The sequence below is a fragment of the Variovorax sp. 278MFTsu5.1 genome (assembly GCF_048305045.1).
In the GTDB taxonomy this organism is placed as follows: domain Bacteria; phylum Pseudomonadota; class Gammaproteobacteria; order Burkholderiales; family Burkholderiaceae_C; genus Variovorax; species Variovorax guangxiensis.
In genome coordinates this window covers 5936720-5992294 of sequence record NZ_CP157622.1, presented here as the reverse complement: position 1 = coordinate 5992294, position 55575 = coordinate 5936720, and the positions used below count along the sequence as shown (strand labels likewise).

The window sequence follows — 55575 nt, the reverse complement described above, 5'->3', positions numbered from 1 at the left end:
GCGCTGCTGTCTTCCATGATGTACGGCTTCAGGTCGGCCGGCCAGTGGAGCAACCAGCGCGGCGAGAACATGCTCGACGGCGGCGCGCACTTCTACGACACCTACGCCTGCGCCGACGGCAAGTACGTGGCGGTGGGCGCCATCGAGCCGCAGTTCTACGCGCTGCTGCGCGAGCGCTGCGGCATCGCCGACGACACCGCCTTCGACGCGCAGATGGACGCCGACCGCTGGCCGCTGCTCAAGCTGCGCATGGCCGACGTGTTCCGCACCCGCACGCGCGACGAGTGGTGCGTGCTGCTCGAGGGCAGCGACGCCTGCTTCGCGCCCGTGCTCGACTGGGACGAGGCCCCGGAGCACCCGCACAACGTGGCGCGCGGCACCTTCGCCAACGTGGGCGGCGTGGTGCAGCCCGCGCCGGCGCCGCGCTTCAGCCGCACCGCGCCCGTGGTGCCGCAGCCCGCGGCGCGCGACGACGGCCCGACGGTGCTGCGCCGCTGGGGCGTGGCGGCGGAAGCCATCGCGCCCCTGTGCGGGGCTTGAAGAAGGAAAAAGAGAACGGAGACAGCAACCATGTTCCTCACCCAACCCCTGCACAAGGGCCGGCGCGAGAAGCCGAAGGCCGCAGCCATCGTGTGCGGCGCCACGCGGCTGGACTTCGCCACGCTCGCCGATCGCGTCGCGCGCCTGGGCGCCGTGTTGAAACAGCTCGGCATGGGCAGCGGCGACCGCGTCGGCATGATGAGCCTCAACTCGCACCGCTTCGTCGAATACTTCTTCGGCACCTGGTGGGGCGGCGGCGTGATCAACCCGGTCAACATCCGCTGGAACCCGAAGGAGGTCGCCTACTCGCTGGACGACTGCGACACCCGCATCCTGCTGGTGGACGACCTGTTCGTGCAGATGGTGCCGGCACTGCGCCAGCTCTCGGCCTCGCTGCGCACCGTGGTCTACTGCGGCGACGGCGCGGTGCCCGAGGGCATGGTCGGCTACGAGGCGCTGCTGGCGCAGGCCGAGCCCGTCGAGGACGCACCGCACCACTCCGACGAGCTCGCCGCCATCATGTACACCGGCGGCACCACCGGGCAGCCCAAGGGCGTGATGCTCACCCACGGCAACCTCTGCATCAACGCGCTGAGCACGGTGGCGGCCCTGCCGCGCGATGCGCAGAACGCGGTAGCCCTCGTCGCCGCGCCCATGTTCCATGTGGCCGGCTGCGGCGCCACCATCCAGAACATGCTGCGGCTCACGCCCACGCACGTGCTGCCGATGTTCGACGAGCTGGCGGTGCTGCAGGCCGTGCAGTCCGCGCGCATCACCGAGATGTTCATGGTGCCGACGATGATCAAGCGCGTGGTCGAGCATCCGCGCTTCGCGGAGTTCGACCTGTCGAGCCTGCAGCTGCTGTTCTATGGTGCCGCGCCCATAGACGCCGCGCTGCTCGACCAGGCGATGCGCGCCATTCCCGGCGCCGCCTTCGCGCAGGTCTACGGCATGACGGAGCTGTCGCCCGTGGTCACGGCGCTCTCGCCGCACTGCCATCTGCCCGGTCCTGACCGGGATCGCCTGCTGCGTTCGGCGGGCACGCCGGTGCCCATCGCCGAGGTGCGCATCGTCGATGGCGAAGACAAGGAGCTGCCTCCCGGGCAGGTCGGCGAGATCGTCGCGCGCGGCCCGATGGTGATGAAGGGCTACTGGAACAAGCCGCAGCAGACCGAGGCCGCGCTGCGCGGCGGCTGGATGCACACCGGCGACGGCGGCTACATGGACGAGCAGGGCTTCGTCTACGTGGTCGACCGCATGAAGGACATGATCGTCAGCGGTGGCGAGAACGTCTATTCGGCCGAGGTCGAGAACGCCATCGCGCAGATGCCGCAGGTGCTGATGTCTGCGGTGATCGGCGTGCCCGACGACAAGTGGGGCGAGCGCGTGCACGCGGTGATCGTGCGGCGCGAGGGCATGGCGCTGGAGGCCGATGCCGTCATCGCCCACTGCCGCGAGCACATCGCGAACTACAAGTGCCCGCGCAGCGTGGAGTTCCGCGACGCGCTGCCGCTGTCGGCGGCCGGCAAGCTGCAGAAGTTCCAGCTGCGCGAACCCTTCTGGGCCGGCAGGGAACGCCGCGTCGGCTGAGCCTGCGGAACACGACAGAAACAAGGAAAAGCAAAGGAAGACAAGATGGCCATCGATTTCCGCCGCTCCTGGAGCGACGAAGACCTGGAGCTGTACCGTGACAACGTGGTGCGCTTCATCGAGACCGAAGTGCTCCCGCACGACGAGGAAGCCCGCAAGCGCGGCCATGTGGGCCACGAGGTGTGGCGCAAGGCCGGCGCGCTCGGCCTGCTGTGCGCCGACATTCCGGAGGAATACGGCGGCGCCGGCGGCGACTTCCGCCACGAGGCCGTGTTCTACGAGGAGATGTCGCGCCGCGCGCTCACCGGCATGGCGACCTCGGTGCACAGCATCGTGGCGCACTACTTCCTCAACCACGGCACCGAGGAGCAGAAGCGCCACTACCTGCCGCGCATGGCGCGCGGCGAGATGGTGGGCGCCATCGCCATGACCGAGCCCGGCGCGGGCTCCGACCTGCAGGGCGTGCGCACCCGCGCCGAGAAGAAGGACGGCGGCTATGTCGTCAACGGCTCCAAGACCTTCATCACCAACGGCTTCCTGGCCGGCGTGGTGCTGGTGGTGTGCAAGACCGACCCGACGCAGGGTGCGAAGGGCACCTCGATCCTCATCGTGGAGACCGAAGGCTGCGAGGGCTTCCGCGTGGGCCGCGTGCTCGACAAGATCGGCATGAAGGCGCAGGACACCTCCGAGCTCTTCTTCGACGACGTGCGCGTTGGCGCCGACGCGCTGCTCGGCGGCGTGGAGGGCCAGGGCTTCTTCCAGCTCATGAGCGACCTGCCTTACGAGCGCACCATCATCGGCCTGAGCGCGCTGGCCACCATGGAAGGCGCCTACCAGGCCACGCTCGACTACGTGCGCGACCGCAAGGCCTTCGGCAAGCCGGTGGCCGAGTTCCAGAACACGAAGTTCAAGCTCGCCGAGATCGCCACGCAGATCAAGGTAGGCCGCGCCTTCATCGACCGCTGCATCGAGGACCTCGTGGCCGGCAGGCTCGACACCGCCACCGCCTCCATGGCCAAGCTCTGGGGCTCGGAAGCACAGGGCCGCGTGGTCGACGAATGCCTGCAGCTCTTCGGCGGCTACGGCTTCATGAACGAATACATGGTGGCGCGCATGTACGCCGACGCGCGGGTGCAGCGCATCTACGGCGGCACCAACGAGATCATGAAGGAGGTGATCGCCAGGGCGCTCTGAGCCCTGGCTTTCCAAGTTGGGGCGCTCTGAGTCCCTGGCTTTCCAAGGCGGGGCGCTCTGAGCCCGGCCGGGTCACGACAGCCGCCTGATTTCCGCCCGCGCGATCTCGCGGTGGGGATACGAGGGCGACAGGCCGATGAACTGCGTGTACTTCTCGCGCGCCGCCTCGGGGTTGCCCGCGTCCTCCAGTTCCAGCGCCTCCATCGTGAACTGGGTGAAGAGCCGGTTGGCGTCGCTTTCGCGCGATGTGGCGGCCAGCGTCTTGGGCTGCAGTTCCGGCTGCGCGGCGTAGATCTGGCGCTGCACCTCGATCACCTCGATCAGGGCGCGGCCGATGCGCTGGATGTTCTCGTCCACCGGGCCGAGGTCGGTGGCGTGTACTTCGGCCGCGGCCTGGTCCATCAGGTGCGACGCCACGCGCAGCAGCTGGTGCAGTTGCTTGTGCCTCATCGGCGAGCCGCTCCCCGGCTTCGCAGTCTTCGCGAAGCCTTTTTCTTGCAATGACCTCATCAGTTGTTCCGCCGCGCGCCGGATGCCGCTCGGGCTCCCTGCTCGGCTTTTCCTCTCTGCCGTTCTTCTTGGTTGCCGGTCGCCCGCCGCTTGTCGGCGAGCTGGTTCGCACGTTCGGCGATGGCCATGTTCTTCGCCACCTCCGCGCCGTATGTCTTCACCGAGAAGGCCTTGCTCACGCTGCCCTTGCCCGCCGTGTAGGTGATGGCCAGCCAGTAGCCGGGGTGGCTGGGGTTCGGCGTCTTGAAATGCACGCCGCTCACGCCGCTGGTGTTGTTGCGCCGGGTGATCTCGGATTTGGAGCGCTTGGGTTCGCGCGGCCCGGCGGGGTGGGCCGACAGGCCCATGCGGATCGCTTCCTCCGCCGGGTGGATGTGCGCCAGTCCCGTCATGCGCTTGAGCTGCAGCGCGCGTTCCTGGATCGCCAGCGCCTGCGCGGCGTCGCCGAGCTCGGCGACGGAGAAATCGGTGCGCAGGATCTCGTCGGGCGCGATGTAGGTCTTGGCCATCCAGGCCCGCACGCGGCCGCCCGGCGCGAGATGGTGGAACACGCCGGTCACGCCGGTGCTGTTGTTGGCGCGGGGCTTCTCGGCGCGCGCGCTGCGCGGCTGTGGCGGCACGCTGCGCACGATGTGGTCGCGCCAGTCCTGCGCATGGAGCAGCGCCTGTTCCGCGCCGCCATAGCTGGCCTTGCCGAACAGCCTGTGATGGCGCACGCCGTTGCGGACGATGGAAACTTCGAAACCCCAGGACCTGGAGTAGATGCCATACATGGCTGCCGGGTTCGGGACACCTTTGGGCATTCTCGACGTGATGCTGCTACTTCCGTACTCAGCATCGCCGATGCTGATTCCGATGGGCTCCCCGGCTTGCGCGTCTCGCTTCGGCGCGCATTTTTCGCAGCTATTCTGGCCGAAGCGCCGCCACGAATTCGCTCGCGCGCAACAGATCGGAAAAATATCTTCGCGGGAGCGCGCCGGGCGCGCATATCCGCCGGCAGCCGCGCCAACGGAGCCGGTCCCGGAAGCGGGCGGGTTCACTGCGGCGGCCTTGTCCCGCCGGCAGCCATGCCGTGCTGCAGCGAGGATGCCTGCGAAGGCTGGTCGAGCAGGAAGGGAATGGAAAGCGGCGGCCTCCTGGCGGCGACGCTGCTGTCCTGCTGCAGGAACGCGAGCTTCTCCTCGAGCTGGCGCTGGCGCTCCTCGATGGCCAGCTGCTTCGCCTTCTCGGGCCCGTGCTCCTTGATGGAGAAGGCCTTGCTCACGCTGCCGCGGCCGGCCGTGTACGTGATGGCGAGCCAGTAGCCCGGATGGCCCGGGTTCGGCGCCTTGAAGTGCACGCCGCTCACACCGCTCGAATTGGTGCTGCGCCTGATCTCCGACTTCGAGCGCTTGGGGGCCAGCAGCCCGGCGGGAGCGGACGGCGGGCTCGTGCGGATGCTCTCCTCGGCCGGATGCAGCTTGGCGAGCCCGTCCATGCGCTCGAGCTGGCGCGCGCGCTCCTCGATGGCCAGCGCCTGCGCCGCCTCGCCCACCGTGTTCACGGGGAAGTCGGTGCGCAGGATCTCGTCCTGCCCGATGTAGGTCTTGGCGACCCAGGCCCGCACCCTGCCGCCGGGCGCGACCTGGCAGAACACGCCCGACACGCCCGTGGTGTTGTTGATGCGCAGCTTCTCGGCCCGCGTGCGCCGCGGCACCGGCGGCACGCTGCGTACCACGCCGTCGCGCCATTCCTGCGCCTGGCGCAGCGCCTGCGCGTCGCCGCCGTAGCTGGCGCGGCCGAACTGCTGGAAGTAGCGCTTTCCGTTTCGCACGATCGACACCTCGTAGCCCCAGCTGCGAGGGTAGATGCCGTACATGGCTGCGGGGTTGGGGATTCCTTTGGGCATGGTGCTTCGGCTTGAGTCCGCTCTCTGGTTCTTGCATGGCTTCCTGCCGGGCGCCTCGGGGTGCGGCGCCGGGCCGGTATTCCCATGCGCCGCGATGCGCCTTGCGCTATCGCGGCAGTTGGAACACAGAGGGAAATGCTAGGGACGCAGGCACCGGCGGGGTATCACCGGAATCCGTAGTTCAGGGGGGGCGCGGTGCCCGAAAAAGGCCGGATGTAAGGCTATCGGATGACACCGAGCCTGCGCGCGATCGCCACCGCCTGCGTCCGGCTCTTCGCGTCCAGCTTCATGTTGATGTTGCGCAGGTGCGTGCGCACGGTGCTGTCGGACACGAAGAGCTTCTCGGCCATTGCGCTGTTCGAGTAGCCCTCGGCCAGCAGCTGCAGCACGCGGATTTCCTTGCGCGTGAGCGGCTCCTCGATGGCGTCGCCGGCCGCCGCTTCCGACTCGGCCGGTGCCGCCATCGGCCCCACGGCCTGCAGCAGGCGCTGCAGGTGGTCGGCGAGGATCGGGTCGCCGCCGCCTTCCTGCATCGCGGCGGCGCAGCGGTGCACCAGCGTGCCGACGGCCGGGCCCTCGTCGAGGATCAGCCGCATGAAGCCTTCCTGGCTCGCGGCCTGCAGCACCTCTGCGAACTCCTCGGTGGCGGCGGCCGGGTCGCCGGCGCGTTGCAGGGCGAGGGCGCGCAGCACCCTGAGCTTGAGCGCGCGGCGGTTGCGGGCCACGGCGAGCGCGGCGTGCAGTTCGGCGTCGAGCACCGAGAGCGCCATGCGCGCGTCGCCGAAGGCGATCTCCCAGCGCGCCTTGGCGAGCGCCAGATAGTCGAGGTCGTGCGCGGGCAGGCGCTGGCGGCGCTCGCGTTCCCACAGGGTGGGGTCGTCGGCGCGCAGCAGCTCGTCGTGCGAGGCCGGGCCGTTGCCCTGCAGCAGCAGCATGCGCGAGCGCTCCAGCTTGGCGCCAGCCACCACGCGCGGCAGCTGGCGCGCGTGGCCCAGGTACTCGAGCTCGGTGAGCGCCTGGAAGGCCGCGTCGATGTCGCCCGCGTGGAAGGCCAGCCGCGAGCGCATCGCGTGGCTCAGGATCATGTGGTCGGGCAGGCCCACGTCGCGTGCCAGCGGCAGGTAGACGTTGAGCAGCCGCTCGGCCTGCACGAGCTGGTTGGTCTCGTAGACGGCGCCCGCATACAGCACGCCGGCCCACGCGTTGCCGTGGCTGTGGTTGTACGACACGGCATGCGTCGAATCGACCGCCATGCGCAGCCGCGCGGTGGCCTGCCGCAGCCGGCCTTCGTGCAGGTCGAACAGGCCCGCAAGCGACTCGGTGTACATGCGGTTGAAGGCGCTGTTGCCCTGCTCGCGCCGCGCGGCGTCGAGCAGCCGCCGCGCCTCGTGCTGGTCGCCGCGTACCGCGAGGATGTGGGCCATGGCGTTGAGCAGCACGCTGTCGGCGAAGGCCAGGCCGGTGGGCAGGCGCGCCAGGCTCAGGCGGCCGGCCTCGTAGGCCTCGTCGTGGCGGTCCTGCATGGCCAGCAGCAGCGGCACCAGCGTGTGGGCGCTCGCGCGCACCTCGGCGATGGGGCTGTCGAGGCAGCCCGATGCGTCGAGCTGCCGCATCGCGTCCCATGGGCCGTGGGTGAAGCAGGTGGCCCACAGCGAGATCGGCTGCAGGAAGGGGTGCTCGCGCAGCTGGTGCTCGGGAATGGCCGAGAACCAGCGCGCCAGCATGCGCATGCGGCCCTCTTCGAGGAACTGCGCGGCATGGTGGTCGAGCAGATTCAGCGCATGCGGATGGTCGCCGCCCTCGATGGCGTGGTCGATGGCGGGCACCGGGCGGCCGTGCGACTCGTACCAGCCAGAGGCCGCGAGATGCAGGCGCGCCGGCTCGCCGGGCATCTCGCGCGCGAGCTGCGCGCGAAGGAAGTCGGCGAAGAGGCTGTGATAGCGCCACGCGTCGCCGTCGCCGCTCATCACCGGCGTGAGGAAAAGGTTCGACGCGGCCAGCCGCTCGAGGATGGCCGCGCAGTCCACGCGCGGGCACAGCGCCTGGCACACCGATGCGTCGAGCTGCCGCAGGATGCTGGTGCGCAGCAGGAAGTCGCGGATCTCCTTCGGCTGGTGCGCGAGCACGTCCTCGGCCAGGTACTCGGCCACCGCGCGGTCGGAGCCCGAGAAGCGCTCGACAAAAGCAGTGGCGGTGGCGGTCTCGGTGCCGGTGCCGTGGCGCTCCAGCGCCATCGAAGCGAGCCAGATCGCCGCCACCCAGCCCTCGGTCTTGCGGTGCAGCAGCGAAAGCATTTCGGGCGGCAGCGCCTGGCGCGGGCCGAAGAAGGCGCCGGTCTCCTCCAGGCTGAAGCGCAGCCGGTCGGTGTCGATCTCGGTGAGCTGCCCGCGTGCGCGCAGCCGGCCCAGGCCCAGGTCGGGCAGGCTGCGCGAGCCGATCACGATCTGCCCCCTGCGCGGCAGGTGCTCGACGATCTCGCGCACCAGCCCCAGCACGGCCGGCTCCTGCACCCGCTCGAAGTCGTCGAAAAAGAGCGTGAAGGGCGACTCGTGCGCCGCCAGCGCGGCCACCGCGTCGAAGGGGTTGCTGTTGTTGCCGCGCGCCTCCTCCACGCCCAGGCGCTGCACGGCCTCGGCCAGGCAGTCGAGAAAGCGCGAGACGTCGTTGTCGGCCCGGTCCAGCGTGAGCCACGCGGTGGCGATGCTCCGCGCCTCCATGCGCTCGCGGATCTGCGCCATGGCGGTGGTCTTGCCGAAGCCGGCCGGCGCGCGCACGAGCACCAGCTTCACGGCCGCCGAGGCGACCTCTTCCCCGATCGCGGTGCGCGGCACCTGCGTGGCGACGAAGGCCGGGGGATTGAGCTTGGTTTCGAGGATGCGGGGTGTGGGCGGCTGCATGCGGCGCTGAAATCCCGTCGTTTCCGACGATGTGTGCGGCCGATTCTGCTTCCTAAACTGGATGTGGACAAACCATTCAAGACACCTCAAGGACACCAGCAGATGCAACTCGATTCCAGCATTGCGGCCGTCGTCACCGGCGGCGCCTCGGGCCTGGGCGCCGCCACCGCGCGCCGCCTCGCGGGCCACGGCGTGAAAGTCGCGCTCTTCGACCTCAACGCCGAGCAGGGCGAGGCGCTGGCGAAGGAACTCGGCGGCATTTTCTGCAAGGTCGACGTCACCTCCGAGGAGCAGGTGGACGCCGCCTTCGCCAGGGCGCGCGCGGCGCACGGCCAGGAGCGCGTGCTGGTCAATTGCGCCGGCATCGGCAACGCGGTGAAGACCGCGAGCCGCGACAAGGCCACCGGCGAGATCAAGCACTTTCCGCTCGCGAATTTCGACCGCATCATCCAGATCAACCTGGTCGGCACCTTCCGCTGCATCGCCAAGTCGGCCGCCGGCATGCTCACGCTCGGCATGCTGCAGGACGGCGAACGCGGCGCCATCGTCAACACCGCCTCGGTGGCGGCGCAGGACGGGCAGATGGGGCAGGCGGCCTACACCGCATCGAAGGCCGGCATCGTCGGCATGACGCTGCCCATCGCGCGCGACCTGATGAGCGAGAGCATCCGCGTCAACACCATCCTGCCGGGCATCTTCGACACGCCGCTGCTGCAGGGCGCGCCCGACAACGTGAAGGCGGCGCTGGCGGCGTCGGTGCCGTTTCCGAAGCGCCTGGGCAACCCGGCGGAATACGCGACGCTGGCGGAGCTGATGATCACCAACGGCTACTTCAACGGCGAGAGCGTGCGGCTCGACGGGGCCATCCGCATGGCGCCGCGCTGATCCGATCCCTACATCCACACAGATACAGACAGGAGAACTCGCATGCCCGAAGCCTTCATCGTCGCCGCCGCGCGCACCGCCGGCGGCCGCCGCAACGGCCGCCTCGCCGGCTGGCACCCGGCTGACCTCGCAGCGCAGGTGCTGAACGCGCTGGTGGAGCGCACCGGCGCCGACCCGGCGCTGGTCGAGGACGTCATCATGGGCTGCGTCGACCAGGCCGGCGAGCAGTCTTCCAACATCGCGCGCAACGCGGTGCTCGCTTCGAAGCTGCCCGAATCGGTGCCGGCCACCTCGGTCGACCGGCAGTGCGGCTCGTCGCAGCAGGCGCTGCACTTCGCGGCGCAGGCCGTGATGTCGGGCACCATGGACATCGTGATCGCCGCCGGCGTGGAAAGCATGACGCGCGTGCCCATGGGCATGCCCGTCACGCTGCCGCTGAAGAACGGGCTGGGCTTCTACGTGAGCCCGCTCATGGCAAAGCGCTATCCCGACGTGCAGTTCAGCCAGTTCACCGGCGCCGAGATGATCGCGAGGAACTACGGCATCGAGAAGGACGAGCTCGACCGCTATGCGCTGGAAAGCCACAGGCGCGCCATCGCCGCCACCAGGGCCGGCCATTTCGAGCAGGAGATCGTGCCCGTGGCGGTACGCATGGCCGACGGCGCCGAGCCCGGCGAGCAGCACGCCGTCGACGAGGGCATCCGCTTCGACGCCACGCTGGAGAGCATCGCCGCCGTGAAGCTCATCGCCGAGGGCGGGCGCTGCACCGCGGCCACCGCCAGCCAGATCTGCGACGGCGCCAGCGGCCTGATGGTGGTCAACGAGCGCGGCCTGAAGACGCTGGGCGTGGAGCCGCTCGCGCGCATCCACCACATGAGCGTGATGGGGCACGACCCGGTGATCATGCTGGAGGCACCGCTGCCCGCCACGCAGCGCGCGCTGAAGAAGGCGGGCATGAAGATCTCCGACATCGACCTGTACGAAGTCAACGAGGCCTTCGCGCCGGTGCCGCTGGCCTGGCTGCAGACGCTGGATGCCGACCCCGCGCGGCTGAACGTGAACGGCGGCGCGATCGCACTGGGACACCCGCTGGGCGCGTCGGGCACCAAGCTCATGACCACGCTCGTGCACGCGCTCGGCCAGCGTGGCAAGCGCTACGGCCTGCAGACCATGTGCGAGGGCGGCGGCATGGCCAACGTGACCATCGTCGAGCGGCTGTGACGGCCTTGGAGCAAGGCATGGGTCCCGTGGATGAAGACCCCATCCTGTGCGAGCGCGAAGGCGATGTGGAGATCGTCAGCTTCAACATCCCGAAGCGGCTCAATCCGCTGACGGCCGGGCTGCAGCAGGCGCTGCGCGGCAGGCTCGCGCAGTTGCGCAAGGAAGGCCAGGCGGGCACGGTGCGCGCGCTGGTGCTGACCGGCGCGGGCAAGTCCTTCTGCGTGGGCGCAGACCTGTCGAGCATGGGCCCCGGCGGCGGGGACGGCAGCATCGGCCAGCGCACGGCCGATGCGATGGAGGCGCTGTCGAACCGGCTCATCGAGGACCTGCGCGGCATGCCCTTTCCGGTGGTGAGCGCCATCAACGGTCCGGCGGCGGGCGCGGGTGTGGGCGTGGCGCTGGCGGCAGACGTGGTGATCGCGGCGCGCTCGTCCTACTTCTACCTGCCCTTCATGCCGAGACTGGGCATCGTGCCCGACCTGGGCACCACCTGGTTCCTCGAACGGCTGGTGGGCCGCGCGCGGGCCGTGGGCATGTCGCTGCTCGGCGAGCGGCTCTCGGGCGAGCAGGCCGCGCAATGGGGCCTGGTGTGGGCCTGCGTGGACGATGCCGAACTGCGCGCGCAGGCCGTGTCGGTGGCGCAGCGGCTCGCGCGGCTGCCCGCGCATGCGGCGCGCGAGATCCGCGCGGTGTACGAGTCTGCCGCCGGCCAGCCGCTGGTGGCGCAAATGCGCCACGAGGCGCAGCGCCAGCGCGAGCTGCTCGACCGGCCCGAGTTCGCCGAGGGCGTGAGAGCCTTCCTGGAGAAGCGCGAGCCGGTGTTCCGAAAGGCCTGAGCAGCGGCCCCGCCCGGGCCTGCGGAACCGGGCCGCGGGATAGGGGTTGGCCGATGCCAACATAATCGGGCTCCATGGGCGCATCGCCATCCATCCTCGATCCTCGCTCCGTCATCCTGCTGGCCGGCGTCATGGGCGTCGTGATGGCGCTCGTGGTCTTCTTCATGCAGCGCAGCTACCCGCGCAGCATCCAGGGGCTGGCCGAATGGGCGCGGGCGCCGCTGGTGGCGTTCGTGAGCACCATGCTGTTCGCGGCGCGCGGCTACTTCCCCGACTTCCTCACCATCGTCGTCGCCAACTTCGTCCTGTACCAGGCCTGCATCCTGTACTACGCGGGCAGCCAGAAGTTCCTGTTCGGCCGCAGCGACACCCGGGGCTGGACGGTGCTGAACTGCGTCCTGGCGGTGGCGCTTTTCTGGTTCGGCATCGTGAAGCCCGACTTCGAGATGCGGCTGCTGTTCGTCACCCTGGCGGTGTCGGCGCTGTTCTTCCGGCATGCGCTGCTGTACATGCGGCACACCGGCCGCGTGTTCGGCAAGCGGCTGATGACGGGGCTGCTGCTGGCGCAGGCGCTGGTGGCGGCCCTGCGCTTCGTGTCGGTGGTGGCGGGCATGGCGGGCAGCGGTCTCATGGAGGGCTCCTGGATCCAGTCGCTCTACATCAGCATGTACTCGTTCACCGTGCTGCTGCTGACAATCGCCGCCATCCTGATGGCCACCGACCGCGTGCACACCGAGTTCGAATACCTGGCCACGCGCGACCCGCTGACCGGCGCGCTCAACCGCCGCGCGGTGCTCGACGCCTGCAAGGGCGCCTTCACCTCGGGCGAGCGCCGCGGCGCGCTGCTGATGGTGGACCTGGACCACTTCAAGGACATCAACGACCGCTTCGGCCACCAGATGGGCGACGCCGTGCTGCGCGAGGCGGTGCACCGCATGCAGCGCGCCATCGGCGACAAGGGCGTGCTCGGCCGCTACGGCGGCGAGGAATTCGTCGTGCTGCTGCCAGAGTCCGGCAAGGCCGAGGCGATGGAAATTGCGGCGCGCCTCAGGCAGGCCGTGGGCGAGCCCTTCCCGGCGGATTCGTCCATGGCCGTCGTCGGCGCGATGGCGGTGAGCATCGGCGTGGCGGCCGGGGAGAGCAGTTCCGGCGGCACCGGCATCGACGACGTGCTGGCGCTGGCCGATGCGGCGCTGTATCGCGCGAAGGCGATGGGGCGGGATCGCGTCATCGCAGCGGCCTGATCCGCAACGACGGCCGGGAGCTTGTCAGCCGGCGCCCTCTCGGTTCATTCCGGCGTACTCGCGTCGAGCGTTGCTGCGTCGACGCGCGGGTCATTGCAGCTTGCGCAGTAGCGGGCTGCAGGTGTGCGAAGCGGTTTGCCGCACTCATGGCATGGCGGGCCATACAGGCTCAGGCGGTGATGCAGGATCGCATTCGGGTTGGTCTCCCTGTAGCCGGTGATGCGCTCGTAAGCCGCCACCGTCAGGTAGCCGAGCCCGCGCTCACGGGCTTCGGCAAGGCTGCAGCCGGTTTCTTCACGGTACTGCGTCATCTGCGCGATGTAGCCCATCGGATGGGCGACCTGCCACTCTTCCTCCGTGAGCATCGGCATGTCGGTCTGGCAGCGCCAGCAGTAGAGGGTTCGGGGCATGGGACGAATGTCGTGCGGGTTTCGGTCGCGATGATCCGCCGCATTCTGCCCGCGTCACCCGAGGCTGCCATGTCGAAGAGCGTGCCGCCTGCGTCGCTCCCCACCTCACCGCCCCGCTCGCCAGCACGATCCCCGGCAACATTCTGCGCGCCGAGGGGCACTGGCGGCTTATTTCCCGTTGTCTTCGTCGCCCCAGCGCCAGCGCGGCGGCTCGCCCTTGAGCCAGCAGACCGCGACGAGCGCGAGCGTCGGAATCGCGAGGCCGAGGAAGAAGCGCAGCGGCTCCTGTTCGGGATGAAGCGAATACACGGCCGTCAGCACCAGCGCGGCGTAGACGGCGACCACCACCCAGCCTTGCCAGCGATTGGGAAGCCCCCAGCCCCAGCCGTAGCGCTTGGCGGGAAACCAGTAGGGCTGTTGTTGTTTCTGCATCGAATCTCTCCTGGTCGATCGGGGCTGCCCCTGCGTTGTTTGGGTGGCTGCGTCGTTCCTTGCGGAACCCGGGCGGATTCTGTCCGCCTTGCCTGAAGAGATCCTGAGCGCGCGAACGCCGGCTCGCTCAGGCGAATGGAAATGGTCCTTCCATCGCACCGATGTGGCTGACATGGCTCACCATGCCGTGGTTGTCGCTCCACAGGTGCAGCATGCAGCCCGGCCGTCCCATGTACGAGGCCGGCGCCGCGCCTTCGGCCAGTTGCAGCGCGATCTCGGTCGTGCTGCTCGGGCAGGCGCACACGACGGTGCCCGCCCAGCGCCGCAGCATCGTGCGATGCACGTGGCCGCACAGCACCAGCTCGATGTTGGGGGCGCCGCGCACGATGGCTTCGAGCGGCGGCGTGTCCATGTAGCGGTACGTGTCCATGTAGGGGATGCCGCTGACGAAGGGCGGGTGGTGCAGCATCAGCAGCGTGGGTTTGGCGCGGTGGGCCTCCAGCGTGCGCTGAAGCCATGCGAGGCCCTGCGCGTCGACGCCGCCGTGGTGGTGGCCGGGAACGCACGAGTCCAGTGCCACGATGCGCACGGGGTGCTCGTCGATGCAGTAGTGCAGCGCGCCCTCGGCCGGCAGGTAGGAGTGGTCGGCGAAGGCGGTGCGGAAGTTCTCGCGGCGGTCGTGGTTGCCCGGGATCACGAGGTACGGGATCTCCAGCTTCGCGAGCAGGCGCCGCGCCTGCGCGTATTCCTCGGGTCGGCCCTCGTCGACGAGGTCGCCCGTCAGCAGCACGAGGTCGGGCCGGCGGTCCAGCGCGTGCAGGTGGTCGATGGCTTCCCCGAACATGCGGTTCGAGTCGGCCACGCCCTGGTAGAGCTGGCCTGCGGGGCGGATGTGCGGGTCGGAGATCTGTGCGATGAGCATGCGGCGTCTCGTGCTGTTCGTTGTGCCACGAGGGCTAGCACGATCCGTTCCGCTGCAAGCATCGCGTTCAGATGCCGACGAACTCCGCCACCTCCGACAGCGGTGCGCGCTCGGTGACCAGCGCATCGAGCGGCCGGCTGCGGTCCGCGTAACCGATGGCCATGCCGGTGAAGAGCATGCGCTCGGGCGGCAGGCCGATGAAGCTGCCGATGGTCTGCGGGTAGATCGCCCAGCATTCCTGCGGGCAGCTGTCCAGGCCTTCGGCGCGCAGAAGCAGCATCACGTTCTGCAGCAGCATGCCCAGGTCGGACCACTGCGGCGGGCCCATGCGGCGGTCGACGGTGCAGAAGAGCGCGAGCGGCGCGCCGAAGAACTGGTAGTTGCGAGCGAACCATTCGCGGCGCGCGGCCTTGTCCTCGCGCGGAATGCCCAGGCGCGCGTACATCGCCTCGCCCACTGCGAAGCGGCGGTCGCGGTAGGGCGCGACCAGCTCGCGCGGGTAGATGTCGTACTCGCTGCCTTCGCCGGCGGGCGCTTCCTTCACGCGCGTGCGCATGATGGCCTTGAGCTCTGCGAGTTTCTCGCCGCCCACCACGTGCAGGTGCCAGGGCTGCAGGTTGCCGCCCGAAGGCGCGCGCAGCGCCTGTTCGATCACGCGGCGGATGACTTCGCCGGGCACCGGCGTGTCGAGAAACTCGCGCACCGAGCGGCGGGTGGCGATGGCGTCCTGAACGTTCATTCCAAAGTCCTCTTGGGGGTCGATGCTAGGGGCAACCCTCGGATGGCCTCAATCGTCTCTTCCGACGATGCCGCACGGCATGGCCGCTGCCTAGCATCCGGCCAGCGTACAGGAGACAAGACATGTTCGGATTGATGCAAGACCGCCCGCTGCTGATCTCGTCGCTCATCGACTACGCGGCCACCTTTCATCCGCATGCGGAGATCGTGGGCCGCACCGTCGAGGGGCCGGTGCACCGCACCGACTACGCGCAGATTCAGCGCAGCGCCAAGCAGGTGGCCAATGCGCTGGAGACGCTGGGCATCGAGAGCGGCGACCGCGTGGGCACGCTCGCGTGGAACACCTGGCGGCATCTGGCGCTGTACTTCGGCGTGTCGGGTTCCGGCGCTGTGCTCCACACGGTGAACCCGCGGCTCTTTCCGGAGCAGATCGACTACATCGTCAATCACGCGGAAGACAAGGTGCTGTTCTTCGACACCACCTTCGCGCCGCTGGTGGAGAAGCTCGCGCCCGCGCTGAAGTCGGTGCGCGCCTTCATCGCGATGACCGACCGCGCGCACATGCCGGCCATCGACGTGCCCAACCTGCTGTGCTTCGACGAACTCGTCGGTTCGCAGAGCGAGCAGTACGAGTGGCCCGAGTTCGACGAGCGCACCGCATCGTCGCTTTGCTACACCTCGGGCACCACGGGCAATCCGAAGGGCGTGCTGTATTCGCATCGCTCCACCGTGCTGCACTCGCTGATGGAGTGCGCGCCCGACACGTTCGGCGTCAACTCGCAGATGACGCTGCTGCTCGCGGTGCCGATGTTCCACGCCAACGCATGGGGCATGCCGTATGCGGCGGCGATGACCGGCATGAAGCTGGTCATGCCCGGCCCGCACATGGACGGCCAGAGCCTGTATGAGCTCATGCGCGACGAGAAGGTCGGCTTCTCGCAGGCCGTACCCACCATCTGGCTGATGCTGTTCCAGTACTTCGATGCGCACCCCGAGATCGACACGCGCGCCATCGGCCTGAAGCGCATCGGCGTGGGCGGCGCCGCCACGCCGCGCAGCATGATCGAGCGCTTCGAGCGCGACTTCGGCGCCGACTTCGTGCAGGGCTGGGGCATGACCGAGACCAGCCCCATCGGCGTGATCGGCAACCTGCTGCCCAAGCACCTGTCGATGCCCAGGGAAGAACAGATGCGCGTGAAGATGCGCCAGGGCCGCGGCGTGTGGGGCGTGGAGCTGAAGATCGTGGGAGAGGACGGCCAGCGCCTGCCGCACGACGGCAAGGCCTTCGGCCATCTGCACGTGCGCGGTCCGTGGATCGCGAGCGGTTACTTCAAGGGCGAGGGAGGATCGGTGCTCGACGCCGAAGGATTCTTTCCGACGGGCGACGTGGCCAACATCGACGAGGATGGCTACGTGCAGCTCGTCGATCGCGCGAAGGACGTCATCAAGTCGGGCGGCGAATGGATCTCGTCCATCGATCTCGAGAACGCGGCGAGTTTGCACCCCGCGGTGGCCGAGGCGGCGGTGATCGGCATCGCGCATCCGAAGTGGCAGGAGCGTCCGCTGCTCATCGTGGTGAAGCGTGCGGGCATGGAAGCCACTCGCGAGGAACTGCTCACATTCCTCGCCGAGCGCGTCGTGAAATGGTGGCTACCGGAAGACGTGGTCTTCGTCGACAGCCTGCCGCATACGGCCACCGGCAAATTGCTGAAGACAAGGCTGCGCGAACAGTTCAAAGGTTACGTTGCGACGACATCCGTTTGACAGTTCAGTGACTTGTTAGATTTTTCTGTGGACAACTCTGTGAGTTGTGGGTGGAGGCTGGGAGGCGGAGCGAGAACTGGCGTGGCTTCCCACCACGTTGCCTCTTGAATAGGCACCCGGATCGGTGTGCTCGCCGCGTGTAGACCAAAGGCCCAGGGCACGCGCGAATGTATGCAAACCGGAGGGCTCGGCGCATGCCGGCCCGTTCGCGATCTTCCGGATGCCGCGAAACTACTTGGCGGCGCCACGCGCGAGTTGCGCCCGTCCGAACGGTGTGATGCGCCGGATCACGGCGAGCTCCTGCGGCGGTCCGCCAGCGTCCTTCCAGGCGAGCCCGGGGCTGATGGCCGCATCGACGAACCCGGCCTGCTTCAGTACGCCGACGCAGCTGATCTCCTGCGGGTCCTCCACCCGCAGGGGGAAGGCCGAACGTTCTATGGCGCGCAGGTAGTCCAGTGGCTCCAGGCGCGTCTTCGCCTTCTTTCTTCTCGATGCCGGGTCGGTGCCGCCGCGGTGGCCGCGCAGCTTTTCGATCTCGGCATGCCCTTCCTCCGTGATGCAGACCACCAGCGCCGCCTGCGCCAGCCTGTAGCTGCCGTGGTCGGTGTCGAAGGCCGGATCGATGGCGGCTTCGATGAGGCCGGTGGCCTTCAGGACGGACACGCGCCGCACGTCCTGCGCGTCGGTCACGTGCATCGGCAGGTTGGCATGCTCCAGATGGAGAAGGTATCTGAGCGGCACTGAAGGACCCCTGTGATCACCTCCCTCGGCCGTCGATGCCGCGCCGTGTCGGCCAGCCGGAGCCGGGACGGCGAGATCGCCTCCCGGCACCCTGGACAACTCATGCGCCCCGGGGAACCCCGGCCCACGAAGGAGCCGGCCGGCGACGGGATGGATTGTGAATATTTGTCAACAATTCTTCTGATCTCCGGGGGTGAGCGCCATCACCGAAAAAGGGTATTCCCTCTGGCCTGTCCAGGCGCAAGGGTGGCCGGCCGCGCGGGGCGGATTCAGTGCTTGTGCCCGCCATGCCCCGCCGGCTGCGCCGAGGCATTCAGCGCCCGCACCGGCGCCTTCACCTCCAGCGTTTCGCGCTTGCCGTCCTTGCCCTCGAAGGTGAGCGTGAGCGGTACGGTGTCGCCTTCCTTCACCTGCTGCTTGAGGTCGAGCAGCATCACGTGATAGCCGCCGGGCTTGAGCTCGACGGTCTTGCCGGCCGGCAGCTCGAGCTCGGGGATCTGGCGCATGCGCATCACGTTGTCCTGCATGGCCATCTCGTGCACTTCGACGACCGGCGTGACGGGCGAGCTGGCCGAGACCAGCTTCGTGTCTTTCGCGGCGCTGAGCTGCATGAACGCGCCGGTGGCCTTCTGCTGCGGCACGGTGGCGCGCACCCATGCGTCCTTGACGGTGACCTGCGCGTTCGCCGCATGCGCCGTGAGCAGCGCGGCGCTGGTGATGGCGAGGATGTGTGCGATACGGTTCTTCATGATCTTGATCTCCTTGGTTTGAATCTGTGTGCGATGGCGCAGGCCCTCAGGCGGACCGCAGGATCTTGCGCAGGTCTTCGGCGCACTCCTGCGCGCTCTGCTCGTGGCGCAGCACGATGCGGATCTTGCCCTTGGGGTCGAACACATAGCTGAAGGCCGAATGGTCCATGGTGTACGAGGAGCCGGTGGGCACCTTCCGGTAGAACACCTTGAAGTCCTTCGCGGTCTCGCTGGTTCGCTGCATGTCGCCGTACAGGCCGATGAAGCTCGGGTCGAAGGCCTGCGTGTAGGCCTTGAGCACGACGGGCGAGTCGCGCTCGGGATCGACGGTGACGAAGATCACCTGCAGGCGCTCGCCATCGCTGCCGAGCAGCTTCCTGATCTCGGCCGCGCGCACGAGGGCGGTGGGGCAGACGTCGGGGCATTGGGTGAAGCCGAAGAACATCATCACGGCCTTGCCCTTGAAGTCGGCCAGCGTGCGCTCGCGGCCGTCGGCGTCGGTCAGGCGGAAGTCTGTCGCGTAGCTGGCGCCGGTGATGTCGACGCCGTTGAAGCGGGTGGGCAGCACCTTGTCGCAGGCCGCGAGGGTCGTGAGCACGGCGAGGCTGCCGCCTGAGAGCAGCAGGCGGCGACGCGTCGGCTGGATGGATTCTTTTCTGGTCATTGAATGGACTCGCTCCGGCGCCTGTCGGGGCGCCGATGGATTCGTTGCACAAGCGCATGCGATGGATGAGCGACAGGCCTCGTATGGAGGCCCGCCGCGGCATCACGCGTGCGGGAACTGGGGAAGAAGCCTCAGAGGAGCGAGGGAGGCCCGCGTGCCGGCAGCGGCGCCGCGGTGGCTGCTGCGATGTGCGCGGACGGAGTCGGCCGTGGCACGCGGGCCGCTGGCGGGAGCACCGGCAGCTCGACGATGGGCGTGGTCGCCGGCGGGGCGCCGGTGAGCACGCACAGCGGGCAGTCCATGTGGCCCGCGCCCAGCTCCTGTGCGCCGTCGTCGGTGTGCACGATGGCCTTGAGCGATCCGGCGTTCGAGCAGACCAGTTCCACCGCCTGCGGATGCACGAGCGGGGAGGCTACGGCCGCGCCGAGCGACAGCGCGAACCACAGCAGCACCCACCGGATCAGCCCGGCGGCCGGGCGCCGCAATCCCCTGCCGAGGCGGTCAGGCGTGGGTCGAAGGGGTGGCGCAGGCATCCTCCGGATTATCGGCCAGCCTCGCGCGGCAAAGAAAAAAGCCTTGCAAGTCGTTGACCTGCAAGGCTTTTTCGGTTGTTTTGGTGGCTCTTCACGGACTCGAACCGCGGACCTGTGGATTATGATTCCATCGCTCTAACCGACTGAGCTAAAGAGCCGTTCGGTGTGTTGCTCACCGAGCCCGCGATTATAGCCCAGACTTTTGCGGCCGCTCAACCACCCGACGGCAACCTGCCCAATTCTTCGGAAACCAGCCGCACGATCAGCTTGTCCAGCGTCTGCACAGAATAGTTGCCGACGTCGTGCACGGTCTGCGTTCCCGGGCCGCTCGCCGGGTTGGCCGCGTCCTTGTAGGTGAGGAACACGAAGCGCTCGCCGGTGTACTGCGCAATCTGGCGCTGGATGTATTCGCCCTGCTTGTCCAGGCCCGATGCGCCCACGCTGAACACCTTGATGCCCTTGCCCAGCGCGGCGACCATGTCGTCGTCGTATTGCGGGCCGCCGTAGTCGAGGTGCGGCGGCGCGTCGGCCAGAAGCACCACGAGGCGCGTGGTGTCGTTGCCGCGCCAGCTCAGCTTGTGGACGGTTTCGTTGAGCGCCTCGTTCATCGCCTCGGGGTAGTCGCCGCCGCCCGCGGCGCGCAGCGCGTCGAGCACGCCTTGAAAGCCGTCGAGGTCGTTGGTGAAGTCGTGGCGGCGCACGAGGAACTCGTCGCCGCGGTCGCGATACGCCACGAGGCCGAAGCAGGTGTCGGGGCGGCTGGGCAGCCTGGCGACCTGGTCGGCGATGGTGCGCAGGGTGGCCTTGAGCTTGGCGATCTCGTCATCCATCGAGCCGGTGGCGTCGATCAGGAAGACCAGGTCGAGCCTCGCGCGCGCGGGCACGGCGCCCGGCTTGCCGCCCAGCACCACGTCGACCGCGTTTTTCTGGCCGCGCTGCAGAAAAACGGTGCTCTGGCGGCCGTTCTTGCGCACGGTGACTTCATAGACCGCGCTCTGCGCCTTGTCGAAGGCGTTCGGATGCAGCCACGCGCGCCCGCCCGCATCGGTGCGGGCCCACATGGCGGCGCCGTTGGCGGCTTGCACGGCCACTTCGGCATCGGGCACGACCGTGCCGCGCGCATCGCGCACCTGCAGCAGGTAGCGCGCGCTGATGTCGCGCTCGCGATGGGGGACCTGCGTGCGGCCGTGGAAGGCCAGGTATTCGCTGAAGTCGGCGTTGTCGTCGACCATGCCGGCGGTGACGGGTTCGTTGGCCGGGCGCTGGGCTTGCACAGGCGCTTGAAGCTCGCCGGCCGCGCGAGCCGCGGGGGCGGGCGCGACGGGTGCTACCGGGGCCGGCGGCGCCTCCGCGATGGCATCCGCGAGAGCTGCTCCAGCCGGTGCCGACTTGGCCGCTGGCGTCGCCGTCGGCTTTGGCGTCGTGGGTGAAGGCACGACCGCAGGGCTCGCCCTGTATTCCTTCGACAGCTCGGCGTACCTGCGCTCTTCCCGCGCGCCCGAGACGCGCGGCATGCCCGGCGTCTCGTAGGTCCGTACCGGCCGTGCGCAGTGCGTGGCGGAAGGGGCATCGAAGTTCGGCACCGTCTGCGTCGGCAGCGTGCGGCTGTCGGGCGCGGGTGTCGGCCAGCGCACGGAGCTTCCGATGGCGGGCATTTCGGTGGCGCCGCTGGCGCCCAGCAGCAGCTGGGCGCACAGCAGCACGACGAGCGGGCGGCTGAACCGGTAAACGAAAGGCTGGGTCATGGAAGCACTCCGGGTGGTTGGGTGCTGGCTGATACGGCCTGCTTGCGCCGTCGGGGTTAGCCGGCCGCGAATTTTTTGCCGCCTCGAACCCCGGTGTGCCTCTTCGCCCGTACAAGCTCGGGTGAAAATCCTCCGATGTCCGCGCTTCCCCGCGCCCCTTCAGCCAAGAACGCCCCCGAGCGCCAGGCCATGCCCGACGATCAGTTGATGCTGGCCTATGCGCAGGGCGACGCTGCCGCGTTCGACGTGCTCTACGCGCGCCACGAGGGCGGGCTGTTCCGCTTCGTCAAGCGTCTGCTGGGTGCGCGGCTCGCGGCGCAGGCCGACGAAGTGTTCCAGGACACCTGGGTGCGGATCATCTCGGCGCGCGAGAGCTTCTCGCCGCAGGGCGCGACATGGCGCACCTGGGCCTTCACCATCGCGCACAACCTGGCCATGGACCGCCTGCGCGTGAGCGGGCGCGAAGTGACGCTCCAAGCGCATGCGGACGATGACGACAGCCCCGTGCCCACGCTCGAACACGGCGTGCGCGGCGCGGCGGCCGATGCGGCGTCGCATCCCTCGGCGGAGGAGCTCGCGTTCTGGCGCGCCGCGGGCCGCCGCCTGCTCGCCTGCCTGGACGAACTCCCGGCCGAGCAGCGCGCCGCGTTCCTGTTGCATCACGAAGATGGCCTGACCGTCGAGGCGCTGGCCGCGAGCCTGGAGATCGGCTTCGAGACCGTACGCAGCAGGCTGCGCTACGGCCTGCAGAAATTGCGCGGCTGCATGGAACGCTACCTGTCGGTGCTGGAGAAGCGGGCATGAGCGGCGGCAACAACGACAACTCCGGGTTCGACGACCTGCGCGACCCGGCGTTGCGCCGCGCGCTCGACCATGCGCCAGACAGCGAGGCCACGCCCCATCCGCGCACGCGCGAGGCGATCCTGAAGATGGCGCACAACCTCGCCGCCGCGCCTGCGAACGCAGGCCCCGCGGCCAACAACGCGAGCGCAGCGCCCTGGTGGCGCCGTCTCTTCGGTGGCGGCGGGCCGCATGCGCGCATGCCGTGGAATGCCGCCTTCGCCACCGTGCTGGTTGCCGCCTTCGTGACGGTGCTCTGGCACAAGGAGCCCGTGCCGGATGCGCGGCTCGATGGCGAGGCGCGGGTGGGCGAAGCGACTGCGCCGGCGCCGGCACAAGCACCTGCAGCGCTGCCTGCACCAGCACCAACTGCCCCGGCCGCGCCTGCCGCACCGGCTGTACCGAAGCCAGCCGCGCCTCCAGCAGAGGCAGCCACTGCACAGGCGGAGACGCAGGCAGCGCCCGCAGCGGCGGCGCCTGCTCCCGCTCCCGCCAGAGCGCCCGCAGCACCTGCACCTGAATCGGAACAGCGCGCCAGGATCGCGCGCGAGTCGGCAGACTCTTCAGCCAAAAGGGCGCCCAAGGAGGCCGCCAACACGGCGAGCGTGGATGCCGCACGGAAAGCCGAGCCGGCGCCCCCGCTCCTGCAGGCGGCGCCTGCCGCACCTGTTGCTCCGGTTGCCCCGGCTGCTCCGGCTCCCGTCTCGCCGTCTGCATCGATCGCACCGGCTCCGCCGCCTCCGGTCGTCGCCGAGCAGGCTGCGCCGGCACCGCTTCCCGCTCCCATCGCCCGCGATGAGCGTCGTGAAGCGCAAACGGAGGGGGAACAGCGGCGCCGTGCCTACGCGGCGGGTGCGCCTGCGGCGGCCGCACCTGCTGTGCCGCCGCCGGCCGCGGTTCCTGCGCCCGCACCTGGCGCCGCGCCGGCGTATCGCGAACCGCTTCAGGATTCCGCGCCCGTGCTCGCGCAGCAGGACAACGCCCGCGCGGGTGCCTCCGGCGCGGTGCGTCCATCCGCGCCGGCTCCTTCGGCGGCGAAGGCCATTGCGCCGCGAGGCGCGGCGCCTTTCTCGGCGCTGGATCGTTGGACTTCCCTGGGCTTCACGCGCAACGGCGAGAGCGTGCGGCGCGAGCGCGGCGACATCGAAGGCTTGGCGGCGCTGGTGGGCACCGTGGCGCGATCGGCCACGGCGCCCGACGAGCCGCTGGCCGCGCCGGTCGAGGCGCGGCTCGAGCTCTATCGGGGCAAGTCGCTGGTCGCGGTGCTGGAGATCGCCGGCGACCAGGTGCGCTGGACGCCGCAGCCCGGCGGCGCGGCGCTGGTCGGCACGCCGCCGGCCCAGGCGCTCGACGCGCTGCGTTCGCTGCTGCAGCGCTGACTGAGCAATTCCGCCGTCAGGCGTTCTTGAAGTCGGGCTGGCGCTTGGTCAGGAAGGCGTCCATGCCTTCCTTCTGGTCCTGCGTGGCGAACAGCGCGTGGAACAGGCGGCGCTCGAACATCACGCCGTCGCTCAGGCCGCTCTCGAAGGCGCGGTTGACCGATTCCTTGGCCGCCATCACCGAGATCTGCGAGAAGCCGCAGATCACCAGCGCCGCGCCCAGTGCCTCGTCGGCGAGCTTCTCGTAAGGCACCACGCGGCTGACGAGGCCGGCGCGCTCGGCTTCGGCCGCGTCCATCATGCGGGCAGTGAGCACCATGTCCATGGCCTTGCTCTTGCCCACCGCGCGCGGCAGGCGCTGCGTGCCGCCGGCGCCGGGGATCACGCCGATCTTGATCTCGGGCTGGCCGAACCTGGCGTTGTCGGCCGCGATGATGAAGTCGCACATCATCGCCAGCTCGCAGCCGCCGCCGAGTGCGAAGCCGGCCACCGCGCCGATCACCGGCTTGCGGATGGAGCGGATGGTTTCCCAGTTGCGGGTGATGTAGTCGCCCTTGTAGGTGTCGATGAAGCTGTACTTGGCCATCGCCGCGATGTCGGCGCCGGCGGCGAAGGCGCGCTCGCTGCCCGTGAGGATGATGCAGCCGATGGCGTCGTCGGCATCGAAGGCCTTCAGGGCCTGGCCCAGCTCGGTCATGAGCGCGTCGTTCAGCGCGTTCAGGGCCTTGGGGCGGTTGAGGGTGATGATGCCGACCTTGCCTGCTTCGGTCCGCACTTCGATGTTTTCGTAGCTCATGGTGTCTCCGGGGGGAACGGGAAAGGGGAAGAAAAACGCGCTTCACTATACCCAGCATGGCCGGCGGGGTGATCCGCTGCGGATTGCTTCAATTGAGAATTGCTCTCATCTAGAATGCCCGCCATGGAGTTCCCGATGCAAGAACATGCCGTGTTGCTGCGGGCCTATGCCCGCGTTCAGGAGCGCTGCTCGCGCCTGCTGGTCGAGCAGGCAGCCCTGGTCGAAAAGCTCGAAGCGCAGATCGTGCGGCTGCGCGGCGCGCTGGTGGCGCGGGATTCGGCCATCGCCATCGTGCGCGAGGAGCTCGCGGCGCGAGCCTCCGCGGGCGGTGCGCTGCCGAAGCGGCTGCATGCGCTGCTGATGCCGGGCAGCAAGCGCCACCTGAAGCCGTCGGGGGCACCTGCGCCGGCCGACCTGCGCGAGAAGGCGGTGCTGTGCGTGGGGCAGGGCGACGAGGCGCCGACCTCGCTCGCGCGCCAGCTGGTGGAGATCGCCGGTGGCCGCTACCTGCATCACGACGGCGGCGACGATGCGGACGGCCCCGCGCTCGAAGCCAGCCTGCGCGCGGCCGATCTCGTGATCTGCCAGACCGGGTGCGTGAGCCACGGCGCCTACTGGCGCGTGCAGGACCACTGCCGGCGCACCGGCAAGCCCTGCGTGCTGGTGGGCGAACCCCAGCCGATGATGTTCGTGCGCCACCCCGTGGTGGCAGGAGAAAACGGCTAGCCGCCCAGCCAGCCCGTCACTTTGCCGGCATCGTGCGAGAACAGCCGCCAGGTGGTCACCCCGGTCGGCAGCGCCAGCGGTAGCCTGATCAGCTTGCGGTCGCGCGCCACGATGGCGGTGCACTTCGTCGCATCGCCCAGGTAGAGCGCCAGGTCGTCGAGCTTGGCGATGCGCCAGGCCTGCGCCGGTCGCTGCTGGCTCTTCCTGCCGGATGCGGGCAGCTCGATGCCGATCCACTCGTCGTTGGCAGAGAACCCGGCCTTCTCGGCGGCGCCGCCGCGCAGCACCACCTTCACCTGCACGCCGCCGTTGGCTTCGGCCACGCGCAGGCCCAGCGCCTGCGCCGGCTGAGACGGGTCTTCGAGCGTGGCCACGCCGTGCGAGCGCAGCAGCAGCGAGAGCGGGAGCTCTTCCGTCGAATGCACCCAGCGCGCCAGTTCCTGCCCGTACGAGCGGCCGCCCACCGCTTCGAGCGCGGCTGCGATGTCTTCCTCGCTGATCGGCCCGCCCTCGCTGTGCTTCCACAGGTGGCGCATCACGTCGTCGAGCGTGCCCTTGCCTTCGTGGCGCAGCGTGAGATCGAGGCACAGCGCCACCAGCGCGCCCTTGGTGTAGTAGCTCACCGTGCTGTTGGGCGTCTGCTCGTCCTGGCGGTAGTACTTGACCCAGGCGTCGAAGCTCGCGTCGGCCACCGGCTGCACCAGCCGGCCGGGCGTCTGCATGACCTGGTTGATCGTCTTGTTAAGCAGCCGCAGGTAGCCCGCGTCGTCGATGCGCCCGGCGCGGCGCAGCAGCAGGTCGTCGTAATAGCTGGTGAAGCCCTCGAAGAACCACAGCAGCTGCGTGTAGTTCTCCTGGCTGTAGTCGTAGCGCGCGAACTCCGCCGGCCGCATGCGCTTGACGTTCCAGGTGTGGAAGTACTCGTGGCTGATGAGCCCCAGCAGCGTGGTGTAGCCATCGGGCTGCTTCTTCTTCTCGCCCAGTTGCGGCAGGTCGCGCCGGTTGCAGATCAACGCGGTGGAATGGCGATGCTCGAGCCCGCCATAGCCGTCGTCGACCACGTTGAGCATGAACACGTAGCGGTCGATCGGCGGCTTCGCACCGCCGCGCTTGCCGACCTTGTCGCCGTGCCAGAAGCGCATCTCGGCCTCGCAGATGGCCTTGGTGTCGGCGATGAGCCTGTCGCCGTCGAACGAGGCGGCTGCGCCGGCCACCACGAAGCGGTGCGGCACGCCGCAGGCTTCGAAGTCGGCGCTCCAGAAGGCGCCCATCTCGACGGGGCTGTCGGCCAGTTCGTCATAGCCCGAGGCGATGTAGCTGCCGAAGCCGTGCTTGTCGGCCTTCAGCGGCACGAGCGCGGTGGCGCACGACCAGCGCGGGCTGTCGCCATCGACATGCGCGGGCGCGACGATCTCCATCGCGTGCGGCGATTCGGTCTGTCCCTCGACGCGCAGGCACACGCTGGTGCCGTTGAAGAAGCCGCGCTCGGCGTCGAGCCAGGCGGTGCGCACCGAGTTGTCGTACGCGCAGACCTGGTAGTTCAGCACCAGCGGCTGCCCGGGTGTGCATTCGACCAGCCAGCTGCATTTGTCGAGCTGCGTCAGCACCGGCTTGCGGCGGCCCTGCGTGGCGCGCAGGCCCTGCAGGTTCTTCGCGAATTCGCGCACCAGGTAGCTGCCAGGAATCCATACCGGCAGCGACACGCGCTGCTGCGCGGCGGGCGCGTCGATGGTGAGGGTGACGCCGAACAGATGCGCGTGCGGGTCGGCGCACTCGACGCGGTAGTGCACGCCTGCCGCGTGCCGCGCTGGGGCCTTCGTCGCCATCAGCTGGACGACGCGGCGAGTTGCTTCTCGACCTGCTCCGCGGGAATGGCACCCGGCGTGCGCGTGCCGTCGCTGAAGATCAGCGTGGGCGTGCCGGTGATGTTGTACTTGCGGCCGAAGTCGACGTTGCGCTGCAGCGCGGTCACGTCGCAGCTCGAGGGCGCGGTGGCCGGGCGGGTGCTCGATTCCATCCAGTCGCTCCAGGCCTTGCCCTTGTCCTTGCTGCACCAGATGTCGCGCGACTTGACGTTCGAATCGGGGCCGAGCACGGGGTACAGGAACAGGTACACGGTGACGTTGTCGACCGTCTTCATGTCCTTCTCGAAGCGCTTGCAGTAACCGCAGTTCGGGTCTTCGAACACGGCCAGCTTGCGCTTGCCGTTGCCGCGCACGATCTTGATCGAGTCCTTCAGCGGCAACTGGTCGAAGGCGACGGCGCTGAGCTTCTCGACGCGCTCCTCGGTGAGGTTCTTGCGTGCCTTCACGTCGATCAGGTTGCCCTGGAAGAGGTAGTTGCCCTGTTCGTCGGTGTAGAAGATCTGCGAGCCGTTCACGCGCACTTCGTACACGCCCGGGACCGGCGACTTCGACACCTCGTCGATGGCCGGGAACTGCGGAATGCGCGAGGGCAGGTTCTTGCGGATCTCGGCTTCGCCCGCGGTGGCGGTCACGACCGCGCCGAGCGTGCAGGCGGCGAGAAGAAGGTTGCGTACGAGTGTCATCGGAAGTCCGTTTGTTCGGTCGGGATTCAGTCGAAGGGGTAGGGCCTCAGGCCTTCAGGCCCATGGCCTGCGCGGTGATCCAGTGCTTGACGAGGCGCGTGCGGTCGAAACCGCGCATGCCCCAGTTGCGCAAGGCCTGCAGCGGGCCCAGGTCGTGCGCGAAGAGCTGCTGCAGCCCGTCGGTCGCGAGGCTCATCTGCAGCACGTCGGTGCGGCGGGCGCGCTCGTAGCGGCGCAGCAGCCGAGCATCGCCCACGCTGCGCCAGTAGTCGCGGTTCTTGATCACGCAGGCCAGCTCGGCGGCGTCGGCCAGTCCCAGGTTCAGGCCCTGGCCGGCGAGCGGGTGCACCGTGTGCGCGGCGTCGCCCGCCAGCGCCCACGAGCGGTTCGGCTGGCCGGGCATGGCACCGGTCCAGCGGTCGGCGATGGCGCGGGCCAGCGGCCAGGCGGCGCGCTCGCTGGTGAGCCGGAGCGCGCCGAGCGCGTTGTGGCTGGCCTCGGTGACCGCGGCGGCGAACTCTTCGTCGCCCTGCGCGAGCAGGCCCGGCGCGCGCAGTTGGTCGGCCGACCACACCAGCGCGACCGTCCTGCCGTGCGTGCCGTCCAGCGGCAGCAGCGCGAGCACCTCGCCCTTGTCGTTGAACCACTGGCGCGCGATGCCGTCGTGCGACTGCGCTGCTTCCAGCCGGGCCGCGATGGCGTGCTGCGGATAGCGAGTGACCTCGTAGCTCACGCCGAGGGCCTCGCGCGTGGTGCTGGCCTTGCCCTCGCACACCACGGTCAGCGGCGCGGCCACGGGCTCGGCCACGACTTCGATCTGGGGCTGGAAGCGCACAGCGTCGGCCAGCTGCTTTTCGAGCGCGGGCACGTCGACGATCCAGGCCAGCGCATCGACCTTCTGGCGCGCGGCGCTGAACTGCACCCGGCCGCCCTCGTCGCCATGCACCAGCATTTCGCGCACGGCCGTGGCGTGGGCCGCGTCGGGCCAGGCGCGCAGCGATTCGAGCAATGCGCGGGAGGCCGTGTTGAGCGCATAGGCGCGGATGTCTTCCTTGCCCTGCGTGGCCGGCGGCACCACCAGCGCGACGCGCACGCGCTCGCGTGCGAGCAGCAGGGCCAGCGTACGGCCGACGATGCCGGCGCCGCGAATGCAAACTTCGGGAGGGAGAGCCATGGAAACGATTGTAGGAGTTGCCCGCCCAGTGCGACCCCGGGGTCTTTTCCCCCGGCGAGCCAAGGCCATGCCACCGCCGCGATGCGGGACAATCGCGGCCGAATTCCAAGGAAACCCCCACCGTGTCCGCCTCCCAGCCCGCCTTCGACCTCGAAGCCACCATCTCGCGCCTGTTCGTCTACCCCGTCAAGTCCTGCGCCGGCGTCGAGCTTCCCGAAATGCTGCTGACCGAGACGGGGCTGGAATTCGACCGGGCCTGGATGGTGGTCGACGCGCAGGGCGAGTTCGTCACCCAGCGGCAGCTGCCGCGCATGGCGCTCATCAAGCCGCAGATGAAGCACACCGAGGTGGTGTTGCGCGCCCCCGGCATGCTGGCGCTGCACCTGGCCTTCGACCGGGTCGAGAAGCCGGTGCGGGTGCGCGTGTGGAAGGACGAAGTCGCCGCCTACGACATGGGCGACATCGCCGCGCAGTGGTTCAGCGATTTCCTCTCGGAGCCCGGAAAGCCGCAGGCGCTGCGCCTCGTGCGCTTCGACCCCGAGCACAGGCGCCTGTCGAGCATGAAGTGGACCGACGGCGTGGAGTCGCAGACCCAGTTCGCCGACGGCTACGCGCTGCTGGTGGCGAGCGAGGGCTCGCTGGCCGAGCTCAACGACCGCCTCGCGGCGCAGGGCCATGGGGCCGTGGGCATCGAGCGCTTCCGGCCCAACATCGTGCTCGCGGGCATCGAGTCGCACGACGAGGACCGCGTCGACGCGCTGCACATCACCACCGGCGAAGGCGAGGCCGAGCTGCGCCCCGTCAAGCCCTGCACGCGCTGCCCGATTCCCGACATCGACCCGGCCACCGCGCTGAGCAGCCCCGAAGTCGGCAACACGCTGCGCACCTACCGCGCCGACGCGCGCGTGGACGGCGGCATCACCTTCGGCATGAACTGCATCGTGATCCAGGGCGTGGAGCACACGCTCAAGGTCGGGCAGCCGGTGGGCGCGAACTACAAGTTCGAGTGAGCGATGGCGCCCGGGTGGCGCCTCAGAACTTCACGCCGGCGATCAGGATGATGTTGGCGTAGGGCGTGCATTCACCCGTGCGCACCATGGCGCGGGCTTTCGCGGTGCGGCGCTTGAATTCCTCGTGCGACACCGTCTGCGGCTCGATGCCCAGCGATCGCGGATACCAGCCGGGCAGCTTCTTCGCATCGCCGAGCGCTTCGTCGGCAATCACGATGGCTTCCACCTGCATCTCCGACAGCACCGCCTGCAGCACCTCGTCGAGCGTCGGCACGCCGCGCGCCACCGCAAGGTCGATGCGGCGCGGGCCGTCGGGAATGGGCAGGCCGGCGTCGCCGAGCACGAGCATGTCGCCATGGCCCAGCGAGGCGATCACGTGGGAGAGTTCGGCGTGCAGCAGGGCGGTGCGTTTCAAAGCTTGATCCAGTCGGGGGGCATGGGGCTGCGCAGCACGGCGTCGCGCTGCGGAATGGAGGGCTGGGCGCCCGGCTGCTGGATGCAAAGTGCCGCTGCGCGGATTCCGAGGCGTACGGCCTCGTCGAAGCCCTGGCCTTCGCCCAGCGCGACGGCGAGCGCGCCCAGGAATGTGTCGCCGGCCGCCGTCGTGTCGACCGCCTGCACCTTCGGTGCCGGGTGGTGGCGCGCGCCGTCGGCATCGACGGCCACCGCGCCGCGGGAACCGAGCGTGACGACCACGCGCGCGATGCCCTTGGCACGCAGTGCCTGGCCCGCATGCGCGGCCTCCTCGGGGCTGTCGGCGGATTGGCCGCAAAGCGTCTGTGCCTCGATCTCGTTGACCACCAGCGTGTCGATCTTCGGCCACAGCGGCTCGGCGATGGCCTGCACGGGCGAAGGGTTCAGCAGCACCTTGCAGCCTGTCTCGTGCGCCACCGCGATGGCGCGCGCGACCTGGTCCAGCGGCGTCTCGAATTGCGCCACCAGGAAGGCGGCGCCCTGCACCTGCTGCTTCAGCGTGGCCTCGTCGGCCTCCAGCCGTGCGTTGGCGCCGGGGACCATCACGATGCGGTTCTGCCCGCTGTCTTCCACCAGAATCAGCGCGGTGCCGGTGGGCTCGCCCGCAACGGTGCGCAGGTAAGCGGTGTCGATGCCGTCGCGCTCCAGCGAATCGCGCAGCGCCTTGCCGTGCGCGTCGTCGCCGACGCAGCCGATCATGCGCACGCTGCCGCCCTGGCGCGCGCAGCTCACCGCCTGATTGGCGCCCTTGCCGCCGGGAATGTCGGCGATCGAATGGCCCAGCAGGGTCTCGCCCGCGGCCGGCGCGTGCGGTACGCGCACGACCAGGTCCATGTTGAGGCTGCCGAACACCACGATGCGCGGTGCCGCGGCACGGCCATCGGTGCTGCTGCTGGAAGAAGGCTTCAGGCTCACGAGGTGCGGGACTTTCGGGGTTGCTGGGAGGGCGTTTCGGCGGCAGCCGGCGCGGGAGCGGGGGCTTCGCGGAAGCTCGCGTGGCGCGCAGTGGAGGCGCGCACGCACAGCTCCGGCTGCAGCACCACCTTGCGCGCATCGCGGCGCTTGCCGCCCACGCGCTCCAGCAGCATGTCGACCGCCAGCGCGCCGATGCGCTCCTTGGGCTGAGCCACGGTGGTGAGCGCGGGGCTGGTGTAGGCCGAGAGTTCGATGTCGTCGAAGCCGACGATCGAGAGCTCGTCGGGCACGCGCACGCCGCTCTCGTGCGCCGCGCGCAATGCGCCGATGGCCATCAGGTCGTTGCAGACGAACACGGCCGAGGGCTTCTGCTCGGTGCGCAGGATGGCGTGCATCGCCTCGTAGCCGCCCTGGCTGGTGAAGCCGCCGCGCCACAGCAGCGAATCGGTGCTGGCGATGCCGGGCGCGGCGCCGGCTTCGGCCAGCGCCATGCGCCAGCCCTCGATGCGCTGCTCGCTGGGCATCACGCCCACCGGGCCGCCGATGCAGGCGATGCGCTTGTGGCCCAGCGACAGCAGGTGCCGCACGGCGAGCAGGCCGCCCTGCATGTGGGCGGTCTCGACCAGGTCGCACACGGGGTTGGCGATCTCGCGGTCGACCAGCACGGTCGGCACGCGCAGGCCATTGAGCTGCTTCGCCAAGTCGTTGTCGCCGCTCTCGCCGGTCGACACCACGATCAGCCCGTCGATGCGGCGCTCGGCTAGCACCTGCAGGTAGACGCTCTGGCGGCGGGGCTCGTCGTCGGTGTTGCACAGCACCAGCGTGTAGCCGGCGCCGAAGCAGCGGTCCTCCACGATGCGCACGATCTCCGCGAAGTAGGGGTTCGAGCTGTTGGGAATCAGCATGCCCAGCGTCGAGGTGGTGTTGCTCTTGAGGCTGCGCGCCATCGCGTTGGGCACGTAGCCCAGCTCGCGGATGGCGAGCTCCACCCGCTCGCGCACCTTGGCGCTCACGTGGCGCGTGTCGTTGACCACATGCGATACGGTGGTGACCGACACCTCCGCCTTCAGCGCGACGTCCTTGATGGTGGCCATGGTTCTATTCCTCTTGCTGGATGGGCGGCGGCGATCAGGCCAGCCGGCGTTCCACGCGGCGCTGGCGCAGCGTATCGATGATCACCGCCACCACGATCACCGCGCCGGTGATGATCCGCTTGCTCGGCTCGCTGGCACCCACCTGCGCGAGGCCGGCTTCCAGCACCGCGATGATCAGCACGCCGAAGAAGGTGTTGACGACCGAGCCGCGCCCGCCCATCAGGCTGGTGCCGCCGATGACCACGGCCGCGATCACCTGCAGCTCGATGCCCACGCCCGCGTTCGGGTCGGCGGCTTCGAGGCGGGCCGACTGCATCAGTCCCGCGAGCCCGGCCAGCAGCCCGGTGACGGCGAACACGATGATGCGGATGGGCCGCGGATCGACGCCCGCCAGCCGCATCGCCTCTTCGTTGGTGCCGATGCCCACCACGTGGCGGCCGAACACGGTGCGCGTGAGCACCATCTGCCCGATGACCACCAGCACCACCGCCAGCACGAAGGCGGCGGAGATGCCCCCGATCCACGGAGCGGCCAGGCCCGAGATGGCGTCGCCCACGTACTGCGTGCGCGAATCGGTCACGAGGTAGGCGCCGCCGCGCACCGCCTCCAGCATGCCCAGCGAGACGATGAAGCTCGGCAGCCGCCAGGCCACCGACACCGCGCCGGTGACCGTGCCGCAGACCAGGCCCGTGGCCAGCCCGAGCGCCGCGGCCAGCGGCACAGAGAGCTTCCATTCGAGGATGGCGGCCGCGGTGACGGCCGCGCTGAGCGCCAGCACCGAACCCACCGACAGGTCGATGCCCGCGATGATCAGCACGAAGGTCATGCCGATCGCCATCACGGCCAGCGCGGGGATTTCATTCGCGATGGAGACGAAGGTCTCGCGCGTCAGGAAGTATTCGCTGAGCGAGCCGAAGAGGGCGATCATGCCCACGAGCACGACCGTGAGGCCCAGGTAGGTGCCGAGCTGGCCCTTCAGCGCGGAGGGCGCGGGCGGCGTGTTGGATGTCGTAGAGGCGGCGTTCATGGTGTGTCGGCGGTGACCGGGATCGGATCGGAAACGGGGGATACCGTCGGCGGATTGGCTGCTGCTGCGTGTCCTGTCGCGTCGCTGAATGCCGCGGCCAGCAGCGATTGTTCGGTCCATTCTCCGCGCTCGAACACCGCGACCAGGCGCCCGGCGCTCATCACGCCGATGCGGTCGCACATGGCCATGAGTTCGCGCAGGTCGCTGGACACCATCAGCAGCGCCTTGCCGGCGTCGGTCATGCGGTCGAGTTCGGCGTAGAGGTCGGCGCGCGCGCCCACGTCCACGCCGCGCGTGGGTTCGTCCAGCAGCAGCACCTTGCATTCGCGGTGCAGCCAGCGCGCGAAAACCACCTTCTGCTGGTTGCCGCCGCTGAGCGTGGAAACCGGCTGTTCGATGCTGCGCGAGCGGATGCGCAGCAGTTCCACCAGCTTGCGCGCGATGCCGCGTTCCTTGGCGCCGCGCAGCCACCCGGCGTGCGAGATCGCGCCCAGGTCGCTCAGCGTGGCGTTGACGCGGATCGACTGCGGCAGCAGCAGGCCCTGCGACTTGCGGTCTTCGGTGACCAGGCCGATGCCCGCGCGGATCGCCTGCATCGGCGAGCGCCAGCCCTTGCGGACGTGGTGCGTGGCTTGCCCGTCGGCATGCAGCGTGATCTCGCCGCGGTCGGCGCGGTCTGCTCCGAACAGCAGGCGCACCAGCTCGGTCCGGCCCGAGCCGACCAGGCCGGCCAGGCCCATGACTTCGCCCGCACGCAGGTCGATGTCGACGTCGCGAACGACCTGCGCCCGGCCGATGCCGCGCGCGCTCAGCAGCACCGGGCCCGCCACGCGGCGGTCGCGACCCTCGTGCTCGTGCACCGCACGGCCCACCATGCGCTGCACCAGTTCGGATTCGCGCACGCCGGCCATGGCGCGCACATCCACCAGCCGGCCGTCGCGCAGCACCGCCACGCGGTCGGCGATGCGCTGAAGCTCCTCGAGGCGGTGCGAGACGTAGACGATGGCCACGCCGCGGGCCTTCAGCAGGTCGATCTGCTCGAACAGGTGAGAGGTTTCGCGCGGCGTGAGCATGGCGGTGGGCTCGTCGAGCACCAGCACGTGCGTGTCGTCCTGCAGGTTGCGCGCGATCTCCACCATCTGCTGCTGGCCGATGCCCAGCCGCGCCACGGGCGTGGCCGGGTCGATGTTCTGCATGCCGATCTTGGCGAGCTGGCGCGCGGCCAGCTCGTGCAGCCTGGCCTTGCGTATCCAGCCGGTCTTGTTGGGCAGGCGGTCGAGCAGCAGGTTCTCGGCCACCGACAGCGTGGTGACGAGGCCGAGCTCCTGCATGACCATGCGCACGCCCAGGCGCTCCGCGTCGCGACGCGAGGTGGGCGCGAAGGGCTTGCCGTCGAGCAGCATTCGGCCGCGCGTGGGCTGCACCAGGCCGCAGACGATCTTCGACAGCGTGCTCTTGCCGGCGCCGTTCTCGCCCGTGAGGGCCAGCACTTCGCCGGGGTTGAGCACGAGCGAGACGTCGTCCAGCACCGGCGCCGCATAGTCCTTGCCCATGGCGCTCAGGGAGAGCACGGGCAGGGCCGTTGTGAGATTCATGGCGGCGGATGCTGTCAACGTCTGCTCTTTCCGGTTTCTTACTTGGAGTCCTTGGTGACCAGCACCACGTCGGTCTTCACCTCGGCGGGCATTTCCGACTGCTTCTTGTTCTCTGCGAGGGCCTTCAGCGCGGTCTCGATGCCGAACACCGCCTGCTTGGCGGCGAACTGGTCGGCGGTGGCGAGCACGCGGCCGTCCTTGAGCATCGGCTTGATGGCGCCGATGTTGTCGTAGCCGACCACCAGCACCTTGCCGGTCTTGCCGGCGGCCTTGACGGCGGCCACGGCGCCCAGCGCCATGCTGTCGTTGCCCGCGAGCAGCGCCTTCAGGTCGGGGTGCTCGCGCATCATGCCGGCGGCCACGGTATTGCCCTTGTCGATTTCCCACTGGCCCGACTGCACGCCCACCACCGTCACGCCGGCGGCCTTCATCGCGTCCTGGTAGCCCAGCGTGCGCTGCTGCGCATTGAAGGTGGTCGACACGCCTTCGATGATGCCGACCTTGTCGCCCGCCTTCAGTTCTTTGGCGAGCGCGTCGCCCACCAGCTTGGCGCCGGCGCGGTTGTCGGGGCCGACGAAGGGCACCTGGATGCCCTTTTCCTTGAGCGCGGCGGCGTCGAACTGGTTGTCGATGTTGACCACCAGGATGCCCTTGTCGATGGCGGCCTTCACCGCGGGCACCAGCGCCTTCGAATCGGCCGGCGCGATGACCAGCGCGTTGATCTTCTGCGCCACCATCTGCTCGACCATCTTGATCTGCGCGGCGGTGTCGGTCTCGTCCTTGATGCCATTGGCCACCAGCGTGTACTTCGAGGCGTTGGCCTTCTGGTGCGCCTTGGCGCCGTCTTCCATGGTGCGGAAGAACTCATTGGCGAGCGACTTCATGACCAGCGCGACCTTGGGCTTGTCCTGCGCGAAGGCGGGCGTTCCGGCCATGGCGCCCAGCAGCGTCAGTGCGGCAGCGCTTTGCAGGGTACGGCGGGTGAACTTCATGGTGGATGTCTCCTGGGATAGGTTGATCGGAACGGGTGCGCCGGTCTTTGCCGGGGCGCCGATGTTAACTGAGGGAAACGTTTGCGCAAACGTTTGCCGATTGGGTCTTACCCTGATGCATCCGGGGGCTCGAATGCTGTTCGAAGACCTGTCCGACGGGCGCCAAACCATGCTCGCCTAAAATTCGCGGTTATCCAAGAGGACCTCCCATGAGTTTGCAATGCGGCATCGTCGGCCTGCCCAACGTCGGTAAATCCACTCTTTTCAATGCGCTGACCAAGGCCGGCATCGCGGCGGAGAACTATCCCTTCTGCACCATCGAACCCAACGTGGGCGTGGTGGAAGTGCCCGATCCGCGCCTCGACCAGCTCGCCGAGATCGTCAAGCCCGAGCGCGTGGTGCCCGCCATCGTCGAATTCGTCGACATCGCCGGCCTGGTGGCCGGCGCCAGCACCGGCGAAGGCCTGGGCAACAAGTTCCTGGCCCACATCCGCGAGACCGATGCCACCGTCAATGTGGTGCGCTGCTTCGATGACGACAACGTCGTCCACGTGGCCGGCAAGGTCGACCCGATCTCCGACATCGAGGTGATCCAGACCGAGCTGTGCCTGGCCGACCTCGCCACCGTCGAGAAGGCGCTGGCCCGCCACACCAAGGTGGCCCGTTCGGGCGACAAGGACGCGCAGAAGCTGGTCGGCCTGCTCGAGCGCTGCCAGGCCGCGCTGAACGAGAACACGCCGGTGCGCGCGCTCGAGTTCACCAAGGAAGAGCGCCCGCTGGTCAAGAGCTTCACGCTGATCACCGCCAAGCCCGCGATGTTCGTGGGCAACGTGTCGGAAGACGGCTTCGAGAACAACCCGTACCTCGACCGCCTGCGCGAGTACGCCGCCAAGCAGGGCGCGCCCGTGGTCGCCATCTGCGCCAAGATCGAAGCCGACCTCGCCGAGATGGACGACGAGGACAAGAAGATGTTCCTCGCCGAGATCGGCCAGGAAGAGCCGGGCCTGAACCGCCTGATCCGCGCGGCCTTCAAGCTGCTGGGCCTGCAGACTTACTTCACCGCCGGCGTGAAGGAAGTGCGCGCCTGGACCATCCACATCGGCGACACCGGTCCGCAGGCGGCAGGCGTGATCCACGGCGACTTCGAGAAGGGCTACATCCGCGCCCAGACCATCGCCTTCGAGGACTACATCGCCTACAAGGGCGAGCAGGGCGCGAAGGACGCGGGGAAGATGCGTTCGGAAGGCAAGGAATACGTCGTCAAGGATGGCGACGTGATGAACTTCCTGTTCAGTTCCTGATTCCCGCCGGGTGAAATGCCCCTCTGATGAGCCGTCCCAAGATCGTCATCATTGCGGGCCCCAACGGCGCGGGCAAGACTACCTTCGCCCGCGCCTTCCTTCCGCAGGAGGCGCAGGTTTCGCGTTTCATCAATGCGGATCTGATCGCAGCCGGACTGTCTCCCTTCGCTCCGGAAGCGGAAGCCATCAAGGCCGGTCGGCTGATGCTGGAGGAAATCGCGGAATGCGTCCGTCGGCGGGAGAGCTTCGCTTTCGAAACCACCTTGTCGGGGCTGGGCTATCTGCGTCACATCGGTGCATGGAGAGCCTCGGGCTACCACGTGAGCCTTTTCTTCCTGGCGCTCCCGACGGCAGAATTTGCGATTGCGCGTGTGGCGGAGCGTGTTCGCCAGGGTGGTCATCACATTCCTGAAGACGTGATTCGCCGTCGCTTCGTGTCGGGGCGCAGGAATTTCGACGACAGCTACCGCGGAGCGGTCGATGCCTGGGCTCTGTACGACAACGCCGGTGAAGAGCCGGCACTCATCGAATGGGGAGAAGCACCATGACCAATGAGCAACTGGCACAAGCTAAGGACAAGGATCTTGCGGCTTCGCTGATTGCGATCCGGCGCGCTGCGCGGGCGGCGCGGGAAGCCGCAGTGCGCACCAACACCGCCATCGTGGTGCAGCGAGACCAGAAGCCGGTCCGTGTCACGGCCGACGAGTTGCGCAAAGCCGGCGTGAAGTGAATCGACGGCGCGGGGTTGTTGGATAGACTCCGCGCGCCCTGTCTTCTTCCAGGCCCCGCCCCATGCTCACCGTCCACCACCTCAACAACTCCCGCTCGCAGCGCGTGCTCTGGCTGCTCGAAGAGCTGGAGCTGCCCTACGAGATCGTGCATTACCAGCGCGATCCGCGGACCATGTTGGCGCCCGCTTCGCTGCGGGCCGTTCATCCGCTGGGGAAGTCACCGGTTGTCACGACGGATGACGGACTGACGCTCGCGGAGTCGGGCGCGATCATCGAGACGGTGATCGAGCGCTACGGCCATGGCCGGCTCGCGCCCGCCGCGGGTTCGCCGGAGGCGGTGCGCTATCGCTACTGGCTGCATTTCGCGGAGGGCACGGCGATGTCGCCGCTGCTGATGAAGCTGATCTTCGACCGCATCGAGACGAGCAGGATGCCTTTCTTCGCGCGGCCGGTGGCCAAGGCGATCGCGGCGAAGACGAAGTCGGCGTTCATCCATCCGAACATCGCCAACCATCTGAACTACATGGAAGCCGAGCTCGGCAAGAGCGAGTGGTTCGCCGGCGATGCGTTCACGGGCGCGGACATCCAGATGAGCTTCGTGGTCGAGGCCGCGCAGGCGCGTGGCGGGCTCGATGCGAAGCGGCCGAAGCTGATGGCGTACCTGGAGCGCATCCACTCGCGTCCCGCGTACAAGCGCGCGCTGGAGCGCGGCGGGCCCTACGAGCTGCTGAGCTGAGCCGAGGCGGCGGCTTCAGGATGGAAAGACGTACAGCAGCGCGACCGTCATCGTGACGTAGCGCAGGAATTTCCCGATCGCCATATAGGCCACGCATGGCCAGAACGGCAGCTTGAGCCAGCCCGCCACCGCGCACAGCGGATCGCCCACCAGCGGCAGCCAGCTCAGCAGGCAGGCCTTCGGGCCGAGCTTCTCGAGCCAGCCCAGAACGCGCACATGATGTTTCGAGTGCGAGTATTTGTCGGCCACCTTGTGCGCGCCGTAGCCCATCCACCAGTCGACCGCGCCACCCAGCGTGTTGCCCACTGTCGCGACCGCGATGGCGGGCCAGAACATGTCGGGGTTGAGCTTGAGCAGGCCGAAGAGAAATGGCTCGGAGCCCACCGGCAGAAGCGTCGCCGAGACGAAGGCCGCAACGAACAGCGTGGAGAGGCCGACCTGCGGCAGCGCCAGCAGGGCAAGGAGGGAGTCGAGCCAGGCTTGCATAGGGTCGGCGCAGTATAGGCAGCGCCCGCGCCGCAACCGCGTGGGAGAAAGCCCCGGCGCGCACCGGTATTTGTACGGGGTACCGAGGCGCAAATCGTTTCAGTCGCTGAAATGCGGCGTGGCTACAATCGTGCCTCATTTTTCAGCAGCCGAACGCGCACGCTCCCCTTCCAAATGACCTTGCAGATCGGCAACCACACGCTGGAAAACCGCCTGTTCGTCGCGCCCATGGCCGGCGTGACGGACCGGCCCTTCCGCATGCTGTGCCGCGAGCTCGGCGCGGGCTACGCGGTCAGCGAGATGGTCACCTCGCGCAAGGAACTCTGGGGTTCGCTCAAGACCTCTCGGCGCGCCAACCACGACGGCGAGCCCGGCCCCATCGCGGTGCAGATCGCCGGCACCGACGCGGCCATGATGGCGGAGGCCACGGTCTACAACATCGAGCGCGGCGCGCAGATCATCGACATCAACATGGGCTGCCCGGCCAAGAAGGTCTGCAACAAGTGGGCGGGCTCGGCGCTGATGCGCGACGAGCCGCTGGCGCTGGAGATCGTGCAGGCCGTGGTCGACGCGGCGCAGCCCTTCGGCGTGCCGGTCACGCTCAAGATGCGCACCGGCTGGAGCCTGGAGCACCGCAACGCGGTGAAGCTGGCGCGCGACTTCGAGTCGGCCGGCGTGCAGATGCTCACCGTGCACGGACGCACGCGCGAGCAGGGCTACAAGGGCTTCGCCGAGTACGACACCATCGCCGCCGTGAAGGCCGCCGTGCGCGTGCCGGTGGTGGCCAACGGCGACATCAATTCACCGGAGAAGGCGCGCGACGTGCTCGCGGCCACCGGCGCCGACGCGGTGATGGTCGGCCGGGCCGCGCAGGGCCGGCCGTGGATCTTCCGCGAGATCGCGCACTTCCTCGAAACCGGCACGCACCGCGCGCCGCCGCTGGTGGTGGAAGTGCGCCGCTTGCTGCTCGACCATCTGGTGGAGCACTATGCGCTCTACGGCGACTACAGCGGTGTGCGCACGGCGCGCAAGCACATCGGCTGGTACGTGCGCACGCTGCCCGACGGCGAGGCGTTTCGCGCGCGCATGAACACCATCGAGGACTGTGCCGAGCAGCTGCGCGCGGTCGGCGACTATTTCGACGGGCTGGCGGACCACATGGACCGCATGCCCGTGCACCGCCCCGCGGACGACCTCGCGCCGGGCGAAGAAGAGGAGACGGCCTGCGCCGTCCACTGAGAGAGGAAAAGAAGAAGCAATGAGCAAGAAACACATCGAGGACTGCGTGCGCACCAGTCTGGACAGCTATTTCCGCGACCTGCGCGGCACCGAGCCCGACGGCATGTACGAGATGCTCGTGCGCGTGGTGGAGAAACCCCTGCTCGATGTCGTGATGACGCGCGCCGAGGGCAATCAATCGAAGGCCGCTCAATGGCTGGGCCTGAACCGAAACACGCTTCGCAAGAAGCTGGTCGAACACAAACTCCTGAAATAAACAACTCCCCGGCATATCCAATGGCCCAGACCGCACTCATCTCCGTTTCCGACAAGACCGGCATCCTCGAATTCGCCCAGGCGCTGCATGCGCTGGGCATCAAGCTGCTGTCCACCGGCGGCACTGCCAAGCTGCTCGCCGACGCGGGCCTGCCCGTCACCGAGGTGGCCGACCACACCGGCTTTCCCGAAATGCTCGACGGCCGCGTGAAGACGCTGCATCCGAAGATCCACGGCGGCCTGCTCGCGCGCCGCGACCTGCCCGCGCACGTCGCGGCCATCCAGCAGCACGGCATCGACACCATCGACCTGCTGGTGGTCAATCTGTACCCCTTCGAGGCCACGGTGGCCAAGCCCGGCTGCACGCTGGAAGACGCGATCGAGAACATCGACATCGGCGGTCCGGCCATGGTGCGCAGCGCGGCCAAGAACTGGAAGGACGTGGGCGTGCTCACCGACTCCTCGCAGTACGCCGTGGCGCTGGCCGAGCTGAAGGCGAACGGCAAGCTCAGCGACAAGACCAAGTTCGCGTTCTCGGTGGCCGCGTTCAACCGCATCGCCGACTACGACGGCGCGATCAGCGACTACCTCTCGGCCATCGACTTCGACGCCAGCATCGGCCAGCCCGCTCCCAAGCGCTCGCTCTTCCCCGCGCAGAGCAACGGCCGCTTCGTGAAGGTGCAGGACCTGCGCTACGGCGAGAACCCGCACCAGCAGGCCGCGTTCTACCGCGACCTGCATCCGGCGCCCGGCTCGCTCGTTTCGGCGAAGCAGCTGCAGGGCAAGGAGCTGAGCTACAACAACATCGCCGATGCCGACGCGGCATGGGAGTGCGTGAAGAGCTTCGACGTGCCTGCCTGCGTGATCGTGAAGCACGCCAACCCCTGCGGCGTGGCCATCGGCAAGGACGCGGCCGAGGCCTATGCCAAGGCCTTCAAGACCGACCCGACTTCGGCCTTCGGCGGCATCATCGCCTTCAATCGCCCGGTCGACGGCGCGACCGCGCAGGAGATCGCCAAGCAGTTCGTCGAAGTGCTGATGGCACCCGGCTACACGCCCGAGGCGCTCGAGGTGTTTCAGGCCACCAAGGCCAAGCTCAACGTGCGCGTGCTGGAAATCGCACTGCCCAAGGGTGGAACGACCGACTGGGACAACGGCCGCAACGCCATGGACGTCAAGCGCGTCGGCTCGGGCCTGCTGATCCAGACGGCCGACAACCACGAGCTCGCCGCCAGCGACCTCAAGGTGGTCAGCAAGAAGCAGCCCACGCCGCAGCAGCTGCAGGACTTGCTCTTCGCATGGAAGGTCGCCAAGTACGTGAAGAGCAACGCGATCGTCTTCTGCGCCAACGGCATGACCATGGGCGTGGGTGCAGGCCAGATGAGCCGCCTCGATTCGGCACGCATCGCCAGCATCAAGGCCGAGCACGCCGGCCTCTCGCTGAAGGACACGGCCGTGGCCAGCGACGCCTTCTTCCCGTTCCGCGACGGCCTCGACGTGGTGGTGGACGCGGGCGCGAGCTGCGTGATCCAGCCGGGCGGCTCGATGCGCGACCAGGAAGTCATCGACGCTGCCGACGAGCGCGGCGTGGTGATGGTGCTGTCCGGCGTGCGCCACTTCAGGCATTGACGCCCTTCCAGAACACCGCGGAACCGGCTTTGCCGGGCCGCAGGTGTTGCCCCCGGTAGGGGGTTGGCGAAGCGACACGAAGTGCGCGCAGCCTGGGGGCGAGCCTATTCCCCGAAGCGGTACTTCAGCTGGAAGGTGACGGCGCCGTACAGCCGGTTCTTGATCGTCGGCACATAGGCGATGTTGAGGCCCCAGTTCTTGCCTTCGATGGCGGCCACCGGAAGGATGGCCGGGAACCAGTTGCCGTTGCGGTAGTTGGGATAGCCGTCGAAGCCGCCCACCACCGCACCGAACTTCACGCCGTAGAACTCGAAGGGCAGCGCATACAGCCCCACGTAGTTCGACTGCCGGCGGTCGCTGTTGCGGAAGGTGCCCGCGGTGACGCGGAAGGTGTCGTTCAGCGGGTACTCGAAGCCCAGGCCCTGGTTGACGTTCTCCAGGCCCTTGCCGCCGTCGAAGTGCGCCGAGTAGAAGCCGGGGTTGATCCAGATGTTCTTCGGATCGAAGGACGAATCCTGCGCCGCCGCGAAGCCGGGGATGAGAAGAGCGATGCTCAGGGCCGGCAGCGTGCGCAGGGAGTTCATGGTGGGCTAGGGTGTCCTGAAGATTTGTCGTGCGGCTTCGATGGTGGCGGCGATGTCGTCGTCGCTGTGTGCCGCGCTCACGAAGCCTGCTTCGTAAAGCGCGGGCGCAATATACACGCCGCGATCCAGCAGACCGTGAAACAACGCATTGAACTTCGCGTTGTCGGTTGTCATCACGGTGGCATAGTTCTGCGGCAGGTCCTTCATCAGGAAGAAGCCGAACATGCCCCCTTCGCTGTCGGCGTTGAAGGGCTGGCCTTCGGCCGCCGCGGCGGCCTTGAGCCCTTCGACCAGCGAGCGCGTCTTCTTGCCGAGCGCTTCGTAGAAGCCGGGCTTCGCGATCTCCTTCAGCGTGGCGAGACCGCAGGCCGTGGCCACCGGGTTTCCCGACAGCGTGCCCGCCTGGTAGACCGGCCCCAGCGGTGCGAGCTGCTCCATGATCGCGCGAGGGCCACCGAAGGCCGCGAGCGGCATGCCGCCGCCGATGACCTTGCCGAGCACCGTGAGGTCGGGCTTGATGCCCAGCACGCCCTGCGCGCCGTGCAGGCCCACGCGGAAGCCCGTCATCACCTCGTCGAACACCAGCAGGGCACCGTGCTGCGTGCAGAGTTCGCGGCAGCGGCGCGCGAACTCGGGCGCGGCGCGCACGAAGTTCATGTTGCCGGCGATCGCCTCGATCATCAGGCAGGCGATGTCCTTGCCGTGCAGCGCGAAGGCTTCCTCCAGCTGCTGCAGGTTGTTGTACTCGAGCACGATGGTGTGCTGCACCACCTCGGGCGGCACGCCGGCGGAGGTGGGGTTGCCGAAGGTGGCGAGGCCGGAGCCGGCCTTCACCAGCAGCGCGTCGGCATGGCCGTGGTAGCAGCCCTCGAACTTGACGATGCTCTTGCGGCCGGTGGCGCCGCGCGCCAGGCGCAGCGCGCTCATGGCGGCCTCGGTGCCCGAGCTCACGAGCCGCACCATCTCCATCGACGGCACCAGCGCGAGGATGGCCTCGGCCAGCTCGACCTCGCGCTCGGTCGGCGCGCCATACGAGAAGCCTTCGACCACGGCCTTCTGCACCGCCTCGACCACCGCTGGGTGGCCGTGGCCCAGGATCATCGGGCCCCAGGAGCCGATGTAGTCGATGTAGCGCTTGTCGTTGGCGTCCCAGAAATAGGCGCCCTGGGCGCGCTGGACGAAGCGGGGCGTGCCGCCCACGGCCTTGAAGGCGCGCACGGGCGAGTTCACGCCGCCGGGAATCACGGCGCGGGCGCGCTCGAAAAGAATGTCGTTGCGATCAGTACTTGGCATCGGGACTCAGCAGAGGTTTTCAGTGGGGGCCGCCGCGCACGGCCGCCCCGGTAGGGGCGAAGCGACACGGAGTGCGCGCAGCCTTGGGGGCGAGCAACATTTTCAGTGCCGGGTGTCGTGCGGGGGCAGGGCGAAGTCCGGCGGGGCGTCGGGATCGTCGTCGCCTTCCTCCGGCTCGGGCTCGGCCCAGAAGAGGCGATCGGGCAGCACGTGGCCCATGCCCGGCCGGAAGCCCGCGTCGAGGCAGCGGTCCATGTAGGCCAGCGCTTCCGTGGTCGCTGCCACGAGGTCGGTGCCGCTGGCGAGCAGGGCGGCCAGCGCGGCCGACAGGGTGTCGCCCGCGCCCGCGAAGACGGCCTCGAGCCGCTCGTACTTCTCGCTGGCGAGCACCGACTGCGGCGAGGCCAGCACGTTGTCTATGAACTGGTCGGGCAGCATCAGGCCGGTGACCAGCGTGTAGGGCACGCCGAACTCGCCGGCGGCCTTGGCGATGTCGCGCGCGCCGGGCGGACGGTCGCCGTTCCAGTCCGGAAGCAGCCAGCGCCACAGGGTACTGTGGTTTCCAACCAACACTGTCGTCTGAGGCAGGACGAGCTCGCGAAAAGCGTCCAGATAGGGCTCGATCAGGTTCTCGTCCCACCAGGAAAGGTTGGGCATGTAGGCCACCACGGGCACCTCCGGATAGTCGGCGGCGGTTTCCGCGATGGTGCTCAGCGCCTCGGTGGTGCCGGCGAAGCCAACCTTGATCAGCTGTACCTCCACGTCCTCCAGGATGGCGCGCGCCTGCTCGGCGATGGCCTCCTCGTCGAGGGGGAAGTGATCGAAAATCTCGGCTGTGTCCCGGGCGTAGGCGCCCGTGACGACGGGCAGGATGTGTGCGCCTACCGACCCCATGGCCAGGGCATCGGCGCCCAGCCCGCCCGCACCGCTGGGATCGCTGGCATTGAACACCAGCACGCAGGGGGGATTCAGGTCGTGCTCGGCCGGCTCGCCGGCATCCTGCGAGGGGTCGTTAAGATCGCCCGGTTTGCGGGCGTCGTCTGCTGGAAGTAAGTAGATGGTCATACGCCGTGCGGAATCCTCTGGATGGTGGCATAGGCGCGACGTTTACAGTCTGCCAGAGAGATACGCATAGATACACTCGTTGCATTTAATGAACAAGGACTTTAAGCTCCGATGAACACGAAAACTTGGATGTGCCTGATTTGTGGGTGGATCTATGACGAAGCGGTTGGTGTACCGGAAGATGGCATCGCGGCAGGCACGGCCTGGGCCGATGTTCCGATGAACTGGACCTGTCCTGAGTGCGGTGCGCGCAAGGAAGACTTCGAAATGGTTGAAATCTGAAAGCATGGCATAGATAGAGCTACGCGGTCTGCGTCGATGTTCGGCGCGGCGGGCTTCCAAGTCTCATGAGCAGGAGCGTTTGCAATGGGCCCGAATGGATCTGGTTACAAGGTGCTTGTCATTGACGACAGCAACACCATCCGGCGCAGTGCCGAGATTTTTCTGAAGCAGGGTGGGCACGAGGTTCTTCTCGCCGAAGACGGCTTCGACGCGCTCTCCAAGGTTAACGACCACAAGCCGCATCTGATTTTCTGCGACATCCTGATGCCGCGCCTGGACGGCTACCAGACCTGCGCCATCATCAAGCGCAACGCCCACTTTTCCAACGTCCCGGTCGTCATGCTGTCGTCGAAAGACGGTGTATTCGACAAGGCACGCGGCCGCATGGTCGGTTCCCAGGACTACCTGACCAAGCCTTTCACCAAAGACCAGCTGCTGCAGGCCGTGCAGCAGTTTGGCACCGTTCAACAGGAAGTGCAGTAATGCCCATTCGAAAAATCCTCGTCGTCGACGACTCCAAGACGGAACTGGTGTTCCTGTCCGACCTCCTCCAGAAGAACGGCTTCGCCGTCAAGACGGCCGAAAACGCCGACGACGCCATGCGCCGCCTCGAGGAAGAGCACCCCGACCTGATCCTCATGGACGTGGTCATGCCCGGCCAGAACGGCTTCCAGCTCACGCGCGCCATCGCCCGCGACCCGAAGTACGCCGCGATCCCGATCATCCTGTGCACCAGCAAGAACCAGGAGACCGACCGCGTCTGGGGCATGCGCCAGGGCGCGCGCGACTACATCGTGAAGCCGGTCAACGCCGCCGACCTGATGTCCAAGATCAGCGCCCTGAACTGAGCGAAAGCCTGCCGAGTCCATGGCGAATCGCGATGCTCTGAGAGCCTTCCAGTCCCGGCTGGCGAGCCGCCTGCAGGCCGCTCGCACGACGGGGGTGGCTGCCACCTGGCTGGCGGTCGAGGCCGGCGAGGGCAAATACCTCTTTCCGCTGGGACACGCCGGCGAGATCTTTCCCTGGACGCCGCCGCAGCCCGTGCCCTACACGCAGCCGTGGTTCCTCGGCGTTGCCAACCTGCGCGGCGGCCTCTACGGCGTCGTGCAGCTTGCGGCGTTCGCCACCGGCGTTCCTGTCGCGCTGGCCGCCACCGAGGCGGCGCGCATCCAGTCGCGGCTCGTTGCTTTCAACGAGCTGCTCGAAGTCAACTGCGCTTTGCTGGTCGATCGACTGGCGGGGTTGCGGGGGGCGGAGGCCTTCACGGCATCCGAGCCTCCTGGCGCAGAAGCACCTGCCTGGCACGGGCATCTGTTTACCGATGCAGCGGGGGAGCGCTGGCAGGAAGTCAACCTGCAGGCGCTTTCGCAGCAACCCCAGTTTTTGAGCATTGGTGCGTAGTGCCGCCGCACGCCGTACCGGAAACCACCTGAAGGACCGACCGTGAGCTCGATCGCCGACAAGTTCAAGAAATTACTGCCCGTGAACAACGGGAACGACAAGGCCCGCGTCGATGGCTCCGGTTCGATATCGCTCGACGATGTCGATACCGTCCAGGTTCCGGACGAGAAAACCGTGCGCCTCGCCAGGAAGGGCTCCGCGGCCCCCGACACCAGCTTCGGCGACGTCGACCTGCCCGGCGGCGGCGACGCAGCCAACGAGCCCGGCGCCGCGCCTGCCGAAGTCGCGTCCGACGCCACCGGCGGCCGCGCGGGCTCCAACCCCGCGAAGCAGCAGCGTATCCTGGCCATCATGCTGGCGGTCGTGGTGCTGCTGCTGCTGCTGGTCGCAGGCTCCGCAATTCTTCGCGCCGAACGCCTCGCGCAGCAGGTGGCGGCCACCGGCCAGTCGCTGATGCAGTCGCAGCGTCTCGCCAAGTCGATCTCGCAGGCCCTCGTGGGCAGCGCCTCGGCCTTCGTCGAAGTGAAGGACGCCGCGGACGACCTCACGCGCCGCGTGCAGGGCCTGACCAACGGCGACGACTCGCTGCGCCTGGAGCGCGTGGGCAACCAGTACGACGAGGAGATGAACAAGATCAATCCCCTCGTCACCCGTGCCGACGCCAGCGCCAAGGTCGTGCTGGCCCAGCGCCAGATCCTGACGCAGGTGGGTGCCGCTCTGCGCGACATCAACCAGCAGTCGTCCACGCTGCTCGAGATGACGGAAACCGTCGCCTCGCTGAAGATGCAGCAGAACGCCACGCTGCCTGAGATCTCGGCCGCCGGCCAGCTCGTGATGCTGACGCAGCGCATCGGCAAGTCGACCAACGAGTTCTTCACGGTCGAGGGTGTGAACCCGGACGCCGTGTTCCTGCTGGGCAAGGACCTGAACACCTTCCAGGAAACCACCCGCGGCCTGCTCGACGGCAATGCGCAGCAGCGCTTCCCCGGCTCGAAGGACCCGCAGACGCGCCAGCAGCTCGAAGCCATCCTGAAGACCTACGAACAGATGCGCACGCAGGCATCGGCCATTCTGGGCAACCTGCAGGGCCTGGTGGCCGCGCGCGAAGCGCAGGCATCGATCCTGACCGACAGCGAGCCGCTGCGCAAGTCGCTGGGCGACCTGCAGGAAAAGCTCTCCGCCCGCACCGGCCTGGGCGCCGGCACCATCGTGCTGCTGTTCGTGCTGTCGCTGGCCGCCCTGGCACTCGCCGGCGCCATCGGTTTCGTGCAGGTGCGCGAAGGCCGCGAACGCGCCGCCGTCGCCGAACGCGAGCGTCTGGCCGCCGAACAGGCTTCCGACGAAGCCAGCCGCGTGAACAACGCCAACCAGGCCGCCATTCTTCGGCTGATGAACGAACTGCAGACAGTGGCCGAAGGCGACCTGACGCAGGAAGCGACCGTGACCGAGGACATCACCGGCGCCATCGCCGACTCGGTGAACTACACGGTGGAAGAACTGCGACTGCTGGTGGGCAACGTGCAGAACACGGCAACCCGCGTGGCGCAGACGACGTCGCAGGTGGAAAACACCTCCACCGAACTGCTGGCGGCATCGACCGAACAGCTGCGCGAGATTCGCGAAACCGGCCAGTCGGTGCTGACCATGGCCGAGCGAATCAACGGCGTGTCCACCCAGGCGCAAGAGTCCGCCACCGTGGCGCGCCAGTCGCTGCAGGCTGCGTCGTCGGGTCTGCAGGCCGTGCAGAACGCCATCGGCGGTATGAACTCCATCCGCGACCAGATCCAGGAAACCTCCAAGCGGATCAAGCGCCTGGGCGAATCCTCGCAGGAGATCGGTGAAATCACGGAGCTGATCTCGGACATTACCGAACAGACGAACGTGCTGGCCCTGAACGCCGCCATTCAGGCAGCGTCCGCCGGTGAAGCCGGCCGAGGCTTCTCGGTGGTGGCGGAAGAAGTTCAGCGGCTGGCCGAACGCTCCGCGGACGCCACGCGCCAGATCTCGGCGCTGGTGAAGGCGATTCAGACCGACACGCAGGACGCGGTGGGCGCCATGGAGCGTTCCACGCAGGGTGTGGTCGAAGGGGCCAAGCTGTCCGACAACGCGGGTACCGCGCTGTCCGAGATCGACCGCGTGTCGCGCCGACTCGCTGACCTGATCGAGCAGATCTCGCAATCCGCCTCCCGCGAAGCCGATTCGGCCAACGTGGTGGCCGCGAACATCCAGCACATCTTCGCGGTGACGGAACAGACCGGAGAAGGTACGCGTACCACGGCACAGCAGGTGCGCGAACTCTCGCAGATGGCCGAAGAACTGCGCCGATCGGTTGCCCGTTTCAAGATTGCGTGATGACGCTCTCCCCCAGCCTTCGCGCACTTCGTGTCGCTGCGGCAGCCCCCTTCCGGGGGCAACACCGGCGGCCCGGCAAAGCCGGTTCCGCGGTGTTCCGTGAAGCGGCCGCGACGGCCTTGTGCATTCGGGGCGCATCGCGCCCATTGAAAAACTGACAGTCAAAGAACGGCGAGCACCCAACGTGTCGATTCAAACCCCTGCCACGGCCCCTCACGCCGGCAACACGCCGGTCACCGAAGACCTCGGGCCGCTGGCCTGGGTGCTGGGAGAAATCCAGAAATCCCTTGACGGTGTAGGCAAGTCGTTGCGGCGCTTCGTTCGCGAAGTGGATGCCGCCGCGTCCGAGCCCGAGGCCGGTCCGCTGCAGATGGCCCGCCAGCAGTTGCACCAGGCTGTGGGCGCGCTCCAGATGGTGGGGCATTCCTCGCCCGCGCTGGTGCTCGGCGCCATCGAGTTCGCGGTGCAGGGCTTCATCGCCGAGCCGCAGCGCTGCACCGAAGCCGCGGTGCTCAAGATCGAGCGTGCGGGCTTCGCCGTCACCGACTTCCTCGGCGCGCTGCTGGCCGGCAAGCCGGTGTCGTCGGTCGCGCTGTTTCCGCAGTACCGCGACGTCCTCGAACTGGTCGGCAACGAGCGCGTGCACCCGGCCGACCTGTGGAGCACCGCCTGGCGCTGGGTCGAGATCAAGCCCGCGGTCACGCAGGCTGCCGTCGCCTACGACCCGGCCGTGCGCTCGCGCCTCGACCGCGAGGTGCTGCAGCTCGTCAAGAGCGGCGACACGCAGGCCGCGCGCCGGCTGCATGCGCTGTGCCTGGGCCTCGGCCGCGGCGCGCTGCTGCCTCGCGTCTCCAGCTTCTGGACCCTGGCCGCGGGCTTTTTCGAGGCCCTGGCAGCGGGGCTGATCCAGCCCGACGCCTACGTCAAGCGCGCCGCCTCCCGTGTGCTGCTGCAATACGCCACGCTCGCGCGCGGCGACAGCCTCGTGTCCGACCGGCTGGGCCAGGACCTGCTCTTCTTCTGCGCGCAGGCCGTGCCCGCCGTGGGCGACGATGCCGCCACGCTGCGCACCGTGCGCACCGCCTGGGGCATCTCGGGCGAACAGCGCGTCGACTACAACGTCGAGCAGTTCGGCCGCTTCGATCCGCTCGTGCTGCAGCAAGCGCGCAAGCGTATCGAGACCGCCAAGGAAATGTGGTCGGCGCTCTCGGGCGGCGACATCACCCGCACCCGCCAGGTGGCGGACACCTTCGCGCAGCTGGGCGAATCGCTGCAGAAGCTGCATCCGCCGAGCCTGCCGATGGTGCAGGCCCTGACCCACGCGGTCGAGGCCTCCGTGCGTTCCGGCCAGGCGCCGGGTACCGAGCTCGCGATGGAAGTCGCCACCTCGGTGCTCTACCTCGAAGCCGCGCTCGAAGACCTCGACCCGAGCGATCCCCAGCTCACCGCCCGCACGCTGCAGCTCGCGGGCCGCATCGAGCGCGTGCGCGCCGGCGGCCACTCCGAGCCGCTCGAGCCGTGGATGGAGGACCTCTACCGCCGCGTGAGCGACCGCCAGACCATGGGCACCGTGGTCGACGAGCTGCGCAGCCACCTGAGCGAACTCGAGAAGTCGCTCGACCAGTATTTCCGCCGCCCGGCCGAAAAGGGCCTGCTGCGCACCGTGCCGACGCAGCTCATGCAGATGCGCGGCGTGTTCTCCGTGCTCGGCCTCGACCAGGCCGCGCTCACCGTCCAGCGCATGCGCGAGGACGTCGAGGCGATGCTCGTCAGCACCTCGCCGGCCGAGGAAATGGCCGGCTTCGACGCGCTGGGCAACAACCTCGGCGCGCTGGGCTTCCTGATCGACATGCTGGGCTACCAGCCCGCGCTGGCCAAGCGCCTGTTCGTGTTCGACGCCGACGCGGGCGAACTCAAGCCGCTGATGGGCCGCCAGGCTGCCGAGGCCGAGAGCGGCGAGGGCGCCGCCGCGGGCCAGGCGCCCGCCGCCGAGGCCGTGCTCAGCATCGAGGAAGTCGACGCGCAGATCGCCTCCAAGCTCGCGGCGCTCGCCGCGCCCAAGGCCAAGCCTTCGCCGATCGAGGAATTCAGCAAGAAGGCCGACAGCTGGACGCACAAGATCACCGGCCCGGCCGAGCTGCCCGACACCGAAGTCACCGAGCTCGAAGAAGACGACCTGCAGAACATCTTCCTCGAAGAGGCGCGCGAGGTCGTGCAGAACGGCCTGGCCGCCATCGAGGAACTCGGCAGCTACCCGGACGACACCGAGGAGCTCACGATCCTGCGGCGTGCCTTCCACACGCTCAAGGGAAGCTCGCGCATGGTCGGCCTCACCGAGTTCGGCGATGCCGCATGGTCGCTCGAACAGGTGCTCAACACCTGGCTGGCCGACCAGCGCCCCGCCACGCCGGCGCTGCTGGAAGGCACCGAACGCACGATGAAGGACTTCGGCCAGTGGGTCGAAGCCATCGCCGCGGGCTCCGCGCAGGGCTGGAAGTCCGCGCCGTTCAGCCGCGTGGCCAATGCATTGCTGGCCGGCGAGCCCGTGCCCCCGCCGGTGCGCGTGGCCGACGCGGAGGCCCTGGCGGTCGCCGCGCGCCACATCGCCGCCGAGGCGCCGATGTCCGCGCCCGCGCCGCTCGAAGTTCCCGCGCCAGTGGCGCCCGCACCGGTCGCGGCGGAACTGCCGCCCCTGCGCCTGCCCGACCTGCCGGACCTGTCGTTCACCACGCAGGCTCCGGCGCCCGTGCAGGCGCCTGCACCGGCCGCGGCCCCCGAGATCCCGCCGCTCCAGACCCTGGACTGGCAGGTGCCGGAGCCCGCGAAGGCCGGCACGCCCGAGGCCGACGACGATTTCACGTCGACCGACTTCATCGACTTCGATGCCAAGCCGCAGGCCGAAGAACCCGCGCCGCTGGTCCTGCCCAGCGGCGAGATGTTCGACTTCCTCGCGCCGCCCGCCAGGACGCCCGCGACCGTCGAACTCAAGCAGGAACCCGCCGAACTGGCGACTCCGCCGGCTCCCGCGGCCGAACCCATCGCCGCCACCGTGCCCACCACCGCCGGCCTGCCCGATCTGCAATGGGAGCCCGAGCCGCTGCCCGTGCAGGCTGCGGAACCCGTCGTCGAGCCGGGGCAAGTTTCCGTTCCCGAAGTGGTCGAGGCGGTGGAAGCTCCGCTGCCGGTGGAAGAGCCGGTCGCCGTGCCCGAGCCGCAACTGGCGGTCGAGCCCGAAGCCGAACCCCAGCCTGCCCCGGTGGCTGCGGCCGAGGAAGCCCTCGTGCCCATCTTCGAGGCACCGGCCGCTCCCGCCGAGGCGCAGATCCTCGTCGCCGATGCGGTCGAGGCCCCGGCGCCGGAACCTGTGACGAGCGTCGAGGCGGCTCAGCCCGTCGAAGCCATCGAAGCCGCCGCTCCTGCAGTGCCGCAGGAAAGCGCCGACGACCAGGTCAAGGTCATCGGCCCGCTGCGCATCGGCATCCAGCTCTACAACGTCTACCTCAACGAGGCCGACGAATGGTCCCGCCAGCTCGCCACCGATGTCGGCGAGTGGGCGCTCGAGTCGCATGAGCGCATGCCCGACTCGACCATCGCGCTGGCCCATTCGCTGGCCGGCAGCTCGGCCACCGTCGGCTTCCACAGCCTGTCGGGCATGGCCCGCCTGTTCGAGGCCGCGCTGCAGCACCTGCAGATGCAGGGCAGCGGCACGCGCGAGCAGGGCACGGTGCTGGTGGCCGCGGCCGACGAACTGCGCCGCCTGCTGCACCAGTTCGCCGTCGGCCTGCTGCGCGATCCGGCGGAAGGCACGCTGCAGGCGCTGCGCGACATCGCCAACTCGCCGATGCCCACCGAAGTGGCCATGCGCGCCGAAGCCCGTCCGCTGCCGCAGGTGGTGGTCAGCGAGCCGGTCGCCGACGTGGCGCTGGACGATTCCGAAGACGCCATCGACCTGGCCGACGCGGTCGACGTCGACCTGTTCCCCATCTTCGAGGAAGAGGCGGCCGAACTGCTGCCCCAGCTCGGCGAAGCGCTGCGCCAGTGGGCGCACCACCCCGACGACAGCGCGCCGCGTGCCTCGGTGCTGCGCACGCTGCACACGCTCAAGGGCAGCGCGCGGCTGGCCGGCGCCATGCGCCTGGGCGAGCGCGCGCACCGCATGGAGTCCGAGATCGAGGTCCTGGGTTCCCAGGGCGCCGAGCGGGCCGACATCGAGAAGCTGCTGATGCGCCTCGACACGCTGCAGGCCACCTTCGACGCGCTGCGCGCGGCCGACGACGCCACGCAGGTCGAGCTGGCCCAGATCGTGGCCGCGGCCACCTCGGCGGCGCCCGTCACCGTCGCATCCCAGGCGCCCGAAGCCGGCGTGCCGGCGAACGACGAGACCGCCGCCTCCGTGGCGAGCCTGGACGACCAGCCCGCCGCCGAAGCCGCTGCGGCTCCCGAAGCGGCAGCGGCCGACGCCCCCGCCACGCTGCAGCCGCGCCCCGCGCCAGCCGCCCTGGTGGCACCGCTGCGTGCCGCGACCGGCCAGGCGGTGCGCATCCGCACCCAGCTGCTCGACCGCCTGGTCGCGCAGACCGGCGAGGTCATCATCACGCGTTCGCGCCTGGAGGCCGAACTCGGCCAGCTGCGCGGCTCGCTGTCGGACCTCACGGGCAACCTGGACCGCTTGCGCCAGCAGCTGCGCGACATCGAAGTGCAGGCCGAAAGCCAGATGCAGTCGCGCCTCGCGCAGGCCAAGGACTCGCAGCAGAGCTTCGACCCGCTGGAGTTCGACCGATTCACCCGCGTGCAGGAGCTCACGCGCATGATGGCCGAGTCGGTGAACGACGTGGCCACCGTGCAGCGCACCCTTCAGAAGACGGTGCAGGCGACGGAAGACGACCTCAGCGTGCAGGCGCGCCAGACGCGCGAACTGCAGCGCGGCCTGCTGCGCACGCGAATGGTGGAGTTCGAAGGCATCTCCGACCGCCTCTACCGCGTGGTGCGCCAGGCCTCGAAGGACACCGGCAAGCAGGTGCGTCTGGACATCGTCGGCGGTTCCATCGAAATGGACCGCGGCGTGCTCGACCGGATGACGCCTGCCTTCGAGCACCTGCTGCGCAACTGCGTGGCCCACGGCATCGAGGATTCGGCCGTGCGCGAGAAGGCCGGCAAGGACGCCAGCGGCCTGATCGTCATCGACCTGCACCACGAAGGCAACGACGTGTCGGTGAGCTTCCGCGACGACGGCGCCGGCCTCGACCACAAGCGCATCGCCGAGCGTGCCCGCACGCTGGGCCTGCTGGGCGCCGACCAGGAACTCACGGCCGAAGAGGCCACCGAGCTGATCTTCAAGCCCGGTTTCTCGACGGCGGGGCAGGTTTCCGAACTCGCCGGCCGCGGCATCGGCATGGACGTGGTGCGCGCGCAGATCGCGGCGCTCGGCGGCCGCATCGAGACGCACAGCACCCAGGGCCAGGGCACCACCTTCAAGCTGGTGCTGCCACTGACCACCGCCGTGACGCACGTGGTGATGCTGCGCGCGGGTGAGGTGTCCATCGGCGTGCCGTCGAACCTGGTGGAACTGGTGCAGCGCGTGGGCTCGACCGACCTCGAGGCCGCCTACCTGAACAACAGCCATCCCTTCGGCAGCGAGCACGTGCCGTTCTACTGGACCGGCGCGCTGCTGCAGGCGTCCACCCGCAGCGAGCACGGCCTGGCCAAGAACAACACCATCGTGGTCGTGCGAAGCGCGGCGCAGCGCGTCGCCCTGCACGTGGACGAAGTGCTGGGCAACCAGGAAGTCGTGGTGAAGAACCTCGGCCCGCAGCTGGCGCGGCTGCCTGGCCTGGCCGGCATCTCGGTGCTGGCCTCGGGCGCGGTGGCGCTGATCTACAACCCGGTGGCACTGGCCGCGGTGCATGGCGAGCAGGCGCGCGAGCGCCAGGCCGCAGCCGCGATCGCGGCAACCTCGGCGGCGCAGGCCGCGACCGCTGCGGTCGAGCACGGCGCACCGCAGGAGCCGTCGCAGGCGCTGGCGCCGGTGGTGCCGCAGATCCCGCTGGTGCTGGTGGTGGACGACTCCATCACCGTGCGCCGCGTCACGCAGCGCCTGCTGCAGCGCGAAGGCTATCGCGTGTCCCTCGCGGCCGACGGCCTGCAGGCG

At 68.7% G+C, this 55575-nt stretch carries 52 protein-coding genes and 1 tRNA gene (2 of these 53 only partly in view); 25 read left to right on the top strand and 28 right to left on the bottom strand.

Annotation, left to right across the window (positions count from 1 at the left end; translation table 11 throughout):
• The 3 genes in view from ABL844_RS27875 to ABL844_RS27865 are tightly spaced (at most 45 nt apart) and all read left to right on the top strand, a layout consistent with a single transcriptional unit that may run on beyond the window.
• Positions 1-540, top strand: partial view of a CaiB/BaiF CoA transferase family protein gene (locus ABL844_RS27875; protein WP_418129688.1) — the 3' end only. 573 nt of this gene lie to the left of the window's left edge; the window shows 540 of its 1113 coding nt (coding positions 574-1113); its start codon lies beyond the left edge, outside the window; its stop codon occupies positions 538-540.
• A 30-nt stretch (positions 541-570) separates the two neighbouring features.
• Complete coding sequence (locus ABL844_RS27870; protein ID WP_418129687.1) at positions 571-2130, top strand: long-chain-fatty-acid--CoA ligase; 1560 nt, start codon at positions 571-573, stop codon at positions 2128-2130.
• 45 nt (positions 2131-2175) lie between these two features.
• Positions 2176-3324 (top strand): acyl-CoA dehydrogenase family protein, encoded by a 1149-nt coding sequence (locus ABL844_RS27865; protein ID WP_418129686.1) that lies wholly within the window; start codon positions 2176-2178, stop codon positions 3322-3324.
• A gap of 72 nt (positions 3325-3396) precedes the next feature.
• On the opposite strand, the gene ABL844_RS27860 is transcribed toward ABL844_RS27865, so the two are convergent.
• The 4 genes from ABL844_RS27860 to ABL844_RS27845 all read right to left on the bottom strand — a co-directional run bounded on the left by ABL844_RS27860 (position 3397) and on the right by ABL844_RS27845 (position 8619).
• Entirely contained in the window at positions 3397-3774 is a 378-nt protein-coding gene (locus ABL844_RS27860; RefSeq protein WP_126023662.1) for a hypothetical protein, read from the bottom strand.
• 59 nt (positions 3775-3833) lie between these two features.
• Positions 3834-4637 carry an AP2 domain-containing protein gene (locus ABL844_RS27855; RefSeq protein ID WP_311737042.1) on the bottom strand — a complete coding sequence of 268 codons (804 nt, stop codon included), beginning with the start codon at positions 4635-4637 and terminating at the stop codon, positions 3834-3836.
• Between the two features lie 233 nt (positions 4638-4870).
• Positions 4871-5722: an AP2 domain-containing protein gene (locus ABL844_RS27850; protein ID WP_418129685.1), complete on the bottom strand. Its 852-nt coding sequence runs from the start codon at positions 5720-5722 to the stop codon at positions 4871-4873.
• Positions 5723-5943: 221 nt separating this feature from the next.
• Entirely contained in the window at positions 5944-8619 is a 2676-nt protein-coding gene (locus ABL844_RS27845; protein ID WP_418129684.1) for a LuxR C-terminal-related transcriptional regulator, read from the bottom strand.
• 102 nt (positions 8620-8721) lie between these two features.
• Here ABL844_RS27845 and ABL844_RS27840 point away from each other — a divergent pair, with 102 nt between their 5' ends.
• The 4 genes from ABL844_RS27840 (at position 8722) to ABL844_RS27825 (ending at position 12805) form a co-directional block, all read left to right on the top strand.
• Positions 8722-9504: an SDR family NAD(P)-dependent oxidoreductase gene (locus ABL844_RS27840; RefSeq protein ID WP_418129683.1), complete on the top strand. Its 783-nt coding sequence runs from the start codon at positions 8722-8724 to the stop codon at positions 9502-9504.
• Between the two features lie 42 nt (positions 9505-9546).
• Entirely contained in the window at positions 9547-10725 is a 1179-nt protein-coding gene (locus ABL844_RS27835) for an acetyl-CoA C-acetyltransferase (RefSeq protein ID WP_418129682.1), read from the top strand.
• 17 nt (positions 10726-10742) lie between these two features.
• Positions 10743-11561, top strand: a complete 819-nt coding sequence (locus ABL844_RS27830; RefSeq protein ID WP_418129681.1) for an enoyl-CoA hydratase-related protein — start codon at positions 10743-10745, stop codon at positions 11559-11561.
• 74 nt (positions 11562-11635) lie between these two features.
• A complete protein-coding gene (locus tag ABL844_RS27825) occupies positions 11636-12805 on the top strand; it encodes a GGDEF domain-containing protein (RefSeq protein ID WP_418129680.1) in 1170 nt (389 codons plus the stop codon).
• Between the two features lie 44 nt (positions 12806-12849).
• Here ABL844_RS27825 and ABL844_RS27820 read toward each other — a convergent pair whose 3' ends face one another.
• From ABL844_RS27820 to ABL844_RS27805, 4 genes are all read right to left on the bottom strand, one after another.
• Complete coding sequence (locus tag ABL844_RS27820) at positions 12850-13215, bottom strand: hypothetical protein (protein ID WP_418129679.1); 366 nt, start codon at positions 13213-13215, stop codon at positions 12850-12852.
• A gap of 168 nt (positions 13216-13383) precedes the next feature.
• Positions 13384-13647: a hypothetical protein gene (locus ABL844_RS27815; protein ID WP_184640841.1), complete on the bottom strand. Its 264-nt coding sequence runs from the start codon at positions 13645-13647 to the stop codon at positions 13384-13386.
• A 127-nt stretch (positions 13648-13774) separates the two neighbouring features.
• Complete coding sequence (locus ABL844_RS27810; RefSeq protein ID WP_418122776.1) at positions 13775-14569, bottom strand: phosphodiesterase; 795 nt, start codon at positions 14567-14569, stop codon at positions 13775-13777.
• Positions 14570-14636: 67 nt separating this feature from the next.
• A complete protein-coding gene (locus ABL844_RS27805; RefSeq protein WP_418117972.1) occupies positions 14637-15308 on the bottom strand; it encodes a nitroreductase in 672 nt (223 codons plus the stop codon).
• Positions 15309-15430: 122 nt separating this feature from the next.
• Here ABL844_RS27805 and ABL844_RS27800 point away from each other — a divergent pair, with 122 nt between their 5' ends.
• The gene (locus tag ABL844_RS27800; RefSeq protein ID WP_418129678.1) at positions 15431-17071 is read left to right on the top strand and encodes a long-chain-fatty-acid--CoA ligase; all 1641 of its coding nucleotides are present in this window, start codon (positions 15431-15433) and stop codon (positions 17069-17071) included.
• A 231-nt stretch (positions 17072-17302) separates the two neighbouring features.
• Here ABL844_RS27800 and ABL844_RS27795 read toward each other — a convergent pair whose 3' ends face one another.
• The 6 genes from ABL844_RS27795 to ABL844_RS27770 all read right to left on the bottom strand — a co-directional run bounded on the left by ABL844_RS27795 (position 17303) and on the right by ABL844_RS27770 (position 21503).
• A complete protein-coding gene (locus tag ABL844_RS27795) occupies positions 17303-17812 on the bottom strand; it encodes a hypothetical protein (RefSeq protein WP_418129677.1) in 510 nt (169 codons plus the stop codon).
• Between the two features lie 269 nt (positions 17813-18081).
• Positions 18082-18561, bottom strand: coding sequence for a copper chaperone PCu(A)C (locus ABL844_RS27790; RefSeq protein WP_418117969.1), 480 nt, complete (start codon positions 18559-18561; stop codon positions 18082-18084).
• A gap of 46 nt (positions 18562-18607) precedes the next feature.
• Positions 18608-19225: an SCO family protein gene (locus ABL844_RS27785; protein ID WP_184640836.1), complete on the bottom strand. Its 618-nt coding sequence runs from the start codon at positions 19223-19225 to the stop codon at positions 18608-18610.
• A 131-nt stretch (positions 19226-19356) separates the two neighbouring features.
• Positions 19357-19758 (bottom strand): DUF2946 family protein, encoded by a 402-nt coding sequence (locus ABL844_RS27780; protein WP_260319380.1) that lies wholly within the window; start codon positions 19756-19758, stop codon positions 19357-19359.
• Between the two features lie 81 nt (positions 19759-19839).
• A tRNA-Met gene (locus ABL844_RS27775) sits at positions 19840-19916 on the bottom strand.
• A 54-nt stretch (positions 19917-19970) separates the two neighbouring features.
• Positions 19971-21503 carry a VWA domain-containing protein gene (locus ABL844_RS27770; protein WP_418129676.1) on the bottom strand — a complete coding sequence of 511 codons (1533 nt, stop codon included), beginning with the start codon at positions 21501-21503 and terminating at the stop codon, positions 19971-19973.
• Positions 21504-21638: 135 nt separating this feature from the next.
• On the opposite strand from ABL844_RS27770, the gene ABL844_RS27765 reads away from it, so the two are divergent.
• Both ABL844_RS27765 and ABL844_RS27760 read left to right on the top strand, forming a co-directional pair.
• Complete coding sequence (locus ABL844_RS27765) at positions 21639-22307, top strand: sigma-70 family RNA polymerase sigma factor (protein ID WP_126023649.1); 669 nt, start codon at positions 21639-21641, stop codon at positions 22305-22307.
• Positions 22304-23722: a hypothetical protein gene (locus ABL844_RS27760; protein WP_418129675.1), complete on the top strand. Its 1419-nt coding sequence runs from the start codon at positions 22304-22306 to the stop codon at positions 23720-23722. The genes ABL844_RS27765 and ABL844_RS27760 overlap by 4 nt, the downstream gene beginning before the upstream one ends.
• Positions 23723-23738: 16 nt before the next feature.
• Here the strand turns inward: ABL844_RS27760 and ABL844_RS27755 are convergent, their stop codons facing one another.
• Positions 23739-24518, bottom strand: a complete 780-nt coding sequence (locus ABL844_RS27755; protein ID WP_369660771.1) for an enoyl-CoA hydratase — start codon at positions 24516-24518, stop codon at positions 23739-23741.
• A gap of 135 nt (positions 24519-24653) precedes the next feature.
• Here ABL844_RS27755 and ABL844_RS27750 point away from each other — a divergent pair, with 135 nt between their 5' ends.
• Entirely contained in the window at positions 24654-25244 is a 591-nt protein-coding gene (locus ABL844_RS27750) for a DUF2325 domain-containing protein (RefSeq protein WP_418129674.1), read from the top strand.
• Here ABL844_RS27750 and ABL844_RS27745 read toward each other — a convergent pair.
• Genes ABL844_RS27745 through ABL844_RS27735 form a run of 3 tightly spaced genes read right to left on the bottom strand, consistent with a single transcriptional unit; the run spans position 25241 to position 28966 of the window.
• Positions 25241-27070 carry a M61 family metallopeptidase gene (locus ABL844_RS27745; protein ID WP_418129673.1) on the bottom strand — a complete coding sequence of 610 codons (1830 nt, stop codon included), beginning with the start codon at positions 27068-27070 and terminating at the stop codon, positions 25241-25243. The genes ABL844_RS27750 and ABL844_RS27745 overlap by 4 nt on opposite strands.
• Positions 27070-27792, bottom strand: a complete 723-nt coding sequence (locus tag ABL844_RS27740) for a DsbC family protein (RefSeq protein WP_418129672.1) — start codon at positions 27790-27792, stop codon at positions 27070-27072. The genes ABL844_RS27745 and ABL844_RS27740 overlap by 1 nt, the downstream gene beginning before the upstream one ends.
• A gap of 46 nt (positions 27793-27838) precedes the next feature.
• Positions 27839-28966: an FAD-dependent monooxygenase gene (locus tag ABL844_RS27735; RefSeq protein ID WP_418129671.1), complete on the bottom strand. Its 1128-nt coding sequence runs from the start codon at positions 28964-28966 to the stop codon at positions 27839-27841.
• A 122-nt stretch (positions 28967-29088) separates the two neighbouring features.
• Between ABL844_RS27735 and ABL844_RS27730 the strand changes: the two genes are divergently transcribed.
• Complete coding sequence (locus ABL844_RS27730; protein ID WP_418129670.1) at positions 29089-29976, top strand: MOSC domain-containing protein; 888 nt, start codon at positions 29089-29091, stop codon at positions 29974-29976.
• Positions 29977-29998: 22 nt separating this feature from the next.
• On the opposite strand, the gene rbsD is transcribed toward ABL844_RS27730, so the two are convergent.
• From rbsD to ABL844_RS27700, 6 genes are read right to left on the bottom strand one after another with little or no spacing between them, the layout of a single operon-like run.
• The gene (gene rbsD, locus ABL844_RS27725; RefSeq protein WP_418122769.1) at positions 29999-30391 is read right to left on the bottom strand and encodes a D-ribose pyranase; all 393 of its coding nucleotides are present in this window, start codon (positions 30389-30391) and stop codon (positions 29999-30001) included.
• Entirely contained in the window at positions 30388-31365 is a 978-nt protein-coding gene (gene rbsK, locus ABL844_RS27720) for a ribokinase (protein WP_418129669.1), read from the bottom strand. Before rbsK ends, rbsD begins: the two co-directional genes overlap by 4 nt.
• Positions 31362-32459, bottom strand: coding sequence for a LacI family DNA-binding transcriptional regulator (locus tag ABL844_RS27715; RefSeq protein WP_126023639.1), 1098 nt, complete (start codon positions 32457-32459; stop codon positions 31362-31364). The genes rbsK and ABL844_RS27715 overlap by 4 nt, the downstream gene beginning before the upstream one ends.
• 34 nt (positions 32460-32493) lie before the next feature.
• A complete protein-coding gene (locus tag ABL844_RS27710) occupies positions 32494-33486 on the bottom strand; it encodes an ABC transporter permease (RefSeq protein ID WP_418129668.1) in 993 nt (330 codons plus the stop codon).
• Positions 33483-35081, bottom strand: coding sequence for a sugar ABC transporter ATP-binding protein (locus tag ABL844_RS27705; protein ID WP_418129667.1), 1599 nt, complete (start codon positions 35079-35081; stop codon positions 33483-33485). The genes ABL844_RS27710 and ABL844_RS27705 overlap by 4 nt, the downstream gene beginning before the upstream one ends.
• Before the next feature lie 38 nt (positions 35082-35119).
• A complete protein-coding gene (locus ABL844_RS27700; RefSeq protein WP_184640824.1) occupies positions 35120-36073 on the bottom strand; it encodes a sugar ABC transporter substrate-binding protein in 954 nt (317 codons plus the stop codon).
• Between the two features lie 209 nt (positions 36074-36282).
• On the opposite strand from ABL844_RS27700, the gene ychF reads away from it, so the two are divergent.
• The 4 genes from ychF to ABL844_RS27680 all read left to right on the top strand — a co-directional run bounded on the left by ychF (position 36283) and on the right by ABL844_RS27680 (position 38841).
• Entirely contained in the window at positions 36283-37374 is a 1092-nt protein-coding gene (gene ychF / locus ABL844_RS27695; protein ID WP_126023635.1) for a redox-regulated ATPase YchF, read from the top strand.
• Between the two features lie 26 nt (positions 37375-37400).
• The gene (locus tag ABL844_RS27690; RefSeq protein WP_184640823.1) at positions 37401-37922 is read left to right on the top strand and encodes a zeta toxin family protein; all 522 of its coding nucleotides are present in this window, start codon (positions 37401-37403) and stop codon (positions 37920-37922) included.
• On the top strand, positions 37919-38104 hold the full coding sequence (locus tag ABL844_RS27685; protein ID WP_126023634.1) for a hypothetical protein: 186 nt from the start codon (positions 37919-37921) through the stop codon (positions 38102-38104). Before ABL844_RS27690 ends, ABL844_RS27685 begins: the two co-directional genes overlap by 4 nt.
• Before the next feature lie 62 nt (positions 38105-38166).
• Complete coding sequence (locus ABL844_RS27680) at positions 38167-38841, top strand: glutathione S-transferase (protein WP_184640822.1); 675 nt, start codon at positions 38167-38169, stop codon at positions 38839-38841.
• 15 nt (positions 38842-38856) lie between these two features.
• Here the strand turns inward: ABL844_RS27680 and ABL844_RS27675 are convergent, their stop codons facing one another.
• Positions 38857-39327 carry a YqaA family protein gene (locus ABL844_RS27675; protein WP_126023632.1) on the bottom strand — a complete coding sequence of 157 codons (471 nt, stop codon included), beginning with the start codon at positions 39325-39327 and terminating at the stop codon, positions 38857-38859.
• A gap of 174 nt (positions 39328-39501) precedes the next feature.
• On the opposite strand from ABL844_RS27675, the gene dusB reads away from it, so the two are divergent.
• From dusB to purH, 3 genes are read left to right on the top strand one after another with little or no spacing between them, the layout of a single operon-like run.
• A complete protein-coding gene (dusB, locus tag ABL844_RS27670) occupies positions 39502-40566 on the top strand; it encodes a tRNA dihydrouridine synthase DusB (RefSeq protein WP_418129666.1) in 1065 nt (354 codons plus the stop codon).
• Positions 40567-40585: 19 nt separating this feature from the next.
• The gene (locus ABL844_RS27665; protein WP_007838304.1) at positions 40586-40822 is read left to right on the top strand and encodes a Fis family transcriptional regulator; all 237 of its coding nucleotides are present in this window, start codon (positions 40586-40588) and stop codon (positions 40820-40822) included.
• A gap of 20 nt (positions 40823-40842) precedes the next feature.
• Positions 40843-42450, top strand: a complete 1608-nt coding sequence (purH, locus tag ABL844_RS27660) for a bifunctional phosphoribosylaminoimidazolecarboxamide formyltransferase/IMP cyclohydrolase (RefSeq protein WP_418129665.1) — start codon at positions 40843-40845, stop codon at positions 42448-42450.
• A gap of 104 nt (positions 42451-42554) precedes the next feature.
• Here purH and ABL844_RS27655 read toward each other — a convergent pair whose 3' ends face one another.
• The 3 genes from ABL844_RS27655 to thiD form a co-directional block, all read right to left on the bottom strand.
• Positions 42555-43034: a hypothetical protein gene (locus ABL844_RS27655; protein ID WP_418129664.1), complete on the bottom strand. Its 480-nt coding sequence runs from the start codon at positions 43032-43034 to the stop codon at positions 42555-42557.
• Between the two features lie 6 nt (positions 43035-43040).
• Entirely contained in the window at positions 43041-44327 is a 1287-nt protein-coding gene (hemL, locus tag ABL844_RS27650) for a glutamate-1-semialdehyde 2,1-aminomutase (protein WP_418129663.1), read from the bottom strand.
• A 102-nt stretch (positions 44328-44429) separates the two neighbouring features.
• Positions 44430-45392 (bottom strand): bifunctional hydroxymethylpyrimidine kinase/phosphomethylpyrimidine kinase, encoded by a 963-nt coding sequence (gene thiD / locus ABL844_RS27645; RefSeq protein ID WP_418129662.1) that lies wholly within the window; start codon positions 45390-45392, stop codon positions 44430-44432.
• A 111-nt stretch (positions 45393-45503) separates the two neighbouring features.
• On the opposite strand from thiD, the gene ABL844_RS27640 reads away from it, so the two are divergent.
• The 6 genes from ABL844_RS27640 to ABL844_RS27615 form a co-directional block, all read left to right on the top strand.
• A complete protein-coding gene (locus ABL844_RS27640) occupies positions 45504-45674 on the top strand; it encodes a rubredoxin (protein WP_007838397.1) in 171 nt (56 codons plus the stop codon).
• A gap of 84 nt (positions 45675-45758) precedes the next feature.
• Positions 45759-46157, top strand: coding sequence for a response regulator (locus ABL844_RS27635; RefSeq protein ID WP_093205631.1), 399 nt, complete (start codon positions 45759-45761; stop codon positions 46155-46157).
• On the top strand, positions 46157-46522 hold the full coding sequence (locus ABL844_RS27630; protein WP_093304503.1) for a response regulator: 366 nt from the start codon (positions 46157-46159) through the stop codon (positions 46520-46522). The genes ABL844_RS27635 and ABL844_RS27630 overlap by 1 nt, the downstream gene beginning before the upstream one ends.
• Before the next feature lie 19 nt (positions 46523-46541).
• Complete coding sequence (locus ABL844_RS27625; RefSeq protein WP_126023626.1) at positions 46542-47075, top strand: chemotaxis protein CheW; 534 nt, start codon at positions 46542-46544, stop codon at positions 47073-47075.
• Positions 47076-47117: 42 nt separating this feature from the next.
• Positions 47118-49427 (top strand): methyl-accepting chemotaxis protein, encoded by a 2310-nt coding sequence (locus ABL844_RS27620; protein ID WP_418129661.1) that lies wholly within the window; start codon positions 47118-47120, stop codon positions 49425-49427.
• A gap of 184 nt (positions 49428-49611) precedes the next feature.
• A protein-coding gene (locus ABL844_RS27615) for an Hpt domain-containing protein (protein ID WP_418129660.1) crosses the window boundary here: on the top strand, positions 49612-55575 show its 5' portion. The gene runs 276 nt beyond the window's last position; 5964 of the gene's 6240 nt are visible here — the first part of the coding sequence; its start codon is at positions 49612-49614; its stop codon lies beyond the right edge, outside the window.

Coding starts and splice junctions, on each gene's coding strand:
- ABL844_RS27840 (WP_418129683.1), top strand. CDS start 8,722: ATGCAACTCGATTCCAGCATTGCGGCCGTCGTCACCGGCGGCGCCTCG.
- ABL844_RS27665 (WP_007838304.1), top strand. CDS start 40,586: ATGAGCAAGAAACACATCGAGGACTGCGTGCGCACCAGTCTGGACAGC.
- purH (WP_418129665.1), top strand. CDS start 40,843: ATGGCCCAGACCGCACTCATCTCCGTTTCCGACAAGACCGGCATCCTC.
- ABL844_RS27780 (WP_260319380.1), bottom strand. CDS start 19,758: ATGCCTGCGCCACCCCTTCGACCCACGCCTGACCGCCTCGGCAGGGGA.
- ABL844_RS27700 (WP_184640824.1), bottom strand. CDS start 36,073: ATGAAGTTCACCCGCCGTACCCTGCAAAGCGCTGCCGCACTGACGCTG.
- ABL844_RS27685 (WP_126023634.1), top strand. CDS start 37,919: ATGACCAATGAGCAACTGGCACAAGCTAAGGACAAGGATCTTGCGGCT.
- ABL844_RS27845 (WP_418129684.1), bottom strand. CDS start 8,619: ATGCAGCCGCCCACACCCCGCATCCTCGAAACCAAGCTCAATCCCCCG.
- ABL844_RS27675 (WP_126023632.1), bottom strand. CDS start 39,327: ATGCAAGCCTGGCTCGACTCCCTCCTTGCCCTGCTGGCGCTGCCGCAG.
- ABL844_RS27820 (WP_418129679.1), bottom strand. CDS start 13,215: ATGCCCCGAACCCTCTACTGCTGGCGCTGCCAGACCGACATGCCGATG.
- ABL844_RS27760 (WP_418129675.1), top strand. CDS start 22,304: ATGAGCGGCGGCAACAACGACAACTCCGGGTTCGACGACCTGCGCGAC.
- ABL844_RS27790 (WP_418117969.1), bottom strand. CDS start 18,561: ATGAAGAACCGTATCGCACACATCCTCGCCATCACCAGCGCCGCGCTG.
- ABL844_RS27735 (WP_418129671.1), bottom strand. CDS start 28,966: ATGGCTCTCCCTCCCGAAGTTTGCATTCGCGGCGCCGGCATCGTCGGC.
- ABL844_RS27635 (WP_093205631.1), top strand. CDS start 45,759: ATGGGCCCGAATGGATCTGGTTACAAGGTGCTTGTCATTGACGACAGC.
- dusB (WP_418129666.1), top strand. CDS start 39,502: ATGACCTTGCAGATCGGCAACCACACGCTGGAAAACCGCCTGTTCGTC.
- ABL844_RS27655 (WP_418129664.1), bottom strand. CDS start 43,034: ATGAACTCCCTGCGCACGCTGCCGGCCCTGAGCATCGCTCTTCTCATC.
- ABL844_RS27710 (WP_418129668.1), bottom strand. CDS start 33,486: ATGAACGCCGCCTCTACGACATCCAACACGCCGCCCGCGCCCTCCGCG.
- ABL844_RS27835 (WP_418129682.1), top strand. CDS start 9,547: ATGCCCGAAGCCTTCATCGTCGCCGCCGCGCGCACCGCCGGCGGCCGC.
- ABL844_RS27815 (WP_184640841.1), bottom strand. CDS start 13,647: ATGCAGAAACAACAACAGCCCTACTGGTTTCCCGCCAAGCGCTACGGC.
- ABL844_RS27805 (WP_418117972.1), bottom strand. CDS start 15,308: ATGAACGTTCAGGACGCCATCGCCACCCGCCGCTCGGTGCGCGAGTTT.
- ABL844_RS27800 (WP_418129678.1), top strand. CDS start 15,431: ATGTTCGGATTGATGCAAGACCGCCCGCTGCTGATCTCGTCGCTCATC.
- ABL844_RS27745 (WP_418129673.1), bottom strand. CDS start 27,070: ATGGCGACGAAGGCCCCAGCGCGGCACGCGGCAGGCGTGCACTACCGC.
- ABL844_RS27740 (WP_418129672.1), bottom strand. CDS start 27,792: ATGACACTCGTACGCAACCTTCTTCTCGCCGCCTGCACGCTCGGCGCG.
- ABL844_RS27680 (WP_184640822.1), top strand. CDS start 38,167: ATGCTCACCGTCCACCACCTCAACAACTCCCGCTCGCAGCGCGTGCTC.
- ychF (WP_126023635.1), top strand. CDS start 36,283: ATGAGTTTGCAATGCGGCATCGTCGGCCTGCCCAACGTCGGTAAATCC.
- ABL844_RS27630 (WP_093304503.1), top strand. CDS start 46,157: ATGCCCATTCGAAAAATCCTCGTCGTCGACGACTCCAAGACGGAACTG.
- ABL844_RS27860 (WP_126023662.1), bottom strand. CDS start 3,774: ATGAGGCACAAGCAACTGCACCAGCTGCTGCGCGTGGCGTCGCACCTG.
- ABL844_RS27865 (WP_418129686.1), top strand. CDS start 2,176: ATGGCCATCGATTTCCGCCGCTCCTGGAGCGACGAAGACCTGGAGCTG.
- ABL844_RS27850 (WP_418129685.1), bottom strand. CDS start 5,722: ATGCCCAAAGGAATCCCCAACCCCGCAGCCATGTACGGCATCTACCCT.
- thiD (WP_418129662.1), bottom strand. CDS start 45,392: ATGACCATCTACTTACTTCCAGCAGACGACGCCCGCAAACCGGGCGAT.
- hemL (WP_418129663.1), bottom strand. CDS start 44,327: ATGCCAAGTACTGATCGCAACGACATTCTTTTCGAGCGCGCCCGCGCC.
- ABL844_RS27770 (WP_418129676.1), bottom strand. CDS start 21,503: ATGACCCAGCCTTTCGTTTACCGGTTCAGCCGCCCGCTCGTCGTGCTG.
- ABL844_RS27785 (WP_184640836.1), bottom strand. CDS start 19,225: ATGACCAGAAAAGAATCCATCCAGCCGACGCGTCGCCGCCTGCTGCTC.
- ABL844_RS27870 (WP_418129687.1), top strand. CDS start 571: ATGTTCCTCACCCAACCCCTGCACAAGGGCCGGCGCGAGAAGCCGAAG.
- ABL844_RS27765 (WP_126023649.1), top strand. CDS start 21,639: ATGTCCGCGCTTCCCCGCGCCCCTTCAGCCAAGAACGCCCCCGAGCGC.
- ABL844_RS27830 (WP_418129681.1), top strand. CDS start 10,743: ATGGGTCCCGTGGATGAAGACCCCATCCTGTGCGAGCGCGAAGGCGAT.
- ABL844_RS27825 (WP_418129680.1), top strand. CDS start 11,636: ATGGGCGCATCGCCATCCATCCTCGATCCTCGCTCCGTCATCCTGCTG.
- ABL844_RS27705 (WP_418129667.1), bottom strand. CDS start 35,081: ATGAATCTCACAACGGCCCTGCCCGTGCTCTCCCTGAGCGCCATGGGC.
- ABL844_RS27750 (WP_418129674.1), top strand. CDS start 24,654: ATGCAAGAACATGCCGTGTTGCTGCGGGCCTATGCCCGCGTTCAGGAG.
- ABL844_RS27855 (WP_311737042.1), bottom strand. CDS start 4,637: ATGCCCAAAGGTGTCCCGAACCCGGCAGCCATGTATGGCATCTACTCC.
- ABL844_RS27625 (WP_126023626.1), top strand. CDS start 46,542: ATGGCGAATCGCGATGCTCTGAGAGCCTTCCAGTCCCGGCTGGCGAGC.
- ABL844_RS27715 (WP_126023639.1), bottom strand. CDS start 32,459: ATGGCCACCATCAAGGACGTCGCGCTGAAGGCGGAGGTGTCGGTCACC.
- ABL844_RS27755 (WP_369660771.1), bottom strand. CDS start 24,518: ATGAGCTACGAAAACATCGAAGTGCGGACCGAAGCAGGCAAGGTCGGC.
- ABL844_RS27690 (WP_184640823.1), top strand. CDS start 37,401: ATGAGCCGTCCCAAGATCGTCATCATTGCGGGCCCCAACGGCGCGGGC.
- ABL844_RS27810 (WP_418122776.1), bottom strand. CDS start 14,569: ATGCTCATCGCACAGATCTCCGACCCGCACATCCGCCCCGCAGGCCAG.
- ABL844_RS27640 (WP_007838397.1), top strand. CDS start 45,504: ATGAACACGAAAACTTGGATGTGCCTGATTTGTGGGTGGATCTATGAC.